Consider the following 55,646-nt stretch of genomic DNA (forward strand, 5'->3'; position numbering starts at 1 on the left):
AGAGCGGCTCGTCGAACAGGAAGATGCTGGGGTTGCGCACGATGGCGCGGCCGATCGCCACGCGCTGGCGCTGCCCACCCGAGAGCGCCTTGGGCTTGCGTTCGAGCAGCGGCTCGAGCTGCAGCACCGATGCCGCCTCGCGCACCTTGCGCCGGCGCTCCTCCTTCGGCACGCCGGCAAGCTTGAGGCTGAAACCCATGTTGTCCTCGACGGTCATGTGCGGGTAGAGCGCGTAGCTCTGGAACACCATCGCCAGGCCGCGCTCGGCCGGGCCGACCTCGTTGATGCGTTGCCCGTCGATCAGGATGTCGCCCGAGGTGGCGCTCTCGAGGCCGGCGATGATGCGCAGCAGGGTCGACTTGCCACAGCCGGAGGGGCCGACGAAGACCACGAACTCGCGGTCGTTGACCTCCAGATCGACGCCCTTGATCACCTGGGTGTCGTCGAACTGCTTGACGATGTTGTTGAGTTGTAGCGTTGCCATGGGGGAAACCTCGTTACTTGACGGCGCCGAAGGTGAGGCCACGTACCATCTGCTTCTGGGTCAACCAACCGAAGACCAGGATCGGCGCGATCGCCATGGTGGAAGCGGCGGAGAGCTTGGCCCAGAACAATCCCTCGGGACTCGAGAATGACGCGATGTAGGCGGTGAGCGGCGCCGCGCTGGAGGAGGTCAGGTTGAGGCTCCAGAACGCCTCGTTCCAGCTCAGGATCACCGACAGCAGCCCGGTGGAGGCGATGCCAGGCAGGGTCAGCGGCAGCAGCAGGTAGAGCACCTCTTGAAAGGTATTCGCCCCGTCCATGCGCCCCGCCTCGAGGATGTCCCGCGGCAGGTCCTTGAAGAAGGTGTAGAGCATCCACACCACGATCGGCAGGTTCATCAGGGTGTAGACGATGATCAGCCCGGTGCGGGTGTCGAGCAGGCCGAAATCGCGAAAGATCAGGTAGATCGGCACCAGCACGCCCACCGGCGGCAGCATCTTGGTGGAGAGCATCCACAGCAGCGTGCCCTTGGTGCGCTTGGTGGGCAGGAACGCCATGGCGTAGGCCGAGGGAATGGCGATGGCCAGCGCCAGCAGGGTCGAGCCGAAGGCCACCACCACGCTGTTCAGGGCGAACTTGAAGTAATCGGCCCGGGCCTGCACGGCGATGTAGCTCTCCAGCGTCGGCGTGAAGATCAGGCTGGGGTCGGCGATGGCTTCGGCCTCCGTCTTGAAGCCCGTCAGCACCATCCACAGGATGGGAAAGAAGATGATCAGGGCAATGCCCCACCCCAGCAGCGTCAGCCATACCCGCCGCGCCCCGGCGCTGGGCACCAGCGGCGTGTGGCGGGCATGGGCCGCGCCATCGTCGGAGGCGCTTGCCAGTTGGCCATCGGCCGGCAGGGCCTGCTTGGTCTTGAGTGTGGTCATGAGCGGCTCCTCGCCTCAGCTTTCCAGGTTCTTGGCCACCAGCCGGACCAGGAAGATGGCAACGATATTCGCCAGGATGATGGCGACCACCCCACCGGCGGAGGCCAGGCCGACGTCGAAATCGAGCAGCGCCTGGATGTAGATCAGGAATGCCAGGTTGGTGGTGGCGAGCCCCGGCCCGCCTGAAGTGGTGACGTAGATCTCGGCGAAGATCGTCAGCAGGAAGATCATCTCGATCATGATCACCACGCTGATGGCACGCTTCAGGTGTGGCAGGGTGATATAGAAGAACACCGCGATGGGCCCTGCTCCGTCCATGCGCGCCGCCTCGACCTGGTCGTCGTCGAGCGACTGCATGGCGGTGAGCAGAATCAGCAGGGCGAACGGCAGCCACTGCCAGGCCACGATGATGACGATCGAGGTGAGCGGGAGCGACGAGAACCAGTCCACCGCCGGCAGGCCAAATAGCTCGGCGACCCATGACAGAACCCCATTGGAGGGGTGCATCATCATGTTCTTCCACACCAGCGCACTCACCGTGGGCATGACGAAGAACGGCGAGATGGCCAGCACCCGGGCGATGCCGCGGCCGGGAAACTCCTGCTGGAACAGCACGGCGAGCAGAACGCCGCCGCCCACGGTGATCACCAGTACCGAGCCCACCATCAGCAGCGTGTTGCCCATGGCGCGCCACAGCGCCGGGTCGGTAAACAGGTACTCATAGTTCTCCAGGCCGGCGAAACCGCTCATGCCAGGCATCAACAGGTTGTAGCGCTGCAGCGAGAACCATACGGTCATGCCCAGCGGGACCAGCATCCAAAGCAGCAGCAGCGTGACCGCGGGTGCCTGCAGAGACAGCGAGCGCAGACCACCGACGGTACGCCCGGAGGCGCGTGTCTTGCTCATAGCATCACCACGTAACGTTGGGAATTGGCCGCCGAGGCGTTGGCCCCGGCGGCAGGGCGAGGGTGTGGATCAGTAGCCGGCGCGCTGCATGGTGCGCTCAGTGGCGCGCTGGGCGTTCTGCAGCGCCTGTTCGACACTGGTGTCGCCGGTCAAGGCCGAGGCGATGGTCTGGCCCACCTGGGTGCCGATGGACTGGAACTCCGGAATGCCGACGAACTGCACACCGACATAGGGGCTCGGCTCCAGCGTCGAATCGGTGGGGTCAGCGCTGTTGATCGCATCGAGCACGAAGCCGGCGAAAGGCGCCTCGCGCTGGTAGTTCTCGTTCTCGTAGGTGGATTCGCGGGTGCCCGGCGGTACGCTGGTCCAGCCCTCGGTTTCACCGACGAGTTCGACGTACTCCTGGGAGGTGGCCCAGGTCAGGAAGGTTTGCGCGGCTTCCTGCTTCTCCGAAGTGGCGGGAATGGCCAGCGCCCACGACCACAGCCAGTGCGCCCCCTTGGGTGTCTCCGCCACCGGCGCCGGGGCGAAGCCAAGGCGGTCGGCAACCTGAGATTCGGACGGATTGTAGAGCTTGCCCGCCGCCGAGGTGGCGTCGACCCACATGGCGCAGTTGCCACGCGAGAACAGCGCCAGGTTCTCGTTGAAGCCGTTGGAACTGGCCCCGGGTGGGCCGTAGTTGCCGAGCAGGTCGACGTAGAAGCCGATGGCCTCCTGCCAGGCCTGCGAGTCGAGTTCCGGGTTCCACTCCTCGTCGAACCAGCGTCCGCCGAAGGTGTTCACCAAGGTGGAGACGAAGGCCATGTTCTCGCCCCAGCCCGGCTTGCCGCGCAGGCAGATGCCGGCCAGTTGGTTGGCAGGGTCATGCAGCTCGGCGGCCCATTCGCGCACCTGCTCCCAAGTTGGCTGCTCGGGCATCTCGAAGCCGGCCTCCTCGAACAGGTCGGTGCGATAGTAGAGCATCGAACTCTCGGCGTAGAACGGCAGCGCGTAGAGCTTGCCATCGTGGCTGAGGCCGTCGCGCACGGGTTGGAGCAGGTCATCTTCCTGATAGGCCTCGGGCAGGTCGTCGAGCGCCGCCAGCCAGCCGCGCTCGGCCCAGATCGGCGCCTCGTAGGTACCGATGGTCATGACATCGAACTGGCCGCCTTCGGTGGCGATGTCGGTGGTCAGGCGCTGGCGAAGCACGTTCTCCTCGAGCACTACCCAGTTGACCTCGATGCCCGGATGGGCCTCCTCGAAGGCCTCGGTCAGGCTCTGCATGATGACCATGTCGTTGTTGTTGACCGTGGCGACGGTGATCGTCTCGGCCTGGGCAGCAGTGGCGACGGCAAGCGTCAGACCAGCCAGGGGAAAGGCGTGAGCGAGCTTCATGTCGGGCTCCTGTGTGCGGGCTTGCCCCTCGGGGCGTTTGTAATTGGTAGCCGGGAGTCGTTGTTTTGATCAAATACTCAACCAACGATCAAATGATCGGACACAGGGCGACAAAAGGCAAAGGCATTGCCCTTAGACTTTAGGCCAATCTAGGCAAGATCTTCGTTCTCGAGGATGAAGCGCGCGGCGCTTTCGTCGGTGACGAGCCCCTTGAGCCAGCCGCCGCGCAGCGCGGCAAGAATGGCCGGTCCCTTGTCGCGCCCTCCGGCCAAGGCCACCAGGGTCTGGTCGCGGAACATGGTCAGCGGCAGGCTGGTGACACGCCGGGTGATGGAGCACTCGATCACCTGGCCGGCCTGGTCGAGGGGCCAGCCGAGCAGCTCGCCCACGGCCTCTCGCGAGAGCAGCTCGTCGAGTTCGGCTTCGCTGATGAAATGATCCTGGAACAGGGTGGCCTGGCGGTCGATGCGCCCCACCCCGATATAGGCCGCCTCGGCATCCTTGGCGATCTCGACGATGGCCTGGAACAGCCGCTGGCCAAGCATCGCCTCCTTCTCCTCCACCGAGCCGGCCACCACCGGCGCCGGCAGCAGGAAGCGCTCGCCGCCGGTCTTGTCGGCCAGCACCATCACGCCGTCGTAGCGGTTGGCCGAACCGTCGCGGGCGACGTTGCCGACCAGCGAGACGAAGCGGTGCTGGGGACGCTCGATGCGGCTGAGCGCCTCCACTGTGGCACGCACCGAGCGCCCGGTGCCAAGCGACAGGGTCAACGGCTCGGAGCGCTCGATCAGCCTGGCCAGCCGCTCCGCTCCCGCCACGGCCAGGTAGTGAGCGCTGCTGTCGGGGGCCTCGGGGTCGGCCGGCACCACGTCGCAGAACTCGAGCCCGAAGCGCTTGAGGATAGCATCCGACATCACCATGCAATTGGTCAGCGGGTGGTCGATATGCACCTTGACCAGCCCCTCCTGACGCGCCAGGGCCAGCAACCGCTGCACGCCGGGGCGCGACACGCCGAGCTGGCTGGCGATCTCGTCCTGGGTGCGCCCTCCCACATAAGAGAGCCAGGCCGCGCGTGCCGCCTGGTCCAGTTTCAGCTCGAACTTGTCCACGTTACCCGTTCCTTCTCGATTGCCCATCAGGCTGAACCGAAGTAGCGCTCGCGATCCTCGGCGGTGATGTCGCTGATGTGCAGCGGATAGTGACCGTTGTCGCGGTCGGCGTAGAAATGGCGCAGAGTACGCTCGATGGTGGGAAAGGCCAACTCGTCCCAGGGAATCTCGTGCTCCTCGAACAGTGCCACCTCCAGGCTCTCCGGTCCGGCACAGAAATTGCCCGTGAGGTCGGCGCGAAAGATCATGTAGACCTGGTTGATGTGCGGCAGGTTGATCAGGGTATAGAGCCCATGGATATCGACCTCGGCGCAGGCCTCCTCCCAGGTTTCGCGAGCTGCCGCTTGAACGGTGGTCTCGGCGTTCTCCATGTAGCCCGCCGGCAGGGTCCAGAAGCCCTTGCGGGGAAAGATGGCTCGACGACAGAGCAGCACGCGCGAGCCGCTCACCGGGAGGGTGCCGGCGACGATGCGCGGGTTCTGGTAATGGATCGAGCCGCAGGCATCGCACAGGTACCTGGGGCGATCATCCCCTGCCGGGATCGCGAAGCGCACGGGTTGGCCACAGTGGCTACAGAAGTTCATGGGTCTCCCTGGCAGGCTTGACGTCGACGAAGGCCCCCGGGTAGAAGGAACCAAAGCCGATGGAAACTCCATGTTAGAGAAACTTCGCAAGCGCCTGCAAGCACACGCTCCCCGCCGCATGCGCCTCGACATGCCCCAGGCCGCGGTGCTGATGCCGATCGTCGACCGGCCCGAGCCTACGCTGTTGTTCACCCGCCGGGCGGGGCATCTCAATACCCACAGCGGCCAGGTGGCCTTTCCCGGCGGCAAGCGCGAGGATACCGACCGCGACCTGTTGACCACGGCGCTGCGCGAATCCCACGAGGAGATCGCCCTGCCGCCGGACCGTGTCGAACTGCTCGGCCGTCTGTCGGACGTGATCTCGCTGCATGGCATTTTGGTCACGCCCTACGTGGGCCTGATTCCTCCCGGCCTGCCGCTCGCTCCCGACCCGGGGGAACTCGACGCCATCTTCGAGGTGCCGCTGGCGCTGTTCCTCGAGGACCGGCGCCACCACACCGACGTGATCCCGGTGAACGGCCGCCCCCACTACGTGCCCAGCTACCATACCCAAGGCCAGGTGATCTGGGGGCTCTCGGCGATGATGCTGGTGGAACTGCTGGCGGAGGGGTTCGAGCGCCCCATCAGCCTGTTCGATGAGCCGCCACACGGTCGGCTATGCTATTTTCCCGAGCGGCTGCTGCGCAGCCCCGAAACCGAAACCCGCATTTCCTGATTTCACCCGGTTCCGTTATTACCGCGGAGGTTCCGCCTCACCCATGTCGCTTCTCGTTCGCCCGGCCTTCGCGGCCAGTGCCCTGCCCCACCTGGTCGATGCCCTGGTCGATCAGGGCTGGTTTATCGGCGAAGGTTTTCTCGACGCCGAGCTGTGCCATGACCTGCACCGGGAGCTTGCGGAGATGGCCGAGCGCGAGGCACTGGCCGCCGCCGGTATCGGCCGCGGTGACGAGCACCGGCTGCGCCGCGACATTCGCGGCGACGCCATCCACTGGCTCGACCGCGAGAGCCTGGCCCAGCGCCGCTACCTGGAAGCCATGGGCGAGCTGCAGCGCGAGCTGAACCAGGCACTGTTCCTGGGGCTGTTCGAGTACGAGGCGCACTTCGCCCACTACCCGCCCGGAGCTTTCTACAAGAAGCATCTCGACAGCTTCCGCGGGCGCGCCAATCGGGTCGTTTCCACGGTCGGCTACCTCAACCCCGACTGGCCTGCGGATGGCGGCGGCGAGATGGCGATCTTCGCCGCCGACGATCCTGAGCGGGAGGTGGCACGGGTACGCCCAGAGGCCGGCAACTTCGCCTGCTTTCTCTCCGAGAACGTGCCCCACGAGGTATTGCCGACCCGCCTGCCGCGAGCCAGCATCGCCGGCTGGTTCCGGCGCAACGCCTCGCTGGGTGGCCTGGTGGACCCGGCGCGCTGATGGCCAGCGAGATCGGGGCGCTGCGCGCACGCCTGGCCGAGCTCGAGGCCCAGAACGCCGAACTCGAAGCGAGAGCCAGCGAGCTGGACGAGGAGAAGCGCCACTATCAGTGGCTGGCCGAGAGCACCACCGACCTGATCTCCCGCCATGCCCGCGACGGCACCTTCCTCTACGCCTCCCAGGCCGCCCGCGACCTGCTCGGCTACGAGCCCGAGGAGTTGATCGGCGTGTCGGCCTACGACCTGTTCCACCCTTCCGACCTCGCCGACCTGCTCAACAAGTCGCCGCGGGTCTACTATCACGACGGCTTCTACCAGCAGACCTACCGCTTTCGCGCCAAGAGCGGCCGCTACGTGTGGTTCGAGACCACCAGCCGTACCCGCCGCGACCCGGCCACCGGCGAGCTTATCGACGTGCTCTGCGTGTCACGCGACGTGGGCCGGCGTATTCGCGCCGAGGCCAACCGCGAACGCCTGGCTCGGGTAGTGGAATCCACCACCGACTACGTGCTGTTCTGCGACGGTGACGAGCGGCTGTTCTACTCCAACGAGGCGGCCAGGAGGCTGCTGGGCCTGCCACGGGAGGGGCTCGATGCGCGGCTGGAGCAGGCCTATACGCCGGCATCGCTCGCCATCCTGCGCGAGATCGTGCTGCCCGCCGTGGCCCGCTATGGCTCCTGGAGCGGTGAACTGGAAATGCCGGGGCCCAGGGGGGCGGTGCCGGTGCTCAGCGTGGTGCTGGCCCACCGCGGCCCCGGCGCCGAGCCCGATCACCTCTCGCTGCTCAACCGCGACATTGGCCTGCGCAAGGCCACAGAAGACCAGGCGCGGCGCCACCAGGAGCAGATCGCCCATGCCAACCGCCTGGCCACCACCGGCGAGCTGGCGTCGAACATCGCCCACGAACTCAACCAACCGCTGGGCGCCATCGCCAACTACGCCAGCGGCGCGCTGATGCAGCTGCGCGCCGATCCACAGCGACCCGCCAGCGATCTGGTCCTGCCGCTCGAGCGCATCGACGAGCAGGTGCAACGACTGGCCGAGCGGCTGCGCCATATCCGTACCTTCGTGCGCAAGGGCCAGACCCGGCCTCGCCCGGTCACGCTGCTCGATGTGGTCGACGCCGCCTGCCGCCTGTGCGAATGGCAGTTCCAGCAGGCCGGTATCGGGCTCGACCACGACCTGCCGGAAGCCCTGCCGCGCATCCAGGCCGACCCCATCGCCCTGGAGCAGGTGATGGTCAACCTGCTGCTCAACGCTCTCGAGGCGAGCCGCGAGCGCCCCGAAGCAACGCGGGTGGAGATTCGCGCGCACCAAAGCGGCCCCCGAGAGGTCACCTTCAGCGTCAGCGACCAAGGCCCCGGCATCGGCACCGACGAGGCTCAGGCGATTTTCACACCCTTCCATTCCAGCCGCCCGGAAGGGCTCGGCATGGGCTTGGCCATCAGCCGCTCGCTGATGGAGGCCATGGGCGGCAGCCTGGTTCTGGGCGACAGTTCCGAGGGCGCCACCTTTACCGGTACACTGCTGGCCGAACCGAGCCCCACTTACCGCAGCAAGCCGCCCCGGAGCCAGCCGTGACCCAGCCCACCGCCGCCCCTTGTATCGCCGTGGTCGACGACGACGAAGCGCTGCGCGACTCGCTGGCATGGCTGCTCGACTCCGTGGGGTTGGCCACCCGCGCCTTCGCCGACGGCGAGGCCTTTCTCGCTGCGGAGCCCGATGCCTATGGTGCCGTGCTGCTGGACGTGCGTATGCCGGGGCTCTCCGGCCTGCAGGTGCAGCAGCGGCTCAACGAGCGCGGCGACACCGTGCCGGTGATCTTCATGACCGGCCACGGTGACGTGCCCATGGCAGTAGCCGCGCTCAAGGCCGGCGCCTTCGACTTCATCGAGAAGCCCTTCAATCACCAACAGCTGATCGACGCCGTGCAGCAGGCCTTGGCCGAACATCAGCGGCTACGTGCCGTACGCCAGCGCACCGACACTCTGCGCGAGCGCTATGACGCCCTGCGCCCCAAGGAGCGCGAAATACTGGTACACGTGGCCGAAGGCATGACCAGCCGCGAGATCGCCGAGCATCTGGACGTCAGCGCCAAGACGGTGGAGGTGTACCGGCTGCGGGGCATGAAGGCGCTAGGTGCCGGCAACCTGGCCGAGCTGGTGCGAATCTGCGTGGCGCTGGGACTGGTCGAGGCGCTGCCGACGGAACCACGGCAGCAATAGGCGTTCGCCTCACGCACGCGCCGGGCCATGCCGACGACCTTCCCGATTGCGTGCGGTACCGTACAGACAGCGTGCGTGACGGACGCCAACCTACAACTCATGGATCCCCAAGCGCCGACTATCGACATCACCACCGAGCCACGGGCATTGAAGCGCGCCCTGGGTGAGTACCGCACGCCACGCCTGGCGCGCAGCGTAGTGGAACTCATGATCACGGTGATCCCCTTCGTCGCCCTCTGGGTACTGATATGGAGCACCCTGAGTGCCGGCTACTGGCTTGGCCTGTTGTTCACCGTACCCGCCGCGGGGTTTCTCGTACGCTTGTTCATGATCCAGCACGACTGCAGCCACGGGTCATTCTTTCGTTCCCGAAGTGCCAATGACTGGGTCGGGCGAGCCATCGGCGTCTTGACCCTGACGCCCTACGATCTGTGGCGACACAGCCATGCCCTCCATCATGCCAGCTCCGGCAATCTCGATCGCCCGCGTGTCGGTGGCATCGATACCCTGACCGTGCGCGAGTTTCGGGGCTTGCCGCGGAGGCAGCGGCTCCACTATCGCTTGTACCGGCATCCGCTGGTGCTGTTCGGTCTCGGCCCGGCGTACCTGTTCATCCTGGACCATCGCCTGCCAGTGGGTTTCATGCGCGCGGGGTGGATGCCCTGGCTGAGCACCATGAGCACCAACGCGGCGATCGCGCTGCTCGTTACCAGCATGATCTGGCTGGTCGGCGTGGTCCCCTTTCTGCTCGTGCAACTGCCCATCACGCTTCTCGCCTCCTCGATCGGCGTCTGGCTGTTCTATGTCCAGCACCAGTTCGAGAACACCCTGTGGGAGCACGACGACGACTGGACGTTCCACGAGACCGCGCTGCACGGCAGCTCCCACTATGACCTGCCGGCCCCCCTGCGCTGGTTCACCGCCAATATCGGCATACACCATGTCCATCACCTCTGCAGCCGCATCCCCTCCTACCGGCTGCACGAAGTGCTGTGCGACCATCCTCAACTCCGCCATATCGGCCGCCTCACCCTATGGCAAAGCCTTGCATCGGTGAGACTCGTGCTGTGGGACGAGGAAAAGCGTCGACTGGTCTCCTTTGCCGAGGCGGACATAGCGACCGCCGACCGGGACAGATGTCACTTTTGAATGGCGCATCACGAGGTTGACCCAGATACACCCAGGCCATTCAGCTCGGCGATGCTGCGCCGTGCAGCGGGGCCGATGGTGATCCAACCGCCTCAGAAAAGAACGCGGATGCCAGCCACGAGGCCAGTGTTCTCAGTGGGCTCGCCATGAGCACGTGCCATATCGGCGGTGTTGCCGTAGCTCTTTTCCCAGTAGGCACCGACATAGGGTGCGATCTTGCGAGTGATTTCGTAGCGAAGCCGCAGGCCGGCATTCAGCGAGTTCAGGCCACTGCCCATATGGAACTCTTCGACCTCGTTGCCTGAAGCCACCAGTTCCGCTCGCGGCTGAAGGTAGAGGCGTTGCGTCAGTCGCACATCGTGCTCGGCTTCCACTTCCACCCAGGCGTCGCCATCCTCGCTGACCTTGAGGTCGAGGCTGGTCTCGATGAGGTAGGGCGCAGTGCCCTGCAGGCCGATGACGCCATAGAAGCGCTCGGGATGGTCGTTCGAGCCAACGTTGCCCTGGTAACCGGCACCTCCCTGTAGCTCCCAGAAATCCGAAATCAAGCGGCTGTAGCGTAAGTCGAGGGCTTCGAATTCGGCGCCTGCGCCATCGCCCTGGACGTTCTCGCCCTCGCTCTTGAGATAGACCCGGTTGTGGTCACCACCGTACCAGGCTTCGAAATCCCAAAGCAGCGCTTCCTCTTCTCCCTTGCCAGGGAAGAGGTACTCCAACCGATCGAAGCCCGCCGCCCAGGCATAATGTTCCGCCATCGGCGAGGGCCAGTCTCCCGGCGCATCGTAGCCATCCTCGGCATGAGCCGCCGTGATCGCCAGCAGGGTGAAGGCAGCACAGGTCGCCATCGGTACGATTCTGGTTTTCATGCGAGCTCCTTACGAGACCTTGACGACCCGGAACATGCCGGCATCCATGTGGTAGAGAAGATGGCAGTGGAATGCCCAGCTACCCTCGGCATCGGCCGTGATAAGGGCGGATACCCGCTCACCCGGCTTGACGTTGATGGTGTGCTTGCGTGGAATGAGCTCCCCCGCCCCGTTCTCCAGTTCCATCCACATGCCGTGCAGATGGATGGGGTGCTCCATCATGGTGTCGTTGACCAGAATCAGGCGCAGCCGCTCGTCCTTGCGGAAATGGATGGGGCCGTTGACCTCGCTGAACTTCTTGCCATCGAACGACCACATGTAGCGCTCCATGTTGCCGGTCAGGTGTATCTCCATCTCCCGTTCCGGTTCGCGCCGGTCAGGCCAGGGGCGAAACGCCTTGAGGTCGCGATAGACCAGGATGCGACGCTCATCAGGATCGATACCGATTCCCGCCTGGTCATATTGCGAGCCGGGCTGGGCGGTTCCCGCTGGCAACAGGTCGCCTTCCGAAGCACCAGGCGGCGTGTCGTCCTGCATGTCGGAGTGATCCATGCCCGCCATGTTGGAGTGGTCCATGCCCGCCATGTCGGAGTGGTCCATGTCCGCCATGTCGGAGTGATCCATGCCCGCCATGTCGGAGTGGTCCATGCCCGCCATGTCGGAGTGGTCCATGCCGCCATGCGCACCCATCGCCTCCATGCCCCGGTCGGCGATCCTGCGCCGTTCGGGCATCTCGGCCTCCATGCCCAGGCGCGGCGCCAGGGTCGCGCGGGCAAAGCCGCTGCGGTCCATGGATTCGGCGAATACCGTATACGCCGTATCGGCCTCGGGAGTGACGATGACATCGTAGGTCTCGGCGACGGCGATACGGAATTCATCGACCGGCACGGGCTGCACGGGTTGGCCATCGGCCGCGACAACCGTCATCTTCAAGCCCGGGATGCGCACGTCGAAATAGGTCATGGCCGAGCCATTGATGAATCTCAGGCGCAGCCGCTCGCCTGGCTTGAACAGCGCCGTCCAGTTCTGCTCCGGTGCCTGGCCGTTCACCAGGTAGGAGTAGGTGCTGCCGGTGACGTCGGCGATATCGCGCGAACTCATGCGCATCTGTGCCCACATCGCACGCGAGCGGGCCGTTTCCCGGAAGCCGTTCTCGCGCATGTCGGCCAGAAAGTCCGTAATGGTGCGTTCCTGGAAGTTGTAGTAGCCCTCGGCAGTCTTCAGGTTGCGAAAAACCGTGGCCGGTTCCTCGTAGGTCCAGTCGGTCAGCATCACCACATGCTCGCGATCGAAGCGGAACGGTTCACGCTCGGCGGCATCGATGACAATCGGCCCGGCATGACCCAGTTGCTCCTGCAAGCCGGAATGACTGTGATACCAGTAGGTACCGTTCTGCACCACGGGGAAGCGATAGGTGAAGGTTTCCCCAGGACCGATGCCGGCGAAGCTGATACCCGGCGCACCATCGACTGCAGGCGGCAGAATCAAGCCGTGCCAGTGAATGGAGGTCGGCTCGTCCATCAGGTTGGTGACGCGCAAGGTGGCGTCCTGTCCTTCCCGTAGTCGAATCAGTGGCCCAGGGCTCGTTCCATTGATGGTGATAGGGCGCGTATCGCGTCCATTGATCGCCAACGTTTCTCGGCGAATGGCCAGGGCGATGTCGCTGCCCTCCACTATCCCCTGCGGGTAAGTATTGCTTTGTCCCCAAGGGTCGGCCCAAGCCGGTGCCAGTCCCAGGGCCGCCGCTCCAAAGCCGAAGGCGGCTCCGCCCTTGAGAAGTTGTCGTCGGGAAAGGGAGAGATCGGTGATGTTCTTGGTCGCCATGCATGGCTCCTGTCAGGGGAACTCCAGGCGCCATGATGCGGTGAATAGCTGAAAGCAGGCTGAACGGTCAGCCCGCTTCATTCAGTGGAAGCTCGACCTCGACCCGTAGCCCACCCTCGGGAGAAGGCTCGAAACGCACCTGGCCGGCATAGCGCTCGACGATCTGACGCAGGATGGCAAGGCCCAACCCATGGCCGGGCTTGCCTTCGTCGAGCCGAGTGCCACGCCGCCCCAAGCGACCCATATCATCCGGCGCGACACCGGAACCGTCGTCCTCCACCAGGATCGCCAGGGAGGTGTCTTGCCGCACTCGGCAACGGACCTCGTGGGTAGCCCACTTGGCGGCGTTATCCAGCAGGATACCCAGCACCTCGGAGAAATCCTGCCGCTCGACGCTGACACTGACGGGTACCGAGGCGTCGATATCGAGCCGGAAATGCCGATCGGGATAGAGGTTGGAGAACATCTCGACGAGTTGCTCGGCTTCATGCCGAATGTTCGCATGCTGTCCTGCATTGGGGCCGGCGATACGCGAGCGCTTCAACTCGGTGTCCAACTGGGCATGCATGTCCTCCAGCCTCAGACGCATCTTCTCCCTACGCTCCGGGTCGATGGGGCGTGAACCACGCAATACCTGTATGACTGCGGTCAGCGGTGTCTTGAGCGCATGGGAGAGATTGGCCAGGGATTCACGGGAGCGTTGGAGTCGTCGAGCGTGTTCATCCATGAGGCGATTGAGTTGCGCCACCAGGGCATCGAGCTCGGAAGGCGTATCGAGGTGCAGCCGTTCGCGCGTGCCCGAGCGCAGTTCGTCGAGTTGCCTTCGCAGCCGGGAGAGCGGGCGCAGCGCACGATTGACCGCCATCATGTTGAGGCCGATGAGCAGGACCAGTAGCAGGCCGGCAATACCGCCGACCCACCAGTGGAGCGCATCCAGCCCATCCTCCACCTGGCCGAAGTCCTCGCCGATCAGCAGCACGCCAGAGCGACCGTCGATTTCGAAGCGCCTGCGATACACCAGCAGATGACGCTCGCCAGAGGAGACGATGTCCAGCGCTTCGTCTTCACCTTCCAGATGGGGCATCAGCGTTTCGAGCCAGCGCGGATGCGACGTGGTGATTTCCCCATCCAGCTCCAGCACGTAGAGATGGTGAAAGACCTGCAGGGCAGGGCTCTCCGCAAGCCATAGCCGGGTCGAGAGATGCCCCTGGCGAAACTGAAGTAGCGTATGCTCCGCCTCCTGGCGCAACCGCTCACCGAGGAAGCTTCGCGCCAGATCGTGCAACAGGATGCCGTGCATCAGCCAGGTCAGGCCCACGACGACGAGTGCCACCCCCCCGAGCCAGGCCAGCAGGCGAAAGCGTAGGCTGCGACGCTCAACGCGACGCAAGAAGATAGCCCTGGCCGCGTCGCGTCTGAATGGCGTCCTTGCCCAGCCGGCGCCGCAACTTGGCAATATAGACCTCCACCAGGTTCGGGGCGGGAGCGTCCTGCTCCAGTGAATAGAGCTGGTCGAGCAGTTGCGCCTTGGACAGGACGCGGTCGGGATGGTGCATCAGGTACCGCAGCAGCCGAAATTCCGTCGCTGTCAACGGCTGCCAACCACTCCCCTCCGTGCTGACCTGTCGTCTCTCCTCGTCGAGCTGTATGCCGTTGACGCTGAGTATCGTACTCAAATGGCCTGTCTGCCGTCTCAAGAGCGCATGCAACCGTGCCAGCAGTTCCGCTTCGTGGAACGGCTTGGTCAGATAATCGTCGGCCCCTCGGCGCAGGCCAGCGACCTTGTCTTCCCAGGTATCCCGCGCGGTGAGAGCCAGTATGGGCAGGCGACGTTCCTGGCCACGCCAGCGCGCGATCAGGTCGAGCCCGGAACCGTCCGGCAGCCCCAGGTCAAGAATCGCCAAGGCATACTCCTCGGTCGCCATCAGGGACTCGGCTGCGTGAACCGTCGCAGCCGAGTCGACACGATAGCCGTTGTCTTCCAGAGTTTCCGACAGGCTCTCTGCCAGCAGGTCGTCGTCCTCGAGAAGTAACAGCTTCATCGTGTTCACCCTTGGAGGTCGATTTCCCCCACCATGCCGGATTCGTAGTGTCCGGGAATGTTGCAGGCATATTCCAGCTGGCTGATTCCGTCGGGAGCCGTCCAAACGAGCGTGGCGGTCGCACCGGGAGCGATTGTCACGGCGGGCATGTCACCGCCATGCTCGCCCTCGGCCATGTCATGGTCGCCATGGCCGCCATGACCGCCCATTTCCTGCATCATGCGGCGATGCTCTTCCTGCGCCGCACGGTCACCGATGACGAACTCGTGTTCCAGCGCACCGCTGTTGTGTATTTCGAACTTTACCGTCTCCCCGGGTGCAATGGCCAATGTCTCAGGATCGAACATCATCTCGCTTGCTTCGATCTGTATGACGCGATCTACCTCTGCCTCGTCAGGCTGTTGCGTGCCAGCCTGGTGTCCGGGGGCAGCCAGTGAGCCAGCAGACCAGAGGGTGAACAAAGCTGCCAAAATCGACTTGTGCATGGTTGTGTCTCGATTCGCCTGAGGGAAGCACGAGAATAGGGCCTCAGCCTGAATGCAAGCTGAACCCCCAAGCCGTGGCTAGACCGCCAGCTCCTCCCAGAGCAGGCTCTCTTTCTCGCTGTGTTCCTCCTCGGTTTCAGGCTCGGGCTCCGGGGCAGGCGTCAGCGCAATGACCTCACCGCTGGGGTTCTCGAGCAGCTCGCGCAACAACTCGTAGTTGAGCGGCGTGGAGGGCTCATCGGCATTGCGCTCGAGCAGTGCCAGGGTCTCCATCAGTGCGGCCATGCCGGCTTCCTGCTCCTCGAGCGCCTCGTAGACCTGAACGTAGGGCATGTCGCCGTCCCAACCGGCCTTGATCGGCTGGTTGATGAGGTGAACCTGAGTGCCGACGGGCACGCGTTCGAAGATCGATGCGACATCCTCGGGGAACATGCGGATGCAGCCGCGACTGGCACGCATGCCGATGCCGTCCGGCTTGTTGGTGCCGTGGATCAGGTAGCCGGGAATGTCGAGCAGGATGGCATGGCTGCCTAGGGGGTTGTCCGGCCCCGGCGGCACCACGGCGGGCGCCTCCTCGCCACGCGCTGCGGCCTCTTCGCGCACCGAGCGCGGTGGATACCAGGCCGGATCCTTGAGATTCATGGTGGTCTTGGTCTTGCCCAGTGGCGTATCGAAGCCCTCTCGCCCAATACCGATCGGGTAGGTCTCCACCCGCGGGCTCTCGCCTTCTCCAGCCGGGGGATAATAGTAGAGCCGCAGCTCGGCGACATTGATCACGATCCCCTCCCGCTCGACCGGCGGCAGGATGAAGCGACCGGGAATGACGACCTCGGTGCCCTCGCCCGGCAGCCAGACGCTGACATCGGGGTTGGCCCGACGGATCTCCTGGTACCCCACATTGTGCTCGCGGGCGATATCGAGCAGGGTCTCTTCACTGCGTGCCTCGACGATGTAGTCCTCACCGATCACGTCGCCCTGCTCGGGCAGCGGGTAGTGTCCCTTCGGCCATTCATCGGCGGCCTCTGCCTCGTCGGCGGCGGACACCTCTTCCCGGGACCAAGCCGTACCGGTCAGCAATGTGATGGCCAGTATGCATACGAACAGCGACAGCCATGCCAGGCGGCGCGACGTTCGGCCGTTCACTCGAACAGTGCCGTAGTGTCTCATTGCGTTTGCCTCTTGCCTGTCCGCCACTGGCGGCGGAGCCTTAAAAATGAGCTTCATACTAGTGATCCTGATTCGATTCAACAGCCGATGAGCTCTGATTCCACTTCTGGCCCGGCCAGTCATCAGCCCGCCATTCCTTGTGCAGGAACCGTTGCCGCAGGCTCATCGCGCTCTTGACGCCTCGACCACAGGATGAGCGCCACACCGGCGGCAATCATCGGTAGCGTCAGCAGCATCCCCATGGTCACCCAGCCGAAGGCGACGAAGCCGATGTGCTCATCGGGCAGCCGCACGAACTCCACCGCAAAGCGGAAGATGCCGTAGAGCATAAGGAACAGTCCCGAGACCAGGCCGCGCCGCCGCGGTCGGCTCGAAACCCACCACAGCACTATGAACAGCACCACCCCCTCGAGAGCGAATTCGTAGAGTGCCGAGGGATGGCGCGGCTCCGGCCCCATATGGGAAAACGGCATGGCCCAGGGCAGGTCACTGACGCGCCCCGGCAGTTCATGGTTGATGAAGTTGCCGATACGCCCGGCCCCCAGGCCGATCGGCACCATAGGGGCGATGAAGTCCGTCAACTGGAAAAAGGTGAGTTTCTTCCTGCGGGCAAACCATAATGCTGCCAGCAATACCCCCACCAGGCCGCCGTGGAAGCTCATGCCCCCTTCCCAAATACTGAACAGCCACAGCGGATTGGCCAGGAAGCGCTCCATGCCGTAGAACAGCACGTAGCCCAGACGCCCTCCGGCTACCACGCCGAGAGCGGCGTAGAACAGCAGGTCACCGATATCATCGTGGTTCAGGCCCAGGCGATATGCCCGACGGCGCCCCAGCCACCAGGCACTGACGAAACCCACCACGTACATCAAGCCATACCAATGAACTTGCAGGGGCCCGATGGCAATGGCCACGGGGTCGATGTCGGGATAGTTCATAAAAGAATCCTCGTCGCCTAGTGCGTCAAGGTCGGATGTCGACCTGGTCGCACCTTTGCGTATTCGGCCAAGGATACCCGTAATACTCCGGGATCCTCGCAGCGTGACTGCGCCATCGCTTATGCAAGCGAGGGCAAAACCAGGGGCTTTCGATCACGCGCGAGGAGGGCGCTCCGGGCGGTCGCGGGGAGCATGAAGGGGCGCTTCATCGGTGGCCCAACGGGGCTCGAGCGAGCGTGGCCCGGCGGGATAGAGTGTCAGCGCGCTGTTGCAGACCGGGCAGGGAGCCGTACAGGCAACTTTCTCTCCCGAATGTGCCTGGCTAGCATCGCTGTCGGGATGCGAGGTTTGGTCGAGCATCGAGTAGCCTTCCATCCGACAATCGTCGTTTGCGCTCCAGGCACTCGTAGCCGCCTGCGGTAGCGACAATGCGATACCGAGCAGGAGGAAGATCAACCAGGAGACGGAACGGGAATGCATGTGTTGTCGGACAGCCAGCCGCAGGATTGGCGTCTAGTCTTCCATGGTCGCTACGCAGCCGCAAGCCTGCCCTTGGACCCCGATGAAAAATTCATGGAAACAGCCATCTGCATGCGCCAAGCGGCCATGAGAAATGCTTTGATTGATGCAGATCAATGACAGCCCAGCGGGAACGGCTATCCTGAACTTGCCCATCACGCCGGAGCGACATGCCATGCATCAGCAGGCAGCCTTGGTCTCACATCGATCGTTCACCCATTCAGGGTGGCGTGGAGGCTGGCTTGCCGTTCCCCTGGCATTGCTGCTGATGTTGGTGTTAGCCCTTTCGGCCCATGCGCACCCTGCCTCATCTTCCCCGAGCAGCGCGGCTATCGAAACTATTGCCGCAAGCCAACTGGTACCTTCCCCCCACTGCGAGCATGGTCACGGCTGGGAGCATGTCAGTGCGGCAATGCTGCGTGCAGAGCGGCAGGACGTCAGCGACGTTGCGGTGTCTCTATCCACCTTTGCGGTAGCGTCTCCCCGGGTCGAGAACACCATCGGTTCCCCCGGCGAAGCCCCAACCTTTGCCACTATTCCGATCTACCTGCTTACCCAACGACTGCGCCCCTGACACAGCTATATACCTGATTGCTAATCAAGCAGCCTCTGCATCTTCTTTCACGAGTGTCGCTTAGCAGGCATTTATGAAAAGTAGGCATGCTGCATGGAAGTCACTTTCCCGAAGCAGGTATCAGCAAGGGCTCTTGTGCCCTGAAGGAGTCGGTCATGCAGGTCAGCAACCTCGTTTACGCCCTCGGATTCGTTCTGGCGGCTGGAGTTTCCGGCAACGTCCTGGCACAGGGGAACATGAATGCCCCCTCCGGCACTGCAGATGGTGGCATGGGTCCCGGCATGATGGGCGGCGGCATGGGCCCAGGCATGATGGGCGGCGGCATGGGCCCCGGCATGATGGGTGGCGGCATGGGTCCCGGCATGATGGGCGGTGGCATGGGTCCCGGCATGATGGGTGGTGGCATGGGCCCCGGCATGATGGGTGGCGGCATGATGCCCTGCCCCATGATGAGCGGTGGCGGCAAGGACATGTTGCCCATGCTCGACCAGGAGCAGCGCAGCGAATATCGCGAGCTGATGAAGGAGCATCGCCCCGCCCAATTCGAGCGCATGGGGCAACTGATGAACCTGCGCGACGACTTGATGGCCGCCCTGCACGTTGAGCGCCCCGATCCCGAGGAGATCCAGGCCCTGCATGGCCAGATGGCGGAGCTGCATGGCGAGATGATGGCCGAGATGGTGCGTATGCGTAACGCCATGCATGACCTGATGACCGAAGAGCAGCGCGAGCAATTGCAGCAAGCCACCCCCAAGGCCGTCGATCCGGAAGACCACGACGCCCATCATTGACCGGCGGTCGTTTACCCCTCGCATCGGGCGGCCTTCGCGGCCGCCCTACCATCCGCGACGGAGGGCCCGCGATGAACACCACTGCGAAGACCAAGATCACCCTGACAGTGCCCGGCATGGGCAGCGATCATTGCGCCGGTATCGTACGCACGACCCTCCAGCGCCTGAGCGGCGTAGTAGAGATCCAGACCAATATCGCCAGCCATCGGGTAAGCGTCGATATCGCGTCGGACGGCCCCGACGGCGACGCGTTGAAAAGGGCCGTCGAAGGGGCCGGTTACGATGTCGCGGCGGTGAGCGGCCAAGCCGAGGAGGACGGTGAAGCCGAGGCCGCCATCGAAGCGGGGTACCTGAGCCAGGCCCGCAAGCGGCTGTGGATCGCTGGCGTACCCACTACGTTGATCATGATCCTGATGATGCCGCACATGTTCTGGCAGCCGATTCCCGGCTACCTGGCTATCGTCGCCCTGCTCGCCTTTCCCGTGGTCTTCCTCCACGGCGGTGCGGCCACCCACCGCTCGAGCTGGCGCTCGCTGAAGAACGGCACCTTCAACATGGACGTGCTGATCTCCATGGGCAGCCTGCCTCCCTACCTGATCGGCCTGATCGGCTTCGTCTACCCGATGACCTCGTTCATCGAGATGGCCGCCACCATCATGACCTTCCACCTGCTGGGCCGCTATCTCGAGGCACTGGCCAAGGGCCGCGCCTCACAGGCCATTCGCCGCCTACTGACCCTCGGCGCCAAGACGGCTCGGGTGGAGCGCAACGGAGAGGAGGTGGAGGTTCCGGTGAAGGAACTCGAGCCGGGCGACATCATGATCGTGCGTCCCGGCGACAAGATCCCCACCGACGGCGAGGTGATCGATGGCGAGAGTCATCTCGACGAATCCATCGCCACCGGAGAGTCGATACCGGTCTACAAGGGGATTGGCGACAGCGTGATCGGTGCAACGATCAACAAGGAGGGACGGCTGCGCGTCAAGGCCACCCGGATCGGTGGCGACACCTTTCTCTCTCAGGTGGTACGCCTGATCGATCAGGCACAGGGCTCACGAGTGCCGATCCAGGAGTTCGCCGATCGCATGACCGGTCGCTTCGTGCCGGCGGTGCTGCTGATCTCGCTGGCCAGCCTGGCCGCCTGGCTACTGATTCCCGATGCCCTGCGCCCAATTCTTGACTGGGGGGCCGCCTTCCTGCCGTGGGTGAACCCGGACGCCAGCACACCGGTCCTGGCCCTGATCGCCGCCATCGCCGTGCTGGTCATCGCCTGTCCCTGCGCCTTGGGCCTGGCTACCCCCACCGCGCTGATGGTCGGCTCCGGCATCGGCGCCGAGCGCGGCATCCTGATTCGCTCCGGCGAGGCGATCCAGACCGTCAAGGACATCAAGGTCATGGTGCTCGACAAGACCGGCACCATCACCCGTGGCGAGCCTGAGTTGACCGAGGTGGTCGCCACCAAGGGCATCGATGAAAACGAGCTGCTCACGCTGGCCGCCAGCGTCGAGAACGCTTCGGAGCACCCCATCGCCCGCGCCATCGTCGATGGTGCCTCGGAGCGCGGCGTGAAACCCGGCGAGGTGAGCGAGTTTCGCTCTACCGGCGCCCGGGGCGTTTCCGGCAAAGTCGATGAAAGGCACGTGCTGATCGGCAATCGCGTACTGCTCAAGGAAGAAGGCGTCAAGGGGCTGGAGGCACTCGATGAGACCCTGCGGGCCCTCGAAGGCAAGGGTCGAACCGCCGTCATCGTCGCCGCGAACGGCCAGGCCATGGGCATCGTGGCGGTGGCCGACACCCTCAAGAAGGAATCGATCGAAGCCATTCGCGGCATGCACGATCTCGGCCTGCACGTGGTGATGATCACCGGCGACAACGAGCGCGCCGCGCGCGCCGTGGCGGAGGAGGTCGGCATCGACGAGGTCCAGGCCGGCGTACTGCCGGAAGGCAAGGTCGATGCCATTCGCAAGCTGCAGGAAAAGTACGGCAACCAAGTGGCCATGGTGGGCGACGGTATCAACGACGCTGCGGCCCTCAAGCAGGCCAACGTAGGCATCGCCATCGGCGCCGGCGCCGACGTGGCCATCGAGGCCGCCGACGTGACACTGGTGCGCGGCGAACTCACCGGCGTGGTAGATGCCATGCATCTCTCACGCGCTACTTTCGGCAAGATCGTGCAGAACCTGCTCTGGGCCAGCGGCTACAACGTGGCCGCCATTCCCATGGCTGCCGCCGGCCTGTTGCATCCCATGATCGGTGTCATCGCCATGACCGCCAGCTCGCTGTCGGTGATCGGTAATTCGCTGCTGCTCAAGCGACGCTACGCTCGAACCCAACCCAAAGGAGACGTGTCATGAACCGCATTCGCTCCCACTCCCGGCCGCCGGGTGGCCACCGCCAAGAGCCCCCTGGCGTGGAGGGCCAGCCGCAGGGGTCCCGTTCGAGGGGGCTGCACGCCTGGATGATGCCCCTCTGCCTGATCCTGATGGGAAGTGCCTTCCTGTTACTTCTGTGGCGCGGCGAGACGGCTGGAGGCGCCTGGCTGCTGCTGCCCATGATGCTGTGCCTGGGCATGCATTTGCTGATGCATCGTCACGGCCATCCTCCGGGCAAGGACTGAGGGCAACACCACTCCTTGCGCTGGGTCATTGAAGCGAGTGGACGAGATAGGTTTCAATGAAAAAGCAACACTGCGAGGACGTTCCATGAGAGCTGTCGCCAGGCCGACCCAGAGCAGGCACCATCAGGGCATTCGCTTCCTGACGCTGCTGCTCGCCCTGCTGCTGGCGCTTAACAGCCTGTCGACTCACGCGGCCATGGATTCCCACCAGGCCGATTGTGGTGTGGCCTCGTCCATGCAGCAGTTCGATGCCGATACCACGGACGATACTCGTTGCCCGGCCTGCACCATGGTGCCTCATCTCGGCAGACTGAGCGCCGTCGAGCCCCCCTTCCCGGTCGTCGCTCCGGTTTTGGCCATGGCCGACCACAGGATGCCGCCTCCGCGGCGACCTCCCAGACCTTGAGAACGTGAACGTCTGCGGGCATCCACCAGGACTTGCCTGCGTCTGCCGTATCCATCGTTCTCAAGGAGTCTCGTCATGATGACCGACTGTTTCGCCCTGATGGGCAGCATGGGCTGGCTTGGCTGGCTGATGCCGCTGGCCGCCCTTTCTCTGCTGGGGCTCGGCATCGCCGCCTTGCTCAAGTATCTGCTTTTCTCTTCGTCTTCAACGCCTCGCCATGGAGCCGACTCATGAAACGTCGCACCACTTCCCTGCTGCTTTCCGCCAGCCTGCTGATGGGCGCCACCTCTGCCGTTCACGCCGCCCTGCCCGAGGAAGCCACCCTGTACAAGAACCCGCAGTGCGGCTGTTGCGACGAGTACGCGCGCCAGCTCGAGGAGCGTGGAGTCTCGGTCACCATCATCGACGATGAGGACATGGGCAAGATCAAGCAGGAGGCCGGATTGCCCTACGGATTGGGTTCATGCCACACCATCCTGATGGGCGATTACGCCATTGAAGGCCATGTGCCCTTCGAGGCGGTGGAGCGACTGTTCCAGGAGCGGCCGAAGATTGGTGGCATCGGCCTCGCCGGCATGCCCATCGGGACGCCCGGCATGCCGGGACCCAAGCGGGATGACTGGAACGTCTACCAGTTCACCGATCAGGAACCATCGCCGTTCATGACGTTGTGAGGCCTGCCGGGCGCCGAACGAGATCGGCGCCCGGCGCTTCGGCTCAGCATTGCTCGACGGGATCGACCAGCAAGCGGTAGCCAACGCCGGCCTCGGTCTGTAGCAGCTGGGGGGAGTGGGGATCATCGCCCAGCTTCTGACGCAGCTTGCTGATGACGATGCGCAGGTAGTGGGTATCGTGGGTATGGGAAGGGCCCCACACCTGCCGCAGCAGTTGGGTCTGGGTCACCACCCGGCCGGCATGGCGCGCCAGTTGATCGAGCACGGCGTACTCCTTGGGCGTAAGGTGTACGGCATCGCCTCTCAGCGTCACGCTGCGTGCCGTGAGGTCGATCTCGAGACCCGCACGCTGCAGGCGTAGCGCACTCGAGCTGGCTCCCGCCGAATCCTGCTGACGCAGCAATGCACGAATCCGTGCCAGCAACTCCTGAATGCCAAACGGCTTGGTGACGTAGTCATTGGCACCCGAGTCCAGCGCGCGCACCTTTTCCGCCTCCTGCTCGCGCACCGATACCACGATTACCGGCACCTGGCTCATCCGGCGCAGTTCGTCGAGCACGTGCTGGCCGTCCATGTCCGGCAGTCCCAAATCCAGCAGCACCAGATCCGGGGCCTGGGAAGCGACGAAGGCCAGCCCCTCCCTGCCCGTAGTCGCCTCGCTCACGGCGAAGTCCTGCGACACCAGGCTGATGCGCAGGAAACGTCGAATCTGCGGCTCATCATCGATGACGAGGATGTGGTGGAATTCAGTCGCCATCGTTCGCGTGCTCCTCCTGTGCCGCCAGCGGCAGACGCATGACGATGGTCGTGCCCTGCCCAGCGGGACCTGGCAACGCCTCGACGCTGCCACCGTGAGCGCCCAGCATGCCGCGACAAATGGCCAGCCCCAGCCCGCTGCCATGGCGGCCACGGTCACCCTCACCGCCGGTGAAGAACATGTCGAACACCGCCTCGCGCTGTTCCGGGGGAATACCGGGCCCTTCGTCCGTGATGCGGATCTCCAGCCATTCACGAGCCTCGTCGAGGCGGGCACGAATCCCCACCTGGCCGTCTGCGGGTGAAAAGCGCACAGCATTGTCGATGACATTAACCAGTGCCTGTTCGATCAATGCCGGGTGCACGTAAAGCAGCGGTAGCCCATTGGCCCCCTCGCGCTCGACTCGCACCGCATCAAGCGTGGCGCCCAGCCTCTTCAACGCGGCGGTGACAAGATCGTCGAACGAAACCCAGTCGCGCTCGATCTTGAGGCCACCATGGCCGAGCCGGGTCATGTCGAGCAGGTTCTGGATATAGCGGTTGAGACGCTCGCTCTCGGCCAGGATGCCGTCGAGCAGCTCGCGCCGGTCGGCACGGCTGAGCTGCGGTTCGAGTTCTCTCAGCGAACTGGCCGAACCGATGATCGAGGCTAGCGGCGTGCGCAAATCGTGCGATACCGACGACAGCAGCGCCGAGCGCAGGCGCTCGTTCTCTTCCGAGAGCCGCGAGGCGCCAAGTTCGGCCACCAGCCGCGTGCGCTCCAGTGCCATGCCGAGCTGACGGGTCAGGGTAGTAACCAACGTCTCCTGGTCGGGGCCAAGCGGGCGTTCTCTCACGGCGAGTTCCAGCCCCACGATGCCCAGCATGCGCTCCTGCTCCACCAGGGGAATGAAGCGCCAGCGCAGCGAGGCCTGGGTGGCCGTGCCGGCACCGCTCGGCTTGCGCTGCTGCCAGCTCCATGCCGCGGCGGCCTCCTCAACCGCACCAAGCCGGGCATTCGCCGGTATCGCACTGCGCACGCTCAGGCTGCCGTCCTGTCCACCATCATCAAGGAATACCACCGGCACACCCAGCCAGCGCTCCAAGGTGGAAACGCCAGCGTCGCGCACCTGCTCCCGATCAGTGGCAACGGAGAGGGCGCGGGAAAAGGTGAGCAGCCTGTGGCTCTGCTCTCGACTGCTGCGCAGCGCCACCAGGCGCTGTCGACCGCTGCCAGCGAGCTGCCCCACGACCACCGCCACCAGCAGAAAGAAGATGACGGTCAGAAACTGTTCGCGCTCGACCATCGCCAAGGAGAAACGCGGTCGGGTGAACAAGAAATTGAAAGCAAGAAAGCCCAGCGCGGCCGTGACCATTGCAGCCCGGGTGCCGGCCAGGGTAGCGCTGGCCAACACCGCTGCGAGAAAGATCAGTGACAGGTTGGCCAGTTCCAGCCAGAACTCGAGCGCCCAGGCCACGCCAACGGCAACGAGAAAGCTGCCCGCCACGACCCAGCCCTCGCGCCAGCCCAGCGGATTCCGCCGTCGAACGGGACGGAATCGGCGCCGCTGGCGGGCCTCGGCAACGACCACCAGATCATAGGCACCACCATAGCGCAGCAGCCGCTCCGCCAGCGGTCGACGCCAGAAGCGCCAGCCCGAAGGACGCGTGCGCCCCACCATCAGCGTGGCAACACCCTGCTCCATGGCATATTCATGCAGCTCCCGCGCACGCCCTACCCCTTGCAGGACGCGTACCTCACCGCCCAGCCGATTCACCAGCGCCAGGACCTGGTCCAACGCCAGGCGCTGCCTGGGCCCGGCCCGACCGTTGTCCACATGCACGGCCCACCAGTGCACGCCCTCGCGCTGCGCCTGACGATGCGCCGCCCGTACCAGAGCGGCATCCTCCTCGCCACGCCCACCCAGGGCTACCAGCAGTTGCGGCCTCCGCGGGCCCACCGAGTCAGGCCGAGTCTCATCCTGAAGCACTCGTTGATGCATCGACATCCCCTGCCTATTTACGCCAGAACATCGGTGTCAGCAGCACCAACACCGTGAGGATCTCGAGCCGCCCGAGCAGCATGCCGGCGCACAGCAGCCATTTGGCAGCCTCCGGCAGGGTGACGAAATTGCCGGCAGGACCAATGATATCGCCCAGTCCCGGACCCACGTTGGCCACTGCCGTGGCGGCTCCCGAGAGCGCCGTGGTCATGTCCAGCCCCATCAGTGCCAGCCCCAGCGCCAGTCCAGCGACGGTGAGAAAGAAGAAGAACGAGAATGCCACCACGCCGCGCGTAATGTCGTCGGTGAGCGGCTGGCCGTTGTAGCGCGAGGCGAAGACCCCATGAGAATGAACCAGGAAGCGCAGTTGGTTGCGCAGCAGGATGGTAGCCACCTGAAACCGAAAGATCTTCATGCCACCACTGGTGGAGCCGCTACAGCCGCCAACGAAGGTCAAATAGAAGAACGCCACGTAGGCCAGCGCTCCCCAAGTGCTGTAATCGTCCGAAGCGTAGCCAGTGGTGGTCACCACCGAGATGACATTGAAGGCAACCTGCGTCAGCGCCTCGAACGGCGGCGTGCCGAGCCAGACCCGCCATAGCGAGAGCATGAGGATGACCACTGCCAGCAGCAGTAATAGACCCTGTACCTGCTGATCGCGCCACAGCGCCATTCGCGCACCACGCAGCACACGTATGTAGAGCACGAATGGCAACGCCCCCAGCAGCATGAACAGGGATCCCATCCACAGCAGGTGCGGCTGGCCGGCATAGGCGCCAAAGGAAGCGTCGGAGTTGGCGAAGCCCCCAGTGGCCAGGGAGGTCATGGCATGCACGACGGCATCCAGCGGTGCCATCCCACCCGCCCAGTAGGCCAGCATGGCGACCAGGGTGAAACCGCAGTAGATGCCCAGGGTGGCCTTGGCGATACCGCCCGTGCGTGGCATCACCTTGTCCGACCAATCCGACGACTCGGTATGGAACAGGCGCATGCCCCCTACCTTGAGAAAGGGCAGGATGGCGATGCCCATGACGATGATGCCGATTCCCCCCAGCCACTGCATGATGCCCCGCCACAGTTTCAGCCCGTCGGAGAGGGTTTCGATGCCGACAAGGACGGTGGAGCCGGTGGTGGTAATCGCCGAAACCGATTCGAACACGGCATTGGTGAAGGTCAACTGCGGTGCGCCCAACACCAACGGCAGGCTGGCAAAACCACTGACGCTGACCCAACTCAAGGTGGTCAGAACGAACATTTGCCAAGGCTTGAGTTCGACTCGCGTCCGCATCGTGGACAGCCACACCAGACCCACCGCTGCCAGTACCAGCAGCATCGACAACCCGAAGGCGCGGGCATCGGGATCCCGTTCGACGACGAGAACGATCCAGGGAATCGCCATGAAGAACGCGAGCACCGTCCACATGATGGATACCACCTTGAGAACAGGGGCCCAGTTGCGCCAGTGATACCTGAGGCGCAAGCCAAGTTGATTCGTGCCTTGTCTGGCGATACGCATAGGAGGTGCCCTTGCCCGCTACCCAACGTGCAGGCATGAAAGCACAGCCCAGCCTAAAAAAGCCGTAAAAATTACCTGGTCTCGGCACGCTTCGTCTAACGCTGCAGCATTTCCAGATACTGCCTGAGCACCACGGCGTTGTTGCGTTGCTCGTCCTTCGAGCTGAATACCAGCGTCACGCTGCCCTTCCGAGCGCGCTCCGCCAGCTCGCGTAGTGCGTCTCGCTGGGGCTTGAGTTCCGCCAGGTAGCGACGGCGAAACTCGCCCCAGCCGAGCTTGCCAGCGTGAAACTCCTTGCGCAGCTCATCGCTCGGGGCAACCTCCTTGGGCCAGGCATCGATCCTGGCGTCATCCTTGGATATACCACGGGGCCAGAGCCGATCGACGAGAACGCGATAGCCATCCCCGGACGAAGGCGGGTCGTAAGCGCGTTTGAGTGCAATATGCATTACGGCACTCTCCCTGTTGCCATCGATACTGAGTGGAAAAACGATACTTGGAAGCGTAGCGCAGCAAGTCGTGACAGCCAGCCGCGATGGAGTTTCAGCGAGTGCGTGGTCGTCAGGCTTGGTTGATAGTGACCGTTCAAAGCGATCGCTACGCTGCGGCTTACGTTCGTTGTAGTCAATCTCGTACAAGACAGAGGGAGAATGGATGACATTCTCAATGCTGGAATAGCGCTATCTTGAATCTACTCACGCCGGTTCTTGCACAGCAGTCGTGAGTCCCTTGCTTAACGCCCGCTTCTCAGCGGGCTTCTTTTTTGTTCCTCTTTCTCGGCCCTCGGCTCATTGACGAAGGAGATCTCAAGCGTCTTCATTCCGCATGAAGCGTATCGCCTACTGCGATTATTCCCCCTTCTCCAGTGAGAAGCGTAGCGTTCTGGCCGAAGTACGCCCCTGGGCGCAGCGGCTGGGTCTTCATCTGGATCAGGGTCTGCAGCGGCTCGCCGGGGACTTCGATGGTGCCGCTGGCCTGGTCGATGGTAGTGATCTTGCAGCGCTGGCACGGTTTGCGTAGCCCGAAGCGGTAATGGCCATCCTGCGCCAACACCTCGCTCCAACCATCTTCGGCAAAGGCGGAAGCTCCTTCGACGACGACATTGGGCCGGAACCGGTTCATGGGCAGTGGCACCAGACCCTTTTGTTGCAATTCACGGTTGAGGGCATCGAGAGAGGCACTAGAGGCGATCAGGAAAGGGTAGCCGTCGGCGAAGGCAGTATGGGCCTCTTCGCCCTGGAGATAGCGGGGCTCCACGGGGCGACGGTGAGCGTCGTCGAAGCGTACCAGGCGCAGCGCGCTGCCACGCAGGTCACCAAGCACGGCGGTGAGCCAGCGGCTTGCCTCCTCACCTTCGTCCAGCGCCTGACAGGCATCGTCCCATACGTAGGCGGTCAGCCGCGGCTGGTCGCGCCGCGCCAGCTCGATGGCCAATGGCTGCGCCTCGGGATGTTCCAGCACCAGCCAGTCGTCCTCGAGCCGAACCGTGACCCGCGCCATGCCCGGCATCTGCCGCTGGGTGACGAAGCGTCCCACCTGGTCGACCACCATCCAGTTGCGGTCGTAGGCCAGGCCACGCACGCCCAAGGTCGCCTGCTCGAGCGGAATTCCGCGCAGCGACTTGACCGGGTAAAGATTGAGTTCCGTAACTCTCACGCTCTGCTCCTTTGTATTGCGCCCCGTTGTCCAGACTGGTTCTGCAAAGCCCGAGCGCTACCCAGCGCTGACAGGCGAGCCCTCATTGGCGACAATGGCAGCCCGTTTTCAGCAGGAGGACTTTTCGGCATGGCTCAGGCATGGCAGCAGTATCGTAGCGCACCCGCGCTTGGAACGCGCCTCGTCAGGCTCGAGGAGCTCACGTCCGGCGATACCTACAGCCTGACCTTGACGGGAGAGAAAGGCAGTTTCCCCCTGCTGTTGATTCTCCTCGACGATGCACTGCTCGGTTACGTCAACGCCTGCCCTCACCAGTATCTTCCCCTCGACCAGCGCGGTCCGCGGATCCTCAGTCGTGATGGCGAACAGCTTCGCTGCAGTAACCATGATGCAACCTTCTCGTCGCGAACCGGGGAAGGTCTCGGCGGCCTGGGCCTTGGCTGCGCCCTCGACCCGGTGCCGGTGAGCGTCGACGAGGAGGGCTGGGTCGTCGTCGGTGCGGCGAATTGAAAGGCCTTTTTCACTTGATGATTGACATCATGATTATTGATGAATAGAGGCCTTTCCATAGGCTGGCAGCATAGACTACTCTCATTTTCTGCCATTGCTGCTCAAGGACGCCCATGTCACCGGCCGATTCCCTACGCCTGATCCTGCTCTCGACGCTATGGGGCATGTCGTTCATCTTCATGCGCGTGGCAGTGCCGGAATTCGGCCCGGTGCCGCTGATACTGGTGCGCATGGGCATCGGCTCCCTGCTGTTGCTGCCCCTGCTGTTCAGCCTGCGCTATCTCAAGTTGGTGTGGGAGAACAAGGGCGGCCTGCTGCTGCTGGGGCTGGTCAACCATGTGCTGCCTTTCAGCCTGCTGGCGCTGGCCACGGTGCGCCTCGAGGCGGGTTTCACCTCGCTGATCAACGCCACCACGCCCATCTTCACCGCCTTGCTCGGCGCGCTGTTCTTCACCACCCCGGTACGCCGCCAGCAGTACCTGGGCCTGGCGCTGGCCTTCTTCGGTGTCTACGTGCTCTCGGCCAACCGGCTGGACTTCGCCCTGGGCGGCGACGGCTGGTTCATTCTCGCCGCCGTTGGTGCCACCTTCTGCTACGGCGTGGCGACCAACTACTCCAAGACCTACCTGTCGCATCTGCCGGTGCGGGTACTTGCCGCCGGCAGCACCGCCATGTCGGCACTGATCCTGCTGATTCCCGGTTTGTGGCTGTGGCCTGCCGACCCCATCAGCGGCCTGGCCTGGGCCAATGGCCTGGGGCTCGCCGCCTTCAGCACCACCCTCGCCTTCCTGCTCTACTTCGGGCTGATTTCGAGCGCCGGCGCCACCGCCACCTCCACGGTCACCTTCCTGGTACCCATCAGCGCCCTACTCTGGGGTTACCTGCTGCTGGGCGAGCGGCTCAGCCTGCAGGTCATGGTCGGCATGGCCATCACACTGGCGGGAACTGCCATCGCCACTGGAATGATTCGCTGGCGGCGACGCGAGGTGGCATAGCCGCTGCTCCCCCTCCTTTCTCGTTAGACAGAATCAGCCTCGCTTGCCCTTTTTACCTTGTTACTCTCCGTATGCGTGCCGCCCTCAGGTTTCGCTGCGGCCGCTGACCGCATGGGGAGAAAAACAATGAAACGATCAATGATCACCAAAGTGACGTGGGCGGGGCTGTGGCTCGGCGCCTCCATGGCGATGAGCGCCAGCGCCATGGCACATTCGGCGAATAATGCAGCCGAGGTGAATGATGTAACAGCAATGATCGAGGCCATTCGCGCCGCCACGCAGCGCTTCGAGGACGTAAACGTGGCCTTGGCGGAAGGTTACGTACCCGATCCTTCCGGACAGTGCGTGAGCGCTGCAGCAGAGGGGTTTCCAGCTGAGCTAGGCGATATGGGTATCCATTACTTGCGCCCCGACCTGCTGGGCATCACGACCGTCGAGCCGCGCGTCGACGGCAATGGCATCCACCTCGACTTTCATACTCCCTCCATTCTGCTCTACGAGCCCCAGGCAGATGGTTCGATGCTGTTGGTCGGGGTCGAAAACCTGGTTTTTCAGAAAGCCTGGGAAGCCGCCGGCAACAGCGAGCCACCAGTCTTTGCCGGCCGGCCGTGGGACCACATGGCCGACGACCCGAGCACGGCCAGTGACGAAGCCCACGGTTTCGAGCCCCACTACGACCAGCATGTCTGGTTTCGCACCAACGCCGTCCCCCACCTCGAGCCCTTCAATCCGCTGGTGAGTTGTGCCCTCTTCGCAGGGTGACGGCGCTTAGCCGAAAAAGGCGTCAGCAGTACTTACGAGGCCTGGGCAATCCGCCCAGGCCTTTTCCGTAGCGGCATGGCTAGAAGTTCGGCTTGCGCTTCTCGACGAAGGCGCCCATGCCCTCGCTCTGCTCGTCCCCGGCGAAGCAGAAGGCAAAGAGTGCAGTCTCGAGCGCCAGGGCACTGTCGAGGTCCTGGTCCATGCCGTCGTGAACCGCCTGCTTGGCGGCGCGCACGGCATGTGGGCCGTTGCCGGAGAGCTGCTTGATCAGTTCCTCGGCGTAGCCCTCGAGTTCGGCCTGGGGCATCACGCGGTTGACCAGGCCGATGCGCAGCGCCTCCTGGGCATCGATCTTGCGCCCGGTGGTGACCAGGTCCAGCGCCATGGCCGGTCCTACTCGACGCGGCAGGCGCTGGGTGCCGCCGAAGCCGGGGATCACGCCCAGCAGTACCTCGGGCTGGCCGAAGATGGCATTGTCACTGGCTACGGCCCAGTCGCAGGCCAGCGCCAGTTCGCAGCCGCCGCCAAGACAAAACCCGTTCACCAGGGCGACCACCGGCACCGGGAGTGTTTCCAACCGCTTGATGGTGCGCAGAGCCTGGCTGGCGAAGGCACGTGCCTCCTCCGGTGTCTTCTCGCGCATCTCGGTGATGTCGGCACCGGCGACAAAGGATTTCTCACCCGCTCCGGTAATCAGCACGGCACGCAGGTCGCTGCGCTGCTCGAGTTCGGTAAGCACCGCCTCCAGCTCGGTGAGCACGGCACTGTTGAGGGCATTCAACGCCTTGGGGCGGTTGATGGTCAGGCGCACGACGCCGGCGTCATCCACTACGTCGATCAGCTTCTCGCTCATGTGGGCTCCTTGCTTGTTGTCAGGACGATACCGACCAACCCTAGCGAACGCTTGGTTGGTCGGCAATCCTTTCTTGGTCGAGCGCAGTCGTGAATCGTCGCCTACTGGTAGACGTGAAAGCCGCGCCCACTCTTCCTTCCCAAATAACCGGCCGCCACCATGCGCCTGAGCAGCGGGCAGGGGCGATACTTCGGGTCGCCGAAGCCCTCCTGCAGCACTTCCATGATCGCCAGGCAGACGTCCAGGCCGATCAGGTCGGCCAGCGCCAGCGGCCCCATGGGGTGGGCGGCGCCGAGCTGCATCGACTGGTCGATGTCCTCGGCGCTGGCGGCGCCTTCCTGCAGCAGAAATGCGGCCTCGTTGATCATCGGCACCAGCAGGCGGTTGACGGCGAACCCGGGCGAGTCGGCAATGGCTACCGGGGTCTTGCCCAACTCCTTGGCCAGCGTCTCGATGCGTGCCACGGTGGCGTCACTGGTCTGCTCGGCCCGAATCACCTCGACCAGCTTCAACACCGGCACCGGGTTGAAGAAATGCATGCCCACCACGCGTTCGGGGCGCTCGCACACGGCAGCAAGCCGGGTCAGCGACAGCGACGAGGTGTTGGACGCCAGGATGGCGTCATGGCTCAAGCGGCTCAGGTCTCGGAACAGCTTTTCCTTCAGCGCCGGCTGCTCGGGCGCTGCCTCGATGATCACCTCGCAGCCGCGCAGCGCCTCCAGCGAGGTGGTCAGTTCCAGGCGCGCCATGGCCTCGTCCTTTTCGGCCTCGCCAAGCCTCTCCTTGGCGACCAGCTTGCCCAGCCCCTTGTCGATGGCGGACTGTGCACGGCCGAGCTGATCGTCGGCTACGTCGTAGAGCTGCACGGGGAAACCGCTCGCGACCAGTACCTGGGCGATGCCCTGCCCCATGGTGCCGGCGCCGACCACGCCGATGGCTTGTTGGCTCATGGTGTCTCTCCCGTTCAGTGCTTGCGCGCTTCTTCGCGCAGGACGAATTTCTGGATCTTGCCGGTGGAGGTCTTGGGCAGCTCGGTGAAAATCACCGTCTTCGGCACCTTGAAGCGCGCCAGGTGGTTACGGCAGTGCTCGATGATGTCGGCCTCGGTCACCTCCCCAAAGCCCACCTTGAGCTTGACGAAGGCACAGGGCGTCTCGCCCCACTTCTCGTCGGGCTTGGCCACCACTGCGGCCTCTTCCACCCCGGGGTGAGAGTAGATGGCGTCCTCGACCTCGATGGTGGAGATGTTCTCGCCACCGGAGATAATGATGTCCTTGGAGCGGTCCTTGATCTCGATGTAGCCGTCCGGGTGCCACACGGCGAGGTCACCGGTGTGGTACCAGCCGCCCTCCAGCGCCTGTTCGGTGGCGGCCTCGTTCTTCAGGTAGCCTTTCATCACATTGTTGCCGCGCATCAGGATCTCGCCGATGGTCTCGCCGTCCTTGGGTACCGGTTCCAGGGTGTTGGGGTCGGCCACGCAGAGCGCCTCGAGCATGTGGTAGCGCACGCCCTGGCGTGCCTTGATCTTCGCCCGCTGCTCCAACGGCAGCTCGTCCCAGGCCTCGCGCCAGGCACATACGGTCACCGGCCCATAGACCTCGGTGAGGCCATAGACGTGAGTGACTTCGATGCCCAGCTTCTCGACCCCGGCGATCACCGAGGCGGGCGGCGCGGCGCCGGCGGTGGTGACCTTCACCGGATGGTCGAATTCACGCTTGTCTTCGGCTGGCAGATTGACCAGGCCGTTGAGCACGATCGGCGCACCGCTGAAGTGGGTCACCTTCTCGTCGACGATCAGGTCCATGATCTTCTTCGGGTCGACCCTGCGCAGGCACACGCTGGTACCGGCATTGGCGGCGATGGTCCAGGGGAAGCACCAGCCGTTGCAGTGGAACATCGGCAGGGTCCAGAGATAGACCGGGTGGTGCGGCATGGCCCATTCGAGGATGTTGCTCACCGCATTGAGGTAGGCGCCGCGGTGATGGTAGACCACGCCCTTGGGCTTGCCGGTGGTGCCGGAGGTGTAGTTGAGCGAGATCGCCTGCCACTCGTCCTCGGGCAGGCGGTAGGCGTAGTCGGGGTCGCCCTCGGCCAGCAGCGCCTCGTACTCCAGCTCGCCGATATGACGCGCCTCGCCCTCGAACAGGGCATCGTTCACGTCGATTACCAGCGGCTTGATGGCCAATCGCGAGACGGCGTCTTCGATCACGTCGGCGAATTCGGGGTCGACCAGAACCGCCTGAGCCTCGCCGTGTTCCAGCATGTAGGCGATGGCCTCGGCGTCCAGGCGAATATTGAGCGTGTTGAGTACGCAGCCGGCCAGTGGCACGCCGAAGTGCGCCTCGAACATGGCCGGCACGTTGGGCAACATGGCGGCCACCGTCTCGCCGGGCTGGATGCCGCGCTTTTCCAGCGCCGAGGCGAGCCGACGGCAGCGCACCCAGGTCTCGCTCCAGCTGCGGCGAATGTCGCCATGGATCACCGCCGGGTAGTCGGGGTAGATGGAGGCGCTACGCTCGATGAAGGTCAGCGGCGATAGCGCCACATGGTTGGCCGGCGTCTTGGGCAGGCCCTGTTCGAAGATGCTGTCGTTCATGGTGGGCTCCGGGTGAAAATGTCGTTATTGTGTGGTGCGATTCCAGCCTGCAGCGGCCGGCGAGTCGGCCGGCCGCTGCCAAAGCTCAGGTAGCCGAGACGTCGAAATCGGCCAGACTCTTCATGCCTGCTTCGATCACGCTGCGGTTGGCGCGGCCGACCGGCAGCCACTGGCGCAAGGCGTAGTCGGCGGCGGCCAGCTTGGCCCGGTAGAACGGCTCGTCACTGCCGCTGGCTCGCGCCGCGCTGGCCTTGAGCGCCGCCCGCCCCATCTGCCAGGCGCACAGCACATGGCCGGCCAGGCTGAGGAAGGGTGTGGCATAAGCCTGGATGACGTCTGCGCCCCGCTCGGGGTCTCGGCTCTGCTCGAGCACGATCTGCATGGCGGCGCACAGGTCGGCGGCACCGGCGGCCAGGCTCTCACCCAGGGCAGCGAGTTCACCGTCGGCTTGGAGTTCTCGGGCCGTGGCCTCGACCTCCTCGATCAAGCCGGCCAGCGCCGCCCCGCCGTCGCGGGAGAGCTTGCGCCCCGCCAGGTCGAGCGCCTGGATGCCGTTGGTGCCCTCATAGATCGGCGCAATACGTGCATCGCGCAGCAACTGGGCGGCGCCGGTCTCCTCGATGAAGCCCATGCCGCCATGCACTTGCACGCCCATGGAGGCGATGTCCACGGCCTGGTCGGTGGAGAACGCCTTGACCACCGGAATCAGCACGTCGACCCGGGCCTGGGCGGCTTCGCGCTCGGCAGCCTCCGAGGCGTGCCGCGCCACGTCGAGCTGGGCGGCACAATAGAGCGCCAGGGCGCGCAGGGCATCGGTACGGGCACGCATCGAGAGCAGCATGCGACGCACGTCGAGATGCTCGCTGATGGTGGCTTCGCTGCCCCGTGCTTTTCCCTGTACACGGTCCAGGGCGTAGGCGAAGGCATGCTGGCAGGCACGCTCGGCCACGCCGATACCCTGCACACCGACCTTGTGGCGCGCCTCGTTCATCATGGTGAACATGTGGTTGAGGCCGCGCCCCTCCTCGCCCACCAGGTAGCCGATGGCACCGTCTCTTTCGCCGAAGCTCAGGGTGCAGGTGGGGGAACCGTGAATGCCCAGCTTGTGCTCGATGGAGGCGCAGGTGACATCGTTGCGCTCGCCCAGCGATCCATCCTCGTTGACCAGATACTTCGGTACCAGGAACAGCGAAATTCCCTTATTGCCCTCTGGAGCATCGGGCTTGCGCGCCAGCACCAGATGGATGATGTTCTCGCTGGCGTCGTGCTCGCCCCAGGTGATGAAGATCTTCTGACCGAACAGGCGGTAGTGGTCATCCTCCGGAACCGCTCGAGTACGCACCTTGGAGAGGTCCGAGCCGGCCTGGGGCTCGGTAAGGTTCATGGTGCCGGTCCAGTTGCCCTCGACCAGCTTGGGCAGGTAGATCTCCTTGAGCGTGTCGCTGCCATGATGGGCCAACGCCTCGATGGCGCCGGCGGTGAGCATCGGGCACAAGCCCAGCGCCATGTTGGCCCCGTGCAGCATCTCCTGAACGCTGCTCGCCACCACTTCAGGCAGGCCCTGCCCACCCAGCGCCTGGGACACGCCGATGCCGTTCCAGCCCCCTTCTACATAGGCCCGGTAGGCCTCGGCAAAACCGTCGGGCAAGGTCACGCCGCCATCTTCCCGGCGCACGCAGCCCTGGCGGTCACCGCTGGCATTGAGCGGCGCCCACACCTCACCTGCCAGCTTGGCAGCTTCCTCCAGCACCGCCTCGACCAGGTCGGGGCTAGCCTCGTCGAAGCCGGGCAGATCGAGCGAACGATACTCGAGCAATTCCTCGAGCACGAAGCGGAAGTCACGAACGGGGGCGGCAAAGGGAAACATGGCACTACCTCAGGAAAAATGATAACGGCGATAGTAGATTCACTACTTTTCGTTAACCATTATCCCTAGGTCGCACCGCACCGCAAAGCGCCCGATGCAAGGGGCATCGGGCGCTTTGGGAAAACCAACACGGACCGAGAGAGCCCCTCAGCGGCGGGCGTCGCTGTCGAGCGGCTCCTCGATTCGCTCGCGCTCTTCGCTTGGTGGCAGGTCGATATCGTCTTCATCGGGATAGTAGGCGATATGCGGCTCATCCGGCGGCGGCGGGCCAACGACAGGCTCGGCCACCTCCACGTCGGGCACCAGATCGGAAAGATCCTCCATGTACTCGTGCTCGATGGCGCCTTGGACCAGCTCCTCGGTCACAGTGAGCTCAGCGCCCGCCGACGACATCGGCGTCGAGGGTGCAAAGGGCGCTACCGGCACCGGTGCCGGACGCACGCTGCGCCGCCAGGTGAAGAAGCCCACCAGGAACAGGCTCATGGCACCGAAGGCCCAGAACAGACCGGCATCTCCCACCCAGCCCATCACTGGAGAGATCAGCGGAGGACTCACCGTCGAGCCAATGGCGTTGATCAGCAGCAGGCCCTGGCTCATGCGTACCAGCGCACCGGCCGGCGCGCGGTCAGCGGCATGGCTCACCGCCACCGGATAGAGCGCAAAGACCCCGCCGCCCAGCAGGAACAGGAGCGCCGCCAGCACCCAGGTCGTCAGCGGTAGCAGCAGCATGGCTGCCGAAATCAAGGCGCAGAAGGCACCGATCATGATCAGCACGATCTGGCGATCGTGGCGGTCGGACCAGCGCCCCAAGGGGTACTGCAACAGCATGGCACCGAGCACCACCACCGCCATCATCTGCCCCACCTGACTCACCGTGAGACCGATGCGCTGCAGGTAGAGCGGCAGCAGTGTATAGACGGCGGCCACCGCCAGACCCGAGCCGAAGCTGCCCATCACCCCAGTGGGCGTCATAGTGATCAGACGCATCGGAGACAGTGGCTCGGCATGCTCGATCAGCGGTGAGACCCGCGGGATCATGGCCATGGGCAGCACCGACAGCGAAGCCAGCAAGCCGATGACCATGAACGGCGCCGTCTCACCCATGGCATCGGTGACGCCGAGCAGCAACTGGCCGATCACCCCGGCGGCATACAGCGAGATCATGTAGAGCGCCAGCAGTCTACCGCGCACCTTCTGGTCGCCGGAGGTAAGCAACCAGCTCTCGATGACCAGATAGACGCCAACGGTGGCCCAACCGCCGATCAGGCGCAGGGCGAACCAGGCCCAAGGCTCGAAGAACAAGGCCTGCAGCAGCACGGTAACCGCCACCAGCGAAGCAAAGCTGCCATAGGCGCGGATATGGCCGATACGCAGCAATAGTCGGTCGTTGAACATGGCGCCCAGCGCCAGACCGATGAAATAGGCGGACGAAACCCAGCCGATCACCACCGGCGACTCCCCTGCCGCGTCCAGCCGCAGGGTGATCAGGGTGGCCAGGAAGCCGTTGCCGATACCTAGAATGAAGAGCCCCAGCAGCGGTGCCAGGGCCATAGCCAACAATTGCCGCGACATGAGCGCGCCTCTCGACAGAGAACTACAAAAAAGAAAAGATGCCAGAAAACGCCATAGAACGCTGCCCATGGCCCTCATGAAAGGCAGAAAATGACCAACTCTCAGGCGGGGCGGCGCGAATCATACGCTCGCCGGCGCCAGTGTCAAACGGTTATTCTCGGCACCTATTGCAGGTCAGAAAAAAGCACCATCATCGCAGCTAAAAACAGCAAGACGCACTAACACCGATTCACTCAGCGTTTCTGCAACAGGACCACATCAGCGGCAGGAAACTCGACGCTCATGTCGTGATGCCCGGCCAGCCACTCGAAGCTCTCCTCGCTGAAGAAGCAGACGTGGGTCGGATCGAGGATATAGTGCCAGCGGGCGAAGGCTTCCTCGCTGGTCATGCGTTTGGTCATCAGCCCCAGCCAGCCGTCGTCGGGCAGCAGCGCTACCAGGCGATCGAGCTCACGCCCCGGCGCGAACAGGTGTTCCACCACCTCGGTGGCGGTGATGAAATCGTAGCGGCGCTCGAGTACGGAGGTGTCCGATGCGTAGAAAGGATCGTAGATCGCCATGGGGTGGCCCGCCTCCTCGAACATCACCGACAGCGTCGGGCCTGGGCCGGCACCGAAGTCGAGGCCGCGGGCGCCCGGCGCCAGCCGGCTCTTCAGCGGTTCGAACAGCCGCGACAGGAAGCGCCGATAGTCGGGGTCGTCGGGGTGGTTCTCGTGCTGGTCGTAGACCGCCCGCTCCTGCGCGGGCGAGAGGCGCTGAGCCGTCGGCACGTACGCCAGCCGGCACTCCTCGCAGCGGTAGTAATCCCGGCGCGCATCACGATGGAAATGGCGAGAATGTGGGCTAGCGCATAGCGGGCAGGTCGGCATCGTCGTATCCTTTTGGGCCTGGCGAACCACAGGCTACAGAAAACACATCTCAACGAGGAGGCCGGCAATGCTGTCAGGTCTGGACCACCTGGTCATTACCGTGACCGACATTTCCCGTGCCGTGGACTTCTACTCTCGCGTGCTCGGGCTCGAAGTACGCTATCGCGATCGCGAGCGTGTCGACCTGATACTCGGCGATATCGCTCTGCGCCTGCACTGGACCGCTACCGACATCGAACCGCGTGCCGCCACCCCCACGCCGGGCAGTCTCGACCTCTGCCTGCGCAGCCTGCTGCCGCTGGATGAGGTCCAGCGGCACCTGGAAGCCCTGGAAGTCGAAGTGGAGCTCGGCCCCGTCACCCGTCAGGGTGCCAATGGCCTCATCGAATCGCTCTACCTGCGCGACCCCGACGGCAACCTGCTGGAAATCAGCCGCCCGCTCAAGGAGGCGCTCGAATAGCTGCCTCCCTGGCAATGTCGCCCACGGCCGGTATCATTGACGCAAACCATGAACGACTGGACGCCTCATGAACGATAGCCCTGAAAGCCGTAGCGTCATCGATTCGGGCGGAACGCCCGACATCACCCTGCCCATCGTCGTCTATGCCCTGTTCCTGGCAGGTATCGTCACGGGTGGCCTGACGACCCTGATCGGCGTGGTGATCGCCTACGTCTACCGTGGCGAGGGGCCTCACTGGTTCGATGAGCACTATCGATACCTGATCCGCACCTTCTGGCTCTCGGTACTCTATTTTGCCGTTTCCTTGCTGCTGACGTTGGTACTGATTGGCTTCGTGACCACGCTACTGGCTGTGGTCTGGCTGGTGATTCGCTGCGTCAAGGGCATCAAGCGCCTGCAGGAGCACCGCGCCCCCGACAACGTGGACGCCTGGCTGATCTGAGCCCATGAGCAAGACGCAGTCATCCACCGCCACCCTGCAGGGCCGAGCCATCGCCACGCTGTGGCGTACCCTGGCCGGCCGCCGCCCCGCCATGCTCTGGCGGCTGGCTCGCCTTGCCGGCCCGCTGGTGCATCGCTTCAGTCGGCGCGAGCGTGAGGTCACCGAGATCAACCTCGCCGAGGTCTATCCCGACCAAGGCACGGCCGAACGTCGACGGCTGGCCCAGGAGAGCCTGACCCACTCCACCGCCACCATGCTCGAGCTGGGCTTCGCCTGGATGGCCACGCCACAGCGGGTCGAAGGTTCAATTCTCGAGGTACACGGCCGAGAACTGCTCGACGATGCCCGTGCCGAGGGGCGTGGCGTCATCGTGCTGGCACCGCACTTCGGCAATTGGGAAGTGCTCAATTTCTGGCTCTCCAGCCATTTCCCCTTCACCGCCATGTATGAGCCGCCCAAGATCGCCGAACTCGATACGGTGATCCGCCAAGGGCGCGAGCGCATGGGCGCGAGCCTGGTGCCGACCAACCCGCGTGGCGTTGCCGCCCTGCTCAAGGCGCTCAAGCGCAGCGAAGCAGTGGGTATCCTGCCGGACCAGGAGCCCGACTGGGGCAGCGGCGTGTTCGCCCCCTTCTACCACCGCCTCGCCTACACCGCGACCCTGCTGCCCAAGCTGGTGGCCCGCACCGACGCCCGCGTGGTCACCGGCGTGGCCCGGCGCCTTCCGGGCCGCGGCTTCGCCATTCACTTCCTGGCCGCCGACGAGCGGGTCTACTCATCGGACGAAGAGCAATCGGCGACCGGCGTGAACGCCTGCGTGCAGGATGCCATCGCCCTGGACCCGGCCCAGTATCAGTGGGAATACAAGCGCTACCGCAAGGTGATCGAGGAGCAGCAAGGTCATCCGGAGCACAAGTCGTTCCGGCTGTATTGAAAGCCCATTTCGCTTCGGTGACTGGCAAGACGGGCTCTTCCTGCTAGACTGGCCCAGACGCTTGACGGGGTGCCGGTGGAACCGGCTGAGATCGCCATACGACATTGCTTGCTTGTGAGCAGTCGTCACGGCGGGGCCCGTAGAACCTGATCCGGCTCGTACCGGCGTAGGGATCAAGCGGTGGCCCCATTGCGGCAAGCATCCCTCACCTGCCCCCAGCCACCTCTTCCTTCCTCCCGCCCACGCTCCGGATCCGATTCGATACCGGAGGCAAGATGGGCTATCGCTTCAACGACCTGACCAACGCCTGCCACGACGACTGGCGAGCCTACATAGAGCACGATTTCGTGCGCGGCCTGGGCGCCGGCACGCTCGCAGAGGGCGCCTTTCGCCACTATCTGCAGCAGGACTACCTGTTCCTGATTCACTTCGCCCGTGCCTACGCACTGGCCGCCTACAAGAGCCGCAACCTCGCCGACCTGCGCCAGGCCCATGCGGGCCTCAAGGCTATTCTCGACGTGGAGCTCGGCTTGCACGTGGGCTACTGCCGCGAATGGGGCATCGGCGAGGAGGCGCTTGCCGCGCTGCCCGAGGCACGGGCGACAATGGCCTATACCCGTTACGTACTGGATACCGGCAACCGTGGCGACCTGCTCGACCTGCACGTGGCGCTGGCCCCCTGCCTGGTGGGCTACGGCGAGATCGCCAATTGGCTGAACGCACAAGCCTTCACGCTGCGCGGCAAGACCAACCCTTATGACGCCTGGATCGCCATGTACGAAAGCGACGAATTCCAGGCCGCCATGCACGCCGAGCTGGAGTGGCTCGATGCCCGCCTGGCCGACGTCACTGCGGCGCGCTTTGTCGAGCTGGCCGAGGTGTTTCGCGACGCCACCCGGCTCGAGATCGATTTCTGGCAGATGGGACTGGATCGAGCGATCTGACCCGCTGCCATGCAATACCCGCCGACATGGCGGGCAAACACGCTTGACGGGGTGCCGTTGAAGACGGCTGAGATCATGCAGCGCCGCGCGCCCAGCATGGATCCCGTTGAACCTGAACTGGCTAGGACCAGCGTAGGGATCAAGCGACATGCAGCCGGGCGCCGCCCTGTTGCCCCTGTCCTCCCCAGCTGTCCTCCCTGACGACCCACAACAAGGGAGAACACCCATGAGCAAGACCCAGCACTTCCTCGCCGATACCGCCATGGTCGACGAGGCTGCCATCCAGCCGCTGCCCGGCTCGCGCAAGGTCTACGTCCAGGGTTCACGCCCCGACATTCGCGTGCCTTTCCGCGAGATCTCGCTGTCGCCCACCCGGACCTCCGGCGAGGACGAAGAGAACCCGCCGCTGCTGGTCTACGATACCTCGGGCCCCTACACCGACCCCGAGATCAGCGTCGATCTGCGCCGCGGCCTACCGGAGCTGCGCCGCGCCTGGATCGAGGAGCGTGGCGACACCGAATTCCTCGACGGCCCCACCTCCGACTACGGCAAGCGCCGGGCCAACGACCCCATGCTGGCCCAACTGCGCTTCGACCTGAAGCGCACGCCACGGCGCGCCAAGGCGGGTAAGAACATCACCCAGCTGCACTACGCCCGCCAGGGGATCATCACCCCGGAGATGGAGTTCATCGCCATTCGAGAGAACCAGCGCCGGCAGGCGCTCGGTACTGAGGAAGTCGAACGAATTCTGGGCCACCAACATCCGGGCCAGGGTTTCGGCGCACGCCTGCCGGAAGAGATCACCCCGGAATTCGTGCGTGCCGAGGTGGCCGCCGGGCGGGCGATCATCCCCTGCAATATCAACCACCCGGAATCGGAGCCGATGATCATCGGCCGCAACTTCCTGGTGAAGATCAACGGCAACCTGGGCAACTCGGCGGTCACCTCTTCCATCGAAGAGGAAGTCGACAAGATGACCTGGGGCATCCGCTGGGGCTCGGATACCATCATGGATCTCTCCACCGGCCAGAACATCCACGAGACCCGCGAGTGGATCATTCGCAACTCGCCGGTACCGATCGGCACGGTACCGATATACCAGGCCCTGGAGAAGGTCAACGGCGTGGCCGAGGATCTCACCTGGGAAGTCTTCCGCGACACCCTGATCGAGCAGGCCGAGCAGGGCGTGGACTACTTCACCATCCACGCCGGCGTGCTGCTGCGCTACGTACCGCTCACCGCCAAGCGTGTCACCGGCATCGTCTCACGCGGCGGCTCCATCATGGCCAAGTGGTGCCTGTTCCATCACCAGGAAAGCTTCCTCTATACCCACTTCGAGGAGATCTGCGAGATCTGCAAGCAATACGATGTGGCGTTCTCCCTGGGTGACGGCCTGCGCCCAGGCTCGGTGGCCGATGCCAACGACGAGGCGCAGATGGCCGAGCTCAAGACCCTCGGCGAGCTGACCCATATCGCCTGGAAGCACGATGTGCAGGTGATGATCGAGGGTCCAGGCCACGTGCCGATGCACCTGGTGAAGGAGAACATGGACAAGCAGCTCGAGTACTGCGACGAGGCACCCTTCTATACCCTGGGCCCGCTGGTCACCGACATCGCTCCGGGCTACGACCACATCACCTCCGGCATCGGCGCGGCGATGATCGGCTGGTACGGCTGCGCCATGCTCTGCTACGTCACGCCCAAGGAGCACCTCGGCCTGCCCAACAAGGACGACGTCAAGACCGGCATCATTACCTACAAGATCGCCGCTCACGCCGCCGACCTCGCCAAGGGGCATCCGGCCGCCCAGCGCCGCGACAATGCGCTGTCCAAGGCGCGCTTCGAGTTCCGCTGGGAGGACCAGTTCAACCTCGGGCTCGACCCGGACACCGCGCGCGAATACCACGACGAAACGCTGCCCAAGGACTCGGCCAAGGTGGCCCACTTCTGCTCCATGTGCGGGCCCAAGTTCTGTTCCATGAAGATCAGCCAGGAGGTGCGTGACTACGCTCGGGACAACGGCCTCGATGGCGATCAGGAAGCGGTCATGAAGGGAATGGAGGAGCAGGCGGAGAAGTTTCGCCAGGCAGGAGCGGAACTCTACAAGGAAGTCTGAGCCACGACGCTGCAACGACACGCCGGCCCCAGGGCCGGCGTGTTTTTTTGTCGCCACAGGCGACAGCACGGAACGCTCGGATGTAGCCTGTAGAAACCTGCAAGGACCAAGTGCGGAGGGAGCAAGCCCATGCCACACCTGCACGTTGCGCTGGTAACCGAGCGCCCTGAGGTAAGTCTGATACCGATTCTGCAGCTTCGCCCCCAGCGAATCGTGCTGATACCGTGCCAGTCATCGCCCCAGGCGGCCGAACGACTGGCGATCCTGCTGCGCCATGAGCTTCCCCCTGGAACCGACATCGAGACGCGCGCTCGCCTTCCCCTCGACGAGCCCCATCGCTGCGCCCAATATGCTGACGAACTGGCCGAAACCCTGTATCGGCAGCAGTTCGACACCCCCTCCCTCTCGGTCACCCTCGATGCGGGTGGCTGCAGTACGCTTACCGCCCTGCTGTTTCAGCAGGCCATGCAGCGCTGCTCCGCCGACTGGCTGTACGTGGACATTCGGGCCGGTGCGCTCTACCGCATGGCTTACGATAGCCCCGGCTCCGCTCCCGAGATCATGGCCATCGAGCCGGTACTGGACGTCGATCGCTACCTGCAAGCCAACGGTCGCAAGCGAGTTCGGGCCCTTTCCGACAGCGCAAGCTGGCACCAGGCATGCACTCAGCGCAGACACCTTACCCGCTACCTCGCCCATCACGCCGACCGTCTGGCCGAACTGCTCGGAGAACTGCACGACATGGTGCACGGCGAGGGGGGCGTGCTGGAGAGTGCCAATCCCTCGGCAGCCCGGCTACGACCCGGCGCCGAGCGCCAGCGGCTGAAGGCATCGCCATGCTTCCCTGCCACCGATGCGCTGAAGGCGCTGGACGAGACCGGCCTGCTGCACTGGGCGAGCGACGCACCGGAGGTCATTGACATCGATTCCGTGGAAGGCGGGCGCTACCTGGGCGGCGGTTGGTTGACGGAATACGCCTGGCTCAGCGCCCAGGAGGCCGGGCTATCGCAGGTCTGCAGCGAGGCTCATATCCTCGACCTGAGCGGCCAGCACAACGGAGAGCCCGTGGTATCGGATTGCCTGGCGGTAGAACGCAACCAGCTGTTGTTCATCGAGTGCCTCATCGCGCGCCCCGGCGCCACGGCCTGCATCGAGCAGGGCCTGAAACGGCTGCACGGCATGCTCAACCATTCTGCGGGGCTCGCCGCCACCCGCGTGCTGCTGGCCTGCGGTGAATTCGACAAGTCCCGTCAGCGGCTCACCGAGCTGCAGCACCTACAGGGTATGGAGGTCGAAGTCGTCGAGAACGGAGACCTCAAACACCTCCCTGCCCTGCTGGCGAGCTGGAAGGAGCACGGCAACTGGCCGGGAGGCTGATTGGCCAGCAACGAAATCGCCCCCATGGCGTTGCCAATGGGGGCGCGGTCAGATGCGCACAGGCGAATCGCCTCAGAAACGGTAGCGAACCCCGACACTTGCCGCGTCGAAGGTGTAGGACGACTTGTCCAGATAGCGCATGTAGTCGGCTCCCACCGCCAGGTTGGGCACCACATCGAATTCGGCGCCGCCGCCATACGAGAAACCGCTCTCGCTGTCGGTGTCGAAATCCACTTCGGTAAAGCCCGCCAGGCCATACAGGCGGAACTCCTGCGAGACCGGCAGGATGCCCTTGGCGTAGGCGCCCACCAGGTAATCGAGCTCGGCCGCGCCGTCGGAGCCACCGGTGCCCAGGTGGGCCTCGGCGCCGAAGTAGTCGTTGAATTGCATCCCACCGTTGAGGCGAAGCCCCACGGAATCGGCCGAGGAGCCTTGATCGGGATCGAGCTCCCAGAACATGGCGTCGGCGCCGGCATAGGCTTGGGGATACATCGGCATCTGATACTGCTGGGCCTGGGCCGAAGAAGCAAAGGCGGTGGCCATCAGCATAGCAGTGGAAATGGCGAGCAGTTTCATAGCGCACCTCCATTAAGAAACACTGTTTCCATACATCGCCTTCAGTCTGGTACAGAGTCGGAATGCACGCAAGACGAATCTACGCGCGGCAAGCCCGGCGCCGAGGCAGACTCAGCGCGGTGACAGGCTGAGGACGACGATGCCGCCCAGTACGATCGCCCCACCGATCAGCTGCATTCCCGACAGCATCTGTCCCAGCACCAGGTAGCCAAGCAGCAGCGAGGCTACCGGCTCGACGTTCATGACCGGCGCATTGCGCGCCATCTCCAGCCGCGGCACGCTGATGAACAGCACCGAGAATGCCACGCTGTAGAGCAGCGCCAGTGCCACCAGCGCTCCCCATCCCATCGGGCTCGCTGGCAACGCCATGCCACCCGGCACCAGTTGCAGTACACCGGCGACGATCATCATCACGAATACCGTGAGCATGGTCAGCAGGCTGCGCAGCGTGCTGCCCACCTCACCCAGGTGATGCTCAGTGATCCACAGCGCGCAGGAAAAGGCCGCCGCGGCTCCCAGGCCGAAGGCCACACCGGGCAGCCACTGCGGACCGAGTGCCTCGGGGCTCGCCAGCCAGGCGGGGACATCGAGCACGACCACCAGGCCCACCAGGATTGCAGCCATGATCAGCGTCGCGCGCAGCGTTGGGCGTGGGCCGCCCAGTGCCCAGGTCAGCAGCGCCAGCTGAATGGGAAAGGTATTCATCAACAGCAGCGCGACCACCACCGGGATGCGCGCCACTGCCGAATAGAGGCAAAGACTCTGGATCGCGACCATCAGTCCCGCCAGCAGCTGCCAGCGCCCGGTTCCGACCGGTAGCGACAAGCGCTTGCCCTGCCACAGGAAAAGCGCCCCCAGCACGGTGAGCGCCACGGCGGAGCGCACCAGTACGGCGAGCAGCAGCCCGGTGCCCTCGTCGAAGGCCAGGCGGGCCGCGACATGGTTGCCGGCGAACAGAGTGGCGACGCAGGCCAACAGCAGGACGGCAAGATGGCGCGGCAGCAGCGAGGCGCTGCCAAGCGCCGCGGTATTGGTCGACATGGCGGTTCCCGCGATATTGGAGGCCATCAGCATGCCAGCATTTTCGATAGACGGCTAATCAAATGCTGGCTTGACCTGGAGCAGGGCCGGTGGCGACGCCAGGATGATAGACTAAAGTCTGACGTCTATCCTGCCTCTAAATCCTCTTCGTGTGGAGCCCCGATGAACGCCTCGGTACTGGTCATCAACTGCGGTTCGTCGTCGATAAAATATGCCCTGGTACCTTCCGAACCGGACCAGCCACGCCTGGCCGGACTGGCGGAGCGCCTGGGGGGCGACGACGCCCGGCTCGAGGGCGTCGACAGCCGCGGTAAACCCTTCACGCAGGCACTCGGCAATGCCGATCACACCCGTGCGCTGGAAGCCATTCTCGAGCGCCTGGAGGGTTATCAGCCGGTCGCGGTAGGCCACCGCATCGTGCATGGCGGAGAGCGCTTCACCCGTGCTGCGCTGATCGACGATGACGTCGCCGAGGCGATCGAGCGTACCTCGGCGCTGGCCCCGCTGCACAACCCGGCCAATCTCGAAGGAGTGGCGGCCACTCGACGGCTGTTTCCCAAGCTGCCCCAGGTGGCGGTGTTCGATACCGCCTTCCACCAGACCCTACCGCCGCGAGCCTACCGCTATGCCCTGCCGGAAGCACTCTACCGCGACCACGCCATACGCCGCTACGGCTTCCATGGCACCAGCCACGCCTACGTCAGCCGACGCGCCGATGCACTGAGCGAGCTCGAGGGCGGCGCCTGGCTAACCGCTCACCTGGGCAACGGCTGCTCCACCTGCGCCGTGTGGCAGGGTCAGAGCCTCGACACCAGCATGGGACTGACCCCGCTGGAAGGGCTGGTGATGGGCACGCGCAGCGGCGACGTCGACCCGGGCCTGCACGCGCATCTTTCGCGCCAGTTGGGCTGGTCGCTGGATCGCATCGACGAGGTGCTCAACCGCAACAGCGGCCTGTTGGGGTTGTCGGGCCTGACCAACGACATGCGCGAGCTGGAGGCCGCCGAGTCGCAGGGACATCCCGGGGCGACGCTGGCCATCGAGGTGTTCTGCTACCGCATCGCCAAGTCGCTGGCAGCGCTCTCCTGCGCCCTGCCCCACCTCGATGGCCTGGTCTTCACCGGTGGCATCGGCGAGAACTCCGCCGCGTCACGCGAACGGATCATCGGACTGCTTCCCCATTTCGGCCTCCAGCTCAACCGCACCGTCAACAACGAGACGATACGGGGACGCGAGGGCCGCATCGACGCCGGGGGGCGCCAGCTGTGGGTCATTCCCACCGACGAAGAGGGACAGATCGCCACCGAAACCCGCCAGCGCCTGGCTCAGCGAAAGGAAGAGACGAACGCATGACGCCGCACGAAGTACGACCGCAACCCCAGATCCTGCTGATGGTGCCAACCGGCGTGGGGGTCGGCCTGACCTCGGCCAGCCTGGGCCTGATGCAGGCGCTCGACACCATTGGTCTCAAGACCGGCTTCTTCAAGCCGTTCCGCCAGGATGAGCTGAACGGCCCCGGCCCCGACCGCTCCACCGCACTGGTGAGCAGCACGCTAGGGCTGCGCCCCCCGGCGCCCATGCCCCAGGCCGACATGGAACGCCTGCTGCGCCAGGATCGCCTGGACGTGCTGATGGAGCAGGTCATCGAACTCTTCGATCAGGCGGTGGACAGCCACGACGGCAGCGCGCCGGACCTGATCGTGGTGGAGGGCGTGGTACCTACCGCCCACGGCACCTACGCCACCCACCTCAACACCCAGTTGGCCCATGCGCTGAACGCGCGCATCATCCTGGTCGGCAGCGGTGATGCCCACGCTCCCGGTGCGCTGGCCGAACAGCTCGACATGCACGCCCAGGCCTTCGGCGGGGTGGGCTCCACGCGTACCCTGGGCTGCATCCTGATGCGCATGCAGAACCTGCCCGGCGCCGAGGAGCCCTCGCTGGCCCCGGGCACCAGCAATGTCCTGCTCGACGATGCCTTTCTCGCCGAGCTGCGCCGCTATTCGCCGGCGCTCGCCACCGACCGCTTCCACCTGATCGGCGTGGTGCCCTACAACCCGGCATTGATCGCACCGCGGGTGGTCGACGTGGCACGGGCACTCGATGCCCGCTTCCTCAGCGAGGGAGACGCTGCCAACCGCCGCGTACTCTCCACCAGCCTGTGCGCGCGCAGCGCCGCCAATGCCCTGCATGTGTTCCGCCCCGGCAGCCTGATCGTGACCTCCGGTGACCGCGACGACATCGTGCTGGCCTCGGCGCTGGCCACCATGAACGGGGTGCCCATGGCCGGTGTACTGCTGACCAACGGCTTCATGCCCAACGACAACATGATCGAGATGTGCCGGCCGGCGCTGAAGACCGGCATGCCGGTACTGGCGGTGGACACAGACAGCTTCACCACCGCCAAGAACCTCGGCCGGATGGGCAACGACATTCCCATGGACGACCTGGAGCGCGCCGAACAGGTGACCCGCTTCGTGGCCGGCCATATCGACCTGCAGTGGCTCAAGGACCACCTCAGCCGGGGGTTCACCCCGCGCCTGTCGCCCTCGGCGTTCCGTCATGAACTGGTCAAGCGGGCGCAGCGCGCCAACCGGCGCATCATCCTGCCGGAGGGCAGCGAGCCGCGCACTGTGGAGGCCGCGGCAATCTGCCAGCGTCGCGGCATCGCCAACTGCGTGCTGCTGGCCCGTCGCGAAGAGGTCGAGGAAGTAGCCCATAATCGCGGCATCGAGCTGCCGGAGGGACTCGAGATCCTCGACCCCGAGCGGATTCGCCACCGCTACGTGGCGCCCATGGTGGAACGCCGTCGCGGCAAGGTGAACGAACTGACGGCGGAGGACCAGCTGCAGGACAACGTGGTGCTGGGCACCATGATGCTGCAGCTCGACGAGGTCGACGGCCTGGTCTCAGGCGCCGTGCATACCACGGCCAATACCGTGCGGCCCGCCTTCCAATTGATCAAGACCGCCCCCGGCTACCGCCAGGTATCGTCGATCTTCTTCATGCTGCTGCCCGAGCAGGTGGTGGTCTACGGCGACTGCGCAGTGAACCCGGACCCCGACGCCGAGGCGCTGGCCGAGATCGCCATTCAGAGTGCGCGCTCGGCCCAAGCCTTCGGCATCGAGCCGCGGGTGGCCATGATCAGCTACTCCACCGGCGAATCCGGTAGCGGTGCCGACGTCGACAAGGTGCGCCAAGCCACGCGGCTGGCCCGGGAGCAGGCCCCCGACCTGCTGATCGACGGCCCGTTGCAGTACGACGCCGCCGCCATCGAGAGCGTTGGCCGCCAGAAGGCGCCCGATTCACCGGTGGCCGGGCGCGCCACGGTATTCGTCTTCCCCGACCTGAACACCGGCAATACCACCTACAAGGCGGTGCAGCGCAGCGCCCGGGTGATCAGCGTGGGGCCGATGCTGCAGGGGCTCAACAAGCCGGTCAACGACCTCTCGCGCGGCGCCCTGGTCGACGACATCGTCTATACCATCGCCTTGACGGCCATTCAGGCCGCCCAGCGCGATTGACGCTACGGGCCTGGGGTGGCTACTCGCTCCGCCCTGGCCAGGCGGTCGGGACGATAGGGAGCGGGGTCGATGGCCGGTTCGTGTCCCAGTAGCAGATCGACCAGCAGCCGGGTCGCCGCCGGCGCCAGCACCAGGCCGTTGCGGTAGTGCCCGGCGTTGACGTGAAGCCCTTCGATGCCGGGCACGGCGCCGATGAAGGGGATACCGTCGGGGGCCGCGGGCCGCAGCCCGGCCCAGTGGTGCTCGATCTCGCATTCGGCCAGTACCGGCAGCATCGACACCGCGCTTTGCCAAAGCGACTCGCGCGCCTCCTCGGTGGTGCGCTTGTCGAAGTCTGTCTGCTCCAGCGTCGAGCCGACCAGCACGCGGCCATCGGCACGCGGGATCAGGTAGCGCCCGTCGGCCAGCACCACCCGCTCGAGCAACTGGCGGCCGCCCGGCATCGGTGGCGTGGCGAACAGCATCATCTGCCCCTTGACCGGGCGCACGGGTAGCGCCACATCGAGATCGGCCAGCAGCACGCCGCTCCACGCGCCGCCACAGAGGATCACACGACCGGCGTCGATGCGCCCTTGCGCGGTCTCCACGCCACAGGCTTGCCCCCGCTCTGCGACGAGCCGCTGCACCGCGACGTTCTCCACCAGGGTCACGTTGGGCAGCGCGTCCAGCCGTGCGCGCAACGCCCGGCACAATCGCGGATTGCGCACGCTACCCAACGTCGGCATCCACAGACCGTCATCCAACCCTTCGCACAGCCACGGCTCCTTGGCGTAGATAGAGGCTGTGTCGACACGCTCCAGCGGCCAGCCCTGGCGCTGCGCCCAGGCGAAGGCGTGCTCGGCATCGTCCACGCGCAGGTAAAGCAATCCCTTCTGGCGAAACTCGATGTCGATACCGGTGGTCTCGAGCAGCCTGTCGGCCAGTTCGGCATAGCGCTGCGCCGCGCCGTGGGCTAGCCGGGATACGGGCTCGCTATAGCGCCAGGGATAAAGCGGCGAGACGATGCCGCCACCGGCCCAGGAGGCCTCCTGGCCGCAGCGACCCCGCTCTACCAGAGTGACACCATGGCCGGCCTCGGCCAGTTGGCAGGCGGTGAGCATACCGATGACCCCGCCTCCAACGATGAGAAAATCGTTCACACAGTGCTCCTGTGACTCATGCCCGCCCAGGCGGCGAGCGTTCAGGCTCATGACACGACGGCGCCCCGGCGAGACGGGGCGCGGGCAGTGACACTGTCATAGAGCGAGGATCGTCAGGTGGCGGTGCCCTTCCACCTCTCGCGATGCCGACGCAGCAGCTCCATGGTAACCAAAACCGGTGTCGTCCAGTAACCTCATCGGGCACGAACTGCAGCAACGGCACGTTCAAGAGCATCCGTCAGCGAACCCATGCTGGTAACCTCGCCCTTTCACGCTGGTCCAGGCTGGCCTAGAGTGGAGGCATGTTCAGCGAAAACTGAAGGAGGAAGGCCCATGGCGGTTCAAGAGCGACCCTCGGTCGAAGCAGGTCCCGAGCGACGGGCTCAACTGTCGCTGTTCGCCCGCAACTTCTTCAAGCATCCCCGCATGCTGGGCTCGATCATTCCCAGCTCCTCCTTCCTCATACGCCGCCTGTTGGAACCCGTCGATTGGGAGAGAGCTCGAGTCATCGTCGAATACGGGCCCGGAGTGGGCACCATCACCCAGGAGATCCTCAACCGCCTGCACCCTGACGCAACGCTGGTGGTCATCGAGACCAACGAAGATTTCGTCGATTACCTCAATCGCACCTTGTCCGACCCACGGCTGAAGGTGATCGCCGGTTCGGCCGAGACGATCGAAGCCGAGCTGGAGCGGCTACACCTCCCCGCAGCCGATTACGTGGTGGCGGGCCTTCCGTTCAGTACCATGCCGGCCGAGATCCGTGAGCGAATCCTCAAGGGTAGCCACGAGGCATTGGGGCCTGAAGGAGCCATGCTGATCTATCAGTTTTCGCCCAAGGTCTCCTCCGACCTGCGCCAGACCTTCTCGCGTGTAGTGAGTACCTTCGAACCCATCAACATCCCGCCAGCCAGGGTCTATTTCTGCCACAAGTGAGCCCCTTCGGACCTGAACCGCAGGCTGCCTGGCCTGCGGTACCCGTCGAACGTTGCCCTTGAACCCGATCCGTTGAACGCAACCGGCACGACGGCAGCGACCTGAGCACGTGCCGTGCCACGCTGCCGGTGCGGTGCTGGTTCGGTACGCGTAAACGGCCTATTCTCATGGGCTCGAAGATTCTTCAGCCAAGCACCGCAAGGGAGGAACCCATGCCCGGCCTGTTGCCCGACGTCGACCCCGAAGGCCTGCTCGAGTACTCGGTGGTCTATACCGACCGTTCGCTCAACCACATGTCCCAGCGCTTCCAGGGAGTCATGCGCGACATCTCGGCGACGCTCAAGCGGGTCTATCGTGCCCGCAGCGCCGTGATCGTGCCCGGCAGCGGCACCTTCGGCATGGAGGCCGTGGCCCGCCAGTTCGCCACCAACCAGCACTGCCTGGTGATCCGCAACGGCCAGTTCAGCTACCGCTGGTCGCAGATACTGGAAATGGGCGCCATTGCCGCATCGACCACGGTGCTCAAGGCGAGCCGCCAGGCGCCGCAGGATAACCAGTCTCCTTTCGCCCCGGCCCCCATCGAGGAGGTCGAGCGCAGCATTCGCGAAGAGCGGCCCGGGGTGGTGTTCGCGCCCCATGTCGAGACCTCGGCCGGCTTGCTGCTGCCAGACGACTACTTGCGCCGTGTCGCAGCGGCAACGCATGACGTCGGCGGCCTGTTCGTACTCGACTGCATCGCCTCGGGCACGCTATGGGTGGACATGGCCGAGATCGGCGTCGACGTGCTCGTCAGCGCCCCGCAGAAGGGCTGGAGCGGCCTGCCCTGCTGCGGCATGGTGATGCTCTCCGAGCGAGCTCGTGAGCGTATCGAAGAGACCGTCAGCACCAGCTTTGCCTGCGACCTGCGCAAATGGCTGTGGATCATGGAGACCTACGAGAACGGCGGCCATGCCTATTACGCCACCTTGCCCACCGATGGCTTGGCCCGGCTGCGTGACATCATGAACGAGACCGCCGAGTACGGCTTCGATCGGGTATGCGAGGAGCAGTGGGCCCTGGGCCGCGGCGCACGCGAGCTATTGGCCCGCTACGGCTACCGCAGCGTGGCGGCACCCGGCTTCGAGGCGCCGGGGGTGGTGGTCTGCTACACCGATGACGCCGATATCGTGGCCAAGTTCGCCTCCGCCGGCATCCAGGTGGCTGGCGGCGTGCCATTGATGTGCGACGAAGGCGACGACTACCGGGCCTTTCGTATCGGCCTGTTCGGGCTCGACAAACTGCACGACATCGAGCGCAGCCTGGCCAACCTGGAAGCGGCACTCGAGCGGGCCGCCTGACCCCGATCGGGGCGGCCCCAGGCCGCCCTACGACTCAGGTCCAGAAGCCACTCACACCGCGCGGCATCATGCCGAGGTTGTTCTCCACGGATTTCACCCCGGGCGTGTTCTCGGCGGCAACCTGGACGGCCTTCTTCTCTTCCTGGCTCTCCACCAGCCCCCAGAGTTGCACCACGCCCTCGGTGACGATGATGTTGATACGATCGATCCAGACGCCGGTATTCTCCTCTACCTCCTTGAGAATGGCATCGCGGATCTCACGATCGTCGGCCGTCACCGGCGTTTCCGTATCGGGAGCCGTGGCCGAGAAGCCGCGCAGCAGATTGGCGCGGCTGACGATACCCACCAGCTTGCCGTCACGCACGACCGGCACCCGCTTGATGTGATGTTGCTCAAGCAACTTGGCCACGCGATGCAGCGGCTCGTCTTCGCTGATGGTAATGGGGTCTCGCGTCATGATCTCGCTTGCCCGACGCGCATGCGATTTGACGTATTCGCTGGCGCTGCTGCCGCCAGCGAAGATTCGCAGCCACCAGGACTTTTGTCGTCCCTCACCGTTCTCGACCCGGCGCATCAGGTCACCCTCGCTGACGATGCCGAGGACGTTTTCCGCGGCGTCCACGACGGGCACGGCGCTGATATTGTTCTCGAGCAGGAGGCGTGCGATCTCACGAACGTCGGCGTCGGGCGATACGGTTATGACTTTGGGTGTCATGACATCGGCAGCTTGCATGGCAGCATCTCCGTGAAGGGAACGATCAAGGGTTCCGGGGCCGACTTACTTGAAATCTAGTTCGACTTGGCGGTTGTCACAATTCACCGCTTGCCTTGACACTAGCAAACCGAACGCCAAGCCGACTTGACCTGAAACAATACCGAAGCCGTGCCGTTACGCGACGGGAGATTCCGTCTGCCCTTCCTCTTGCTCCACGGGCTTGCCGCCCTCCTGATGCACCTTGACCACGTCGACGATCCGCGAACGGCTCATGACGATTTTCCAGCGCTGCAGGATCGGCTCGGCATTGGCGACTTCCTCGCGCACCACCAGGTTGAGCAGATGCCGCTTCTCGACCGACTCCCGCGAGACCTGCCCCTCTTTCAGCCGGTAGACTCGATGACTGCCCTTGTCCATGAGCCGGGTCAGTTGAGACAGGTCGAGCGAGAGGGTCTCGCGGGTCTTCTCGTAGCCGCTGAGAAAGCGCGTGGGCGACATGCGTGAGCTGGAGCGATAGTGCAGCACCATCTCCTCGCGCTGGGCCACGTTGCGCTGGCGCACCCGCTGGATCTGCTCGTCGAGCTTGCCGAAGCGCTTGTAGTCGAACCACTCGAGCTGGCGCCCCACCGGCTTGCCGCTGGTGGCATCGAAGTATTGGCGGCGCCACTTGGGCCGCCCCTTGCGTAGCCAGCGCCACAGAGTGTTGCGCAAGTCGTCCTTGAACACCTCGCGCATGGCATACAGCACCGCCATGGCCAGCACGAACAGCGCTGTGATGTTGCCCACCGTATCGCGGGCCTGGAGCAACCCCAGCGAAACGAAGACCATCACCACGCCGGTGGCCAGCCCCTTGACTGCCTTCTGTTCGGCGCCGCCCAGCTCCTGGGTCTGCTGCTTGAGGGTGACCGGATACTCGATGAGCCGTCGCAGCAGGCGCATCTTGTTGGACATGCGCGTGGGGTCGCGCACTACCCGGCTGGCGTTGTACTCCGCCTGCTCGCGATGTTCGCTCTCGGCCAGGCAGATCTCCAGCAGCCGCTCGCGGATGGTGCGGTAGTCACGGCCTCGCGGCAGGTAAGCCACCAGCGCCAG

Annotated in this window: 56 protein-coding genes and 2 riboswitches (2 of these 58 only partly in view); of the genes, 26 read left to right on the top strand and 30 right to left on the bottom strand. The window is 64.6% G+C overall.

Going from position 1 to position 55,646, the window contains the following annotated elements:
* From ACRWQA_RS14655 to ACRWQA_RS14680, 6 genes are all read right to left on the bottom strand, one after another.
* A protein-coding gene (locus tag ACRWQA_RS14655) for an ABC transporter ATP-binding protein (protein ID WP_263583191.1) crosses the window boundary here: on the bottom strand, positions 1–484 show its beginning. The gene continues 659 nt to the left of window position 1, outside the view; the window shows 484 of its 1,143 coding nt (coding positions 1–484); it begins with the start codon at positions 482–484; the stop codon falls past the left edge of the window.
* A gap of 13 nt (positions 485–497) precedes the next feature.
* Positions 498–1,412, bottom strand: coding sequence for a carbohydrate ABC transporter permease (locus ACRWQA_RS14660; RefSeq protein WP_263583190.1), 915 nt, complete (start codon positions 1,410–1,412; stop codon positions 498–500).
* Between the two features lie 15 nt (positions 1,413–1,427).
* Positions 1,428–2,318 carry a carbohydrate ABC transporter permease gene (locus tag ACRWQA_RS14665; RefSeq protein ID WP_263583189.1) on the bottom strand — a complete coding sequence of 297 codons (891 nt, stop codon included), beginning with the start codon at positions 2,316–2,318 and terminating at the stop codon, positions 1,428–1,430.
* Between the two features lie 69 nt (positions 2,319–2,387).
* Positions 2,388–3,692, bottom strand: a complete 1,305-nt coding sequence (locus tag ACRWQA_RS14670; RefSeq protein WP_263583188.1) for an ABC transporter substrate-binding protein — start codon at positions 3,690–3,692, stop codon at positions 2,388–2,390.
* A 149-nt stretch (positions 3,693–3,841) separates the two neighbouring features.
* On the bottom strand, positions 3,842–4,801 hold the full coding sequence (locus ACRWQA_RS14675; RefSeq protein ID WP_263583187.1) for a sugar-binding transcriptional regulator: 960 nt from the start codon (positions 4,799–4,801) through the stop codon (positions 3,842–3,844).
* A 26-nt stretch (positions 4,802–4,827) separates the two neighbouring features.
* Positions 4,828–5,385, bottom strand: a complete 558-nt coding sequence (locus ACRWQA_RS14680) for an NUDIX hydrolase (RefSeq protein ID WP_263583186.1) — start codon at positions 5,383–5,385, stop codon at positions 4,828–4,830.
* A gap of 70 nt (positions 5,386–5,455) precedes the next feature.
* On the opposite strand from ACRWQA_RS14680, the gene ACRWQA_RS14685 reads away from it, so the two are divergent.
* The 5 genes from ACRWQA_RS14685 (at position 5,456) to ACRWQA_RS14705 (ending at position 10,176) form a co-directional block, all read left to right on the top strand.
* The gene (locus tag ACRWQA_RS14685; protein ID WP_263583185.1) at positions 5,456–6,100 is read left to right on the top strand and encodes a CoA pyrophosphatase; all 645 of its coding nucleotides are present in this window, start codon (positions 5,456–5,458) and stop codon (positions 6,098–6,100) included.
* A 43-nt stretch (positions 6,101–6,143) separates the two neighbouring features.
* Complete coding sequence (locus ACRWQA_RS14690) at positions 6,144–6,803, top strand: 2OG-Fe(II) oxygenase (RefSeq protein ID WP_434229236.1); 660 nt, start codon at positions 6,144–6,146, stop codon at positions 6,801–6,803.
* Positions 6,803–8,383, top strand: coding sequence for a PAS domain-containing sensor histidine kinase (locus ACRWQA_RS14695; protein WP_434229237.1), 1,581 nt, complete (start codon positions 6,803–6,805; stop codon positions 8,381–8,383). The genes ACRWQA_RS14690 and ACRWQA_RS14695 overlap by 1 nt, the downstream gene beginning before the upstream one ends.
* Positions 8,380–9,027: a response regulator transcription factor gene (locus ACRWQA_RS14700; RefSeq protein ID WP_434229238.1), complete on the top strand. Its 648-nt coding sequence runs from the start codon at positions 8,380–8,382 to the stop codon at positions 9,025–9,027. Before ACRWQA_RS14695 ends, ACRWQA_RS14700 begins: the two co-directional genes overlap by 4 nt.
* A 75-nt stretch (positions 9,028–9,102) precedes the next feature.
* Positions 9,103–10,176, top strand: a complete 1,074-nt coding sequence (locus ACRWQA_RS14705; RefSeq protein ID WP_434229239.1) for a fatty acid desaturase — start codon at positions 9,103–9,105, stop codon at positions 10,174–10,176.
* Between the two features lie 92 nt (positions 10,177–10,268).
* Here the strand turns inward: ACRWQA_RS14705 and ACRWQA_RS14710 are convergent, their stop codons facing one another.
* From ACRWQA_RS14710 to ACRWQA_RS14745, 8 genes are all read right to left on the bottom strand, one after another.
* Complete coding sequence (locus ACRWQA_RS14710; RefSeq protein ID WP_434229240.1) at positions 10,269–11,042, bottom strand: copper resistance protein B; 774 nt, start codon at positions 11,040–11,042, stop codon at positions 10,269–10,271.
* 9 nt (positions 11,043–11,051) lie between these two features.
* A complete protein-coding gene (locus ACRWQA_RS14715; RefSeq protein ID WP_434229241.1) occupies positions 11,052–12,866 on the bottom strand; it encodes a copper resistance system multicopper oxidase in 1,815 nt (604 codons plus the stop codon).
* Positions 12,867–12,933: 67 nt separating this feature from the next.
* Entirely contained in the window at positions 12,934–14,256 is a 1,323-nt protein-coding gene (locus ACRWQA_RS14720) for an ATP-binding protein (RefSeq protein ID WP_263583178.1), read from the bottom strand.
* Entirely contained in the window at positions 14,243–14,908 is a 666-nt protein-coding gene (locus ACRWQA_RS14725) for a response regulator transcription factor (protein ID WP_263583177.1), read from the bottom strand. Before ACRWQA_RS14725 ends, ACRWQA_RS14720 begins: the two co-directional genes overlap by 14 nt.
* Positions 14,909–14,913: 5 nt before the next feature.
* Entirely contained in the window at positions 14,914–15,393 is a 480-nt protein-coding gene (locus ACRWQA_RS14730) for a cupredoxin domain-containing protein (RefSeq protein ID WP_263583176.1), read from the bottom strand.
* Between the two features lie 78 nt (positions 15,394–15,471).
* On the bottom strand, positions 15,472–16,560 hold the full coding sequence (locus ACRWQA_RS14735; RefSeq protein ID WP_434229242.1) for a L,D-transpeptidase family protein: 1,089 nt from the start codon (positions 16,558–16,560) through the stop codon (positions 15,472–15,474).
* Between the two features lie 122 nt (positions 16,561–16,682).
* Positions 16,683–17,498, bottom strand: a complete 816-nt coding sequence (gene lgt, locus ACRWQA_RS14740) for a prolipoprotein diacylglyceryl transferase (RefSeq protein ID WP_263583174.1) — start codon at positions 17,496–17,498, stop codon at positions 16,683–16,685.
* A 153-nt stretch (positions 17,499–17,651) separates the two neighbouring features.
* Entirely contained in the window at positions 17,652–17,978 is a 327-nt protein-coding gene (locus tag ACRWQA_RS14745; RefSeq protein ID WP_446326189.1) for a hypothetical protein, read from the bottom strand.
* Here ACRWQA_RS14745 and ACRWQA_RS14750 point away from each other — a divergent pair.
* The 8 genes from ACRWQA_RS14750 to ACRWQA_RS14785 all read left to right on the top strand — a co-directional run bounded on the left by ACRWQA_RS14750 (position 17,973) and on the right by ACRWQA_RS14785 (position 23,079).
* Positions 17,973–18,137, top strand: a complete 165-nt coding sequence (locus tag ACRWQA_RS14750; RefSeq protein ID WP_263583173.1) for a hypothetical protein — start codon at positions 17,973–17,975, stop codon at positions 18,135–18,137. The genes ACRWQA_RS14745 and ACRWQA_RS14750 overlap by 6 nt on opposite strands.
* Positions 18,138–18,192: 55 nt before the next feature.
* Positions 18,193–18,591 (top strand): hypothetical protein, encoded by a 399-nt coding sequence (locus ACRWQA_RS14755; protein WP_434229243.1) that lies wholly within the window; start codon positions 18,193–18,195, stop codon positions 18,589–18,591.
* Between the two features lie 155 nt (positions 18,592–18,746).
* The gene (locus tag ACRWQA_RS14760) at positions 18,747–19,382 is read left to right on the top strand and encodes a Spy/CpxP family protein refolding chaperone (RefSeq protein WP_434229244.1); all 636 of its coding nucleotides are present in this window, start codon (positions 18,747–18,749) and stop codon (positions 19,380–19,382) included.
* A 71-nt stretch (positions 19,383–19,453) separates the two neighbouring features.
* Positions 19,454–21,736 (top strand): heavy metal translocating P-type ATPase, encoded by a 2,283-nt coding sequence (locus ACRWQA_RS14765; protein ID WP_434229245.1) that lies wholly within the window; start codon positions 19,454–19,456, stop codon positions 21,734–21,736.
* Entirely contained in the window at positions 21,733–21,999 is a 267-nt protein-coding gene (locus tag ACRWQA_RS14770; RefSeq protein ID WP_434229246.1) for a hypothetical protein, read from the top strand. Before ACRWQA_RS14765 ends, ACRWQA_RS14770 begins: the two co-directional genes overlap by 4 nt.
* 85 nt (positions 22,000–22,084) lie before the next feature.
* Positions 22,085–22,405, top strand: a complete 321-nt coding sequence (locus ACRWQA_RS14775; RefSeq protein ID WP_434229247.1) for a hypothetical protein — start codon at positions 22,085–22,087, stop codon at positions 22,403–22,405.
* A 75-nt stretch (positions 22,406–22,480) separates the two neighbouring features.
* Positions 22,481–22,639: a hypothetical protein gene (locus ACRWQA_RS14780; protein WP_263583167.1), complete on the top strand. Its 159-nt coding sequence runs from the start codon at positions 22,481–22,483 to the stop codon at positions 22,637–22,639.
* Entirely contained in the window at positions 22,636–23,079 is a 444-nt protein-coding gene (locus tag ACRWQA_RS14785; RefSeq protein ID WP_263583166.1) for a DUF411 domain-containing protein, read from the top strand. The genes ACRWQA_RS14780 and ACRWQA_RS14785 overlap by 4 nt, the downstream gene beginning before the upstream one ends.
* A gap of 43 nt (positions 23,080–23,122) precedes the next feature.
* Here ACRWQA_RS14785 and ACRWQA_RS14790 read toward each other — a convergent pair whose 3' ends face one another.
* From ACRWQA_RS14790 to ACRWQA_RS14810, 5 genes are all read right to left on the bottom strand, one after another.
* Complete coding sequence (locus tag ACRWQA_RS14790) at positions 23,123–23,836, bottom strand: response regulator (RefSeq protein WP_434229248.1); 714 nt, start codon at positions 23,834–23,836, stop codon at positions 23,123–23,125.
* Positions 23,826–25,817 carry an ATP-binding protein gene (locus ACRWQA_RS14795; protein WP_434229249.1) on the bottom strand — a complete coding sequence of 664 codons (1,992 nt, stop codon included), beginning with the start codon at positions 25,815–25,817 and terminating at the stop codon, positions 23,826–23,828. Before ACRWQA_RS14795 ends, ACRWQA_RS14790 begins: the two co-directional genes overlap by 11 nt.
* Positions 25,818–25,830: 13 nt before the next feature.
* Positions 25,831–27,333, bottom strand: coding sequence for a Trk system potassium transporter TrkI (gene trkI, locus ACRWQA_RS14800; RefSeq protein ID WP_434229250.1), 1,503 nt, complete (start codon positions 27,331–27,333; stop codon positions 25,831–25,833).
* Positions 27,334–27,428: 95 nt separating this feature from the next.
* Positions 27,429–27,782: a DUF488 domain-containing protein gene (locus tag ACRWQA_RS14805; protein ID WP_434229251.1), complete on the bottom strand. Its 354-nt coding sequence runs from the start codon at positions 27,780–27,782 to the stop codon at positions 27,429–27,431.
* Between the two features lie 367 nt (positions 27,783–28,149).
* Positions 28,150–28,989, bottom strand: coding sequence for an MOSC domain-containing protein (locus tag ACRWQA_RS14810; protein WP_434229252.1), 840 nt, complete (start codon positions 28,987–28,989; stop codon positions 28,150–28,152).
* A gap of 129 nt (positions 28,990–29,118) precedes the next feature.
* Here ACRWQA_RS14810 and ACRWQA_RS14815 point away from each other — a divergent pair, with 129 nt between their 5' ends.
* The 3 genes from ACRWQA_RS14815 to ACRWQA_RS14825 all read left to right on the top strand — a co-directional run bounded on the left by ACRWQA_RS14815 (position 29,119) and on the right by ACRWQA_RS14825 (position 31,256).
* A complete protein-coding gene (locus ACRWQA_RS14815) occupies positions 29,119–29,499 on the top strand; it encodes a Rieske (2Fe-2S) protein (RefSeq protein ID WP_434229253.1) in 381 nt (126 codons plus the stop codon).
* A 113-nt stretch (positions 29,500–29,612) separates the two neighbouring features.
* Positions 29,613–30,494 carry a DMT family transporter gene (locus ACRWQA_RS14820; RefSeq protein ID WP_263583159.1) on the top strand — a complete coding sequence of 294 codons (882 nt, stop codon included), beginning with the start codon at positions 29,613–29,615 and terminating at the stop codon, positions 30,492–30,494.
* A gap of 126 nt (positions 30,495–30,620) precedes the next feature.
* Positions 30,621–31,256, top strand: coding sequence for a hypothetical protein (locus tag ACRWQA_RS14825; RefSeq protein ID WP_446326190.1), 636 nt, complete (start codon positions 30,621–30,623; stop codon positions 31,254–31,256).
* A gap of 79 nt (positions 31,257–31,335) precedes the next feature.
* On the opposite strand, the gene ACRWQA_RS14830 is transcribed toward ACRWQA_RS14825, so the two are convergent.
* From ACRWQA_RS14830 to ACRWQA_RS14855, 6 genes are all read right to left on the bottom strand, one after another.
* Positions 31,336–32,109 carry an enoyl-CoA hydratase-related protein gene (locus ACRWQA_RS14830; protein WP_434229255.1) on the bottom strand — a complete coding sequence of 258 codons (774 nt, stop codon included), beginning with the start codon at positions 32,107–32,109 and terminating at the stop codon, positions 31,336–31,338.
* A gap of 101 nt (positions 32,110–32,210) precedes the next feature.
* Positions 32,211–33,059, bottom strand: a complete 849-nt coding sequence (locus ACRWQA_RS14835) for a 3-hydroxybutyryl-CoA dehydrogenase (protein ID WP_263583156.1) — start codon at positions 33,057–33,059, stop codon at positions 32,211–32,213.
* 14 nt (positions 33,060–33,073) lie between these two features.
* Complete coding sequence (locus ACRWQA_RS14840; protein ID WP_263583155.1) at positions 33,074–34,705, bottom strand: acyl-CoA synthetase; 1,632 nt, start codon at positions 34,703–34,705, stop codon at positions 33,074–33,076.
* An 85-nt stretch (positions 34,706–34,790) separates the two neighbouring features.
* Entirely contained in the window at positions 34,791–36,572 is a 1,782-nt protein-coding gene (locus ACRWQA_RS14845; RefSeq protein ID WP_434229256.1) for an acyl-CoA dehydrogenase, read from the bottom strand.
* 147 nt (positions 36,573–36,719) lie between these two features.
* A complete protein-coding gene (locus ACRWQA_RS14850; RefSeq protein WP_263583153.1) occupies positions 36,720–38,144 on the bottom strand; it encodes an MFS transporter in 1,425 nt (474 codons plus the stop codon).
* Positions 38,145–38,377: 233 nt separating this feature from the next.
* Positions 38,378–39,013: a class I SAM-dependent methyltransferase gene (locus tag ACRWQA_RS14855; RefSeq protein WP_434229257.1), complete on the bottom strand. Its 636-nt coding sequence runs from the start codon at positions 39,011–39,013 to the stop codon at positions 38,378–38,380.
* A gap of 67 nt (positions 39,014–39,080) precedes the next feature.
* Between ACRWQA_RS14855 and ACRWQA_RS14860 the strand changes: the two genes are divergently transcribed.
* From ACRWQA_RS14860 to ACRWQA_RS14885, 6 genes are all read left to right on the top strand, one after another.
* Positions 39,081–39,473, top strand: a complete 393-nt coding sequence (locus ACRWQA_RS14860; protein ID WP_263583151.1) for a VOC family protein — start codon at positions 39,081–39,083, stop codon at positions 39,471–39,473.
* A gap of 67 nt (positions 39,474–39,540) precedes the next feature.
* Positions 39,541–39,915, top strand: a complete 375-nt coding sequence (locus ACRWQA_RS14865) for a DUF4870 family protein (protein ID WP_263583150.1) — start codon at positions 39,541–39,543, stop codon at positions 39,913–39,915.
* 4 nt (positions 39,916–39,919) lie between these two features.
* Complete coding sequence (locus ACRWQA_RS14870) at positions 39,920–40,849, top strand: lysophospholipid acyltransferase family protein (RefSeq protein WP_434229258.1); 930 nt, start codon at positions 39,920–39,922, stop codon at positions 40,847–40,849.
* Positions 40,850–40,904: 55 nt separating this feature from the next.
* Positions 40,905–41,039, top strand: a riboswitch (TPP riboswitch).
* 85 nt (positions 41,040–41,124) lie between these two features.
* Positions 41,125–41,793 (top strand): thiaminase II, encoded by a 669-nt coding sequence (tenA, locus tag ACRWQA_RS14875; protein ID WP_263583148.1) that lies wholly within the window; start codon positions 41,125–41,127, stop codon positions 41,791–41,793.
* Positions 41,794–41,830: 37 nt separating this feature from the next.
* A riboswitch (TPP riboswitch) is annotated at positions 41,831–41,949 on the top strand.
* Positions 41,950–42,019: 70 nt separating this feature from the next.
* Positions 42,020–43,909 (top strand): phosphomethylpyrimidine synthase ThiC, encoded by a 1,890-nt coding sequence (thiC, locus tag ACRWQA_RS14880; protein ID WP_434229259.1) that lies wholly within the window; start codon positions 42,020–42,022, stop codon positions 43,907–43,909.
* Positions 43,910–44,038: 129 nt separating this feature from the next.
* Complete coding sequence (locus ACRWQA_RS14885) at positions 44,039–45,286, top strand: PDDEXK family nuclease (RefSeq protein ID WP_434229260.1); 1,248 nt, start codon at positions 44,039–44,041, stop codon at positions 45,284–45,286.
* Positions 45,287–45,358: 72 nt separating this feature from the next.
* On the opposite strand, the gene ACRWQA_RS14890 is transcribed toward ACRWQA_RS14885, so the two are convergent.
* Together ACRWQA_RS14890 and ACRWQA_RS14895 are read right to left on the bottom strand one after the other, a co-directional pair.
* A complete protein-coding gene (locus ACRWQA_RS14890) occupies positions 45,359–45,862 on the bottom strand; it encodes a porin family protein (RefSeq protein ID WP_263583146.1) in 504 nt (167 codons plus the stop codon).
* A gap of 111 nt (positions 45,863–45,973) precedes the next feature.
* A complete protein-coding gene (locus tag ACRWQA_RS14895) occupies positions 45,974–46,903 on the bottom strand; it encodes an EamA family transporter (protein ID WP_263583145.1) in 930 nt (309 codons plus the stop codon).
* A 162-nt stretch (positions 46,904–47,065) separates the two neighbouring features.
* Here ACRWQA_RS14895 and ACRWQA_RS14900 point away from each other — a divergent pair, with 162 nt between their 5' ends.
* Together ACRWQA_RS14900 and pta are read left to right on the top strand one after the other, a co-directional pair.
* The gene (locus ACRWQA_RS14900) at positions 47,066–48,256 is read left to right on the top strand and encodes an acetate/propionate family kinase (RefSeq protein WP_434229261.1); all 1,191 of its coding nucleotides are present in this window, start codon (positions 47,066–47,068) and stop codon (positions 48,254–48,256) included.
* Positions 48,253–50,427 (top strand): phosphate acetyltransferase, encoded by a 2,175-nt coding sequence (pta, locus tag ACRWQA_RS14905; protein WP_263583143.1) that lies wholly within the window; start codon positions 48,253–48,255, stop codon positions 50,425–50,427. Before ACRWQA_RS14900 ends, pta begins: the two co-directional genes overlap by 4 nt.
* A 2-nt stretch (positions 50,428–50,429) precedes the next feature.
* Here the strand turns inward: pta and thiO are convergent, their stop codons facing one another.
* Positions 50,430–51,566: a glycine oxidase ThiO gene (gene thiO / locus ACRWQA_RS14910; RefSeq protein WP_263583142.1), complete on the bottom strand. Its 1,137-nt coding sequence runs from the start codon at positions 51,564–51,566 to the stop codon at positions 50,430–50,432.
* Between the two features lie 333 nt (positions 51,567–51,899).
* Between thiO and ACRWQA_RS14915 the strand changes: the two genes are divergently transcribed.
* Positions 51,900–52,502 carry a class I SAM-dependent methyltransferase gene (locus ACRWQA_RS14915; RefSeq protein ID WP_263583141.1) on the top strand — a complete coding sequence of 201 codons (603 nt, stop codon included), beginning with the start codon at positions 51,900–51,902 and terminating at the stop codon, positions 52,500–52,502.
* A gap of 212 nt (positions 52,503–52,714) precedes the next feature.
* A complete protein-coding gene (locus tag ACRWQA_RS14920; protein ID WP_434229262.1) occupies positions 52,715–53,839 on the top strand; it encodes an aminotransferase class V-fold PLP-dependent enzyme in 1,125 nt (374 codons plus the stop codon).
* A 34-nt stretch (positions 53,840–53,873) separates the two neighbouring features.
* Here ACRWQA_RS14920 and ACRWQA_RS14925 read toward each other — a convergent pair whose 3' ends face one another.
* Together ACRWQA_RS14925 and ACRWQA_RS14930 are read right to left on the bottom strand one after the other, a co-directional pair.
* Positions 53,874–54,572 (bottom strand): CBS domain-containing protein, encoded by a 699-nt coding sequence (locus tag ACRWQA_RS14925; RefSeq protein WP_263583139.1) that lies wholly within the window; start codon positions 54,570–54,572, stop codon positions 53,874–53,876.
* Positions 54,573–54,728: 156 nt separating this feature from the next.
* Positions 54,729–55,646: the 3' portion of a hypothetical protein gene (locus tag ACRWQA_RS14930; protein ID WP_434229263.1), read on the bottom strand. Its footprint extends 594 nt past the window's final position; only the last 918 of its 1,512 coding nucleotides appear in the window; the start codon falls outside the window, past its right edge; the stop codon is at positions 54,729–54,731.

This window comes from Billgrantia sp. C5P2 (genome assembly GCF_051062895.2).

What these genes read in the sequence shown, in the direction of transcription:
- ACRWQA_RS14660 (WP_263583190.1), bottom strand. Translation starts at nt 1,412, where the DNA reads ATGACCACACTCAAGACCAAGCAGGCCCTGCCGGCCGATGGCCAACTG.
- ACRWQA_RS14665 (WP_263583189.1), bottom strand. Translation starts at nt 2,318, where the DNA reads ATGAGCAAGACACGCGCCTCCGGGCGTACCGTCGGTGGTCTGCGCTCG.
- ACRWQA_RS14670 (WP_263583188.1), bottom strand. Translation starts at nt 3,692, where the DNA reads ATGAAGCTCGCTCACGCCTTTCCCCTGGCTGGTCTGACGCTTGCCGTC.
- ACRWQA_RS14680 (WP_263583186.1), bottom strand. Translation starts at nt 5,385, where the DNA reads ATGAACTTCTGTAGCCACTGTGGCCAACCCGTGCGCTTCGCGATCCCG.
- ACRWQA_RS14685 (WP_263583185.1), top strand. Translation starts at nt 5,456, where the DNA reads ATGTTAGAGAAACTTCGCAAGCGCCTGCAAGCACACGCTCCCCGCCGC.
- ACRWQA_RS14690 (WP_434229236.1), top strand. Translation starts at nt 6,144, where the DNA reads ATGTCGCTTCTCGTTCGCCCGGCCTTCGCGGCCAGTGCCCTGCCCCAC.
- ACRWQA_RS14695 (WP_434229237.1), top strand. Translation starts at nt 6,803, where the DNA reads ATGGCCAGCGAGATCGGGGCGCTGCGCGCACGCCTGGCCGAGCTCGAG.
- ACRWQA_RS14710 (WP_434229240.1), bottom strand. Translation starts at nt 11,042, where the DNA reads ATGAAAACCAGAATCGTACCGATGGCGACCTGTGCTGCCTTCACCCTG.
- ACRWQA_RS14715 (WP_434229241.1), bottom strand. Translation starts at nt 12,866, where the DNA reads ATGGCGACCAAGAACATCACCGATCTCTCCCTTTCCCGACGACAACTT.
- ACRWQA_RS14725 (WP_263583177.1), bottom strand. Translation starts at nt 14,908, where the DNA reads ATGAAGCTGTTACTTCTCGAGGACGACGACCTGCTGGCAGAGAGCCTG.
- ACRWQA_RS14730 (WP_263583176.1), bottom strand. Translation starts at nt 15,393, where the DNA reads ATGCACAAGTCGATTTTGGCAGCTTTGTTCACCCTCTGGTCTGCTGGC.
- ACRWQA_RS14735 (WP_434229242.1), bottom strand. Translation starts at nt 16,560, where the DNA reads ATGAGACACTACGGCACTGTTCGAGTGAACGGCCGAACGTCGCGCCGC.
- lgt (WP_263583174.1), bottom strand. Translation starts at nt 17,498, where the DNA reads ATGAACTATCCCGACATCGACCCCGTGGCCATTGCCATCGGGCCCCTG.
- ACRWQA_RS14750 (WP_263583173.1), top strand. Translation starts at nt 17,973, where the DNA reads ATGCATGTGTTGTCGGACAGCCAGCCGCAGGATTGGCGTCTAGTCTTC.
- ACRWQA_RS14745 (WP_446326189.1), bottom strand. Translation starts at nt 17,978, where the DNA reads ATGCATTCCCGTTCCGTCTCCTGGTTGATCTTCCTCCTGCTCGGTATC.
- ACRWQA_RS14755 (WP_434229243.1), top strand. Translation starts at nt 18,193, where the DNA reads ATGCATCAGCAGGCAGCCTTGGTCTCACATCGATCGTTCACCCATTCA.
- ACRWQA_RS14760 (WP_434229244.1), top strand. Translation starts at nt 18,747, where the DNA reads ATGCAGGTCAGCAACCTCGTTTACGCCCTCGGATTCGTTCTGGCGGCT.
- ACRWQA_RS14765 (WP_434229245.1), top strand. Translation starts at nt 19,454, where the DNA reads ATGAACACCACTGCGAAGACCAAGATCACCCTGACAGTGCCCGGCATG.
- ACRWQA_RS14770 (WP_434229246.1), top strand. Translation starts at nt 21,733, where the DNA reads ATGAACCGCATTCGCTCCCACTCCCGGCCGCCGGGTGGCCACCGCCAA.
- ACRWQA_RS14775 (WP_434229247.1), top strand. Translation starts at nt 22,085, where the DNA reads ATGAGAGCTGTCGCCAGGCCGACCCAGAGCAGGCACCATCAGGGCATT.
- ACRWQA_RS14780 (WP_263583167.1), top strand. Translation starts at nt 22,481, where the DNA reads ATGATGACCGACTGTTTCGCCCTGATGGGCAGCATGGGCTGGCTTGGC.
- ACRWQA_RS14785 (WP_263583166.1), top strand. Translation starts at nt 22,636, where the DNA reads ATGAAACGTCGCACCACTTCCCTGCTGCTTTCCGCCAGCCTGCTGATG.
- ACRWQA_RS14790 (WP_434229248.1), bottom strand. Translation starts at nt 23,836, where the DNA reads ATGGCGACTGAATTCCACCACATCCTCGTCATCGATGATGAGCCGCAG.
- ACRWQA_RS14795 (WP_434229249.1), bottom strand. Translation starts at nt 25,817, where the DNA reads ATGCATCAACGAGTGCTTCAGGATGAGACTCGGCCTGACTCGGTGGGC.
- trkI (WP_434229250.1), bottom strand. Translation starts at nt 27,333, where the DNA reads ATGCGTATCGCCAGACAAGGCACGAATCAACTTGGCTTGCGCCTCAGG.
- ACRWQA_RS14805 (WP_434229251.1), bottom strand. Translation starts at nt 27,782, where the DNA reads ATGCATATTGCACTCAAACGCGCTTACGACCCGCCTTCGTCCGGGGAT.
- ACRWQA_RS14815 (WP_434229253.1), top strand. Translation starts at nt 29,119, where the DNA reads ATGGCTCAGGCATGGCAGCAGTATCGTAGCGCACCCGCGCTTGGAACG.
- ACRWQA_RS14820 (WP_263583159.1), top strand. Translation starts at nt 29,613, where the DNA reads ATGTCACCGGCCGATTCCCTACGCCTGATCCTGCTCTCGACGCTATGG.
- ACRWQA_RS14825 (WP_446326190.1), top strand. Translation starts at nt 30,621, where the DNA reads ATGAAACGATCAATGATCACCAAAGTGACGTGGGCGGGGCTGTGGCTC.
- ACRWQA_RS14830 (WP_434229255.1), bottom strand. Translation starts at nt 32,109, where the DNA reads ATGAGCGAGAAGCTGATCGACGTAGTGGATGACGCCGGCGTCGTGCGC.
- ACRWQA_RS14835 (WP_263583156.1), bottom strand. Translation starts at nt 33,059, where the DNA reads ATGAGCCAACAAGCCATCGGCGTGGTCGGCGCCGGCACCATGGGGCAG.
- ACRWQA_RS14840 (WP_263583155.1), bottom strand. Translation starts at nt 34,705, where the DNA reads ATGAACGACAGCATCTTCGAACAGGGCCTGCCCAAGACGCCGGCCAAC.
- ACRWQA_RS14845 (WP_434229256.1), bottom strand. Translation starts at nt 36,572, where the DNA reads ATGTTTCCCTTTGCCGCCCCCGTTCGTGACTTCCGCTTCGTGCTCGAG.
- ACRWQA_RS14850 (WP_263583153.1), bottom strand. Translation starts at nt 38,144, where the DNA reads ATGTCGCGGCAATTGTTGGCTATGGCCCTGGCACCGCTGCTGGGGCTC.
- ACRWQA_RS14855 (WP_434229257.1), bottom strand. Translation starts at nt 39,013, where the DNA reads ATGCCGACCTGCCCGCTATGCGCTAGCCCACATTCTCGCCATTTCCAT.
- ACRWQA_RS14860 (WP_263583151.1), top strand. Translation starts at nt 39,081, where the DNA reads ATGCTGTCAGGTCTGGACCACCTGGTCATTACCGTGACCGACATTTCC.
- ACRWQA_RS14865 (WP_263583150.1), top strand. Translation starts at nt 39,541, where the DNA reads ATGAACGATAGCCCTGAAAGCCGTAGCGTCATCGATTCGGGCGGAACG.
- ACRWQA_RS14870 (WP_434229258.1), top strand. Translation starts at nt 39,920, where the DNA reads ATGAGCAAGACGCAGTCATCCACCGCCACCCTGCAGGGCCGAGCCATC.
- tenA (WP_263583148.1), top strand. Translation starts at nt 41,125, where the DNA reads ATGGGCTATCGCTTCAACGACCTGACCAACGCCTGCCACGACGACTGG.
- thiC (WP_434229259.1), top strand. Translation starts at nt 42,020, where the DNA reads ATGAGCAAGACCCAGCACTTCCTCGCCGATACCGCCATGGTCGACGAG.
- ACRWQA_RS14885 (WP_434229260.1), top strand. Translation starts at nt 44,039, where the DNA reads ATGCCACACCTGCACGTTGCGCTGGTAACCGAGCGCCCTGAGGTAAGT.
- ACRWQA_RS14890 (WP_263583146.1), bottom strand. Translation starts at nt 45,862, where the DNA reads ATGAAACTGCTCGCCATTTCCACTGCTATGCTGATGGCCACCGCCTTT.
- ACRWQA_RS14895 (WP_263583145.1), bottom strand. Translation starts at nt 46,903, where the DNA reads ATGTCGACCAATACCGCGGCGCTTGGCAGCGCCTCGCTGCTGCCGCGC.
- ACRWQA_RS14900 (WP_434229261.1), top strand. Translation starts at nt 47,066, where the DNA reads ATGAACGCCTCGGTACTGGTCATCAACTGCGGTTCGTCGTCGATAAAA.
- pta (WP_263583143.1), top strand. Translation starts at nt 48,253, where the DNA reads ATGACGCCGCACGAAGTACGACCGCAACCCCAGATCCTGCTGATGGTG.
- ACRWQA_RS14915 (WP_263583141.1), top strand. Translation starts at nt 51,900, where the DNA reads ATGGCGGTTCAAGAGCGACCCTCGGTCGAAGCAGGTCCCGAGCGACGG.
- ACRWQA_RS14920 (WP_434229262.1), top strand. Translation starts at nt 52,715, where the DNA reads ATGCCCGGCCTGTTGCCCGACGTCGACCCCGAAGGCCTGCTCGAGTAC.
- ACRWQA_RS14925 (WP_263583139.1), bottom strand. Translation starts at nt 54,572, where the DNA reads ATGCAAGCTGCCGATGTCATGACACCCAAAGTCATAACCGTATCGCCC.